The organism is Halomonas sp. DP5Y7-2 (genome assembly GCF_019802025.1).
Classification (GTDB): Bacteria; Pseudomonadota; Gammaproteobacteria; order Pseudomonadales; family Halomonadaceae; genus Halomonas; species Halomonas litopenaei_A.
On sequence record NZ_JAHVHY010000006.1, the window covers coordinates 57672 to 114813 of the forward strand.

Consider the following 57142-nt stretch of genomic DNA (forward strand, 5'->3'; position numbering starts at 1 on the left):
CCTCGGCCCAGTCCGGTGCCACCACAACGTAGCGGCGATCGAAGTTTTCGGCGGCTTCAATGGCATTCAAGCTCCAGCCGAGCAGGGCGATGTAGCCTTTATTAGGGTCCTTGTTCATGCAGCGCCTCCTGTAACAGGCATGTAGGTGCGTGAGGTCGGAATCGTCGGTCGTCGTTATCCTCAAATGACGGTGCCCGGAAAGGTGCGCTCCCAGGCAATAAGAGGCTTTCACCATACAGCTTTAGGGGGGAAGTCTCACATATCGGCCGTCTTTAGGCCGGAAAGGCAAAGTCTACTGGGTTTACCCTTGTGGCCAAGGCGCGACCTTGGTATAGTGCACGCGCTCTGAGGCAAGGGGCTGATTTCGAAGGTCTTGTCCTTGAGGTGTTCCCCAAAAGAGTACCTCTTGAAAGGCAAGACGAGAGAGTTCAGCATGCCAGCGCTTCAGACACAGGCAGTAGAATCGTTACTCTGCCTCGCTGCGGTGGCCCCGTCGGTCCTCCCGCAACGCTAGACCGCAAACCCCGCCAGGCCCGGAAGGGAGCAACGGTAGTGGTGGACGCGTGTGCCGGGATGTGGCTGTCGGGGCCGCCTCCATTTCAGGCCCCCTCCTTGATGATTCGCAGGTTTTCCCCTCTTTGACCCGCAGTGGTACAACGAGGTGGTACAACGATGCCCGAATCAGCGCCTTCCTCTGTTGAAATGCCAACAGACCAAAATGCTCTGAAGCCCTGTCCAACAAAGCCCGGCCATCAAAGTCTCGCCTATCTTATCGGCAGCGCAAGCGCCCCAGTATGCTCTACCTGTTTAGATCCCCGTCATGGGGGCTGGTACTGTCGCGTTGTTGTGCCTCTACGGGCAAGGGCGGTCATCGGCAAGACCGAGATTCGACGTTCGCTGAGGACTACTGGCCAATGCTCATGCTCAGCGGTATGCATGGGGGCAAAGGCACCCCTCCTGACGCTGGCGATAGCCGGCGAGGCTCAGAAGGGGGCATGTCAGGTATGGCCCTGGTGGGGCGGGAGAATCAGCGAATCTCGCGGTCGAGGGCGAAGTAGTCGTCTGACTTGAGCTTTTGAATTTCTGCCGAGAGGGTAGTGCCCTCGTTACGGGCCAGCAGCACACTCGCCACGGCACTCAGCGAGCACAGGACTTCCTTGCACTCGGTACGAGTCCGCTGGATCGACTGACGGGCCAACAGCAGGCACATGGCCTGTGGTCGGGCGGGGTGTTTCAGCAGGCTCCCGTAGAGGTTGCCGATGACCTGGCCGCTTAGCTCGCGATCCTGAATTTCCCGATTGTCGTACTCCCGGTAAAAGGCCTCTTCCTGACCATCGGGAATAAAGTAGTGGGTGAAGTCCTTGTAGTCTGGATCGTAGGCGATGCTACTGACGGCGTTGACCAGCTTTTTCTTGATCTCGGGGTGCTGAGCGTCGTCCTCATCGGTGGCCTGCAGCTCTGCCGCCAGGGCCACGGCGGTCTCGAGTTCACGCATCAGGTGAGCGTAGCCGGAGTTGATCTCGTCGTGGCAGCGGGCGATGTCATCAAAGTCCCGCTTGACGCTGGCTACCATCTCGTCTCCTTCGGGTAAGCTTCCGAGCACAGGAAACAGCAGATACTTGTGAACGTGGCAGCTCTCGTAGTAGCGAGACACCTCGCCCTTGAAGTCCTGGAGGTCGCTGCTGACATCCTGCAGGTAGCTGTCATTGTTCTCGATATGCCGTTGCACGGCATCGACGCCATCCTGCTTCCACAGCCGATTCAATCGACGCTCGATCTTGCCGGCGATGGTGATCATGCTGTTGAAGTCTTTTGACAGCTGAATGGTGGTTTCCTGAACCTTGGTGACCGCGATGGCGCGTGCCTGGTCATTGATGCCGACCTCTCTGGCCATACGACGTTGGCGATGGTTATCCAGGGTCCAGGAGACAAAGGCACCGAGAATCGCCAGGCTGGTGGCGATGTCCACGCCGATCGAGAAGTTTTCCACTGCGTTGCTATCCTTTGGTGGGGGTTCGTTTTTTTTCTGATGGAGGCGCGCTATCTTCGTCGGGCACAGGACGTTGCCGATGCTTCGCTGGTCCTGGGGGCCTTGGGACGAGTCTGTTGCGCGACAGCTATATGGTAGGGGCGAAATGATTCGCCTAGAAGGATTAATATCAGCATCGTACGATGAGTGTTCTGTTACCTTTTCATGACCAATCCATGGAGCCGACATGTCTTACGTGGTTCAGCGCCTTGCCCGCTTGAGTGCACCAGCGATCGGTCTGGGCTGTATGAACGTCTCCCATGCCTACGGCAGTCCCTTGCCGGAGGCCCGTGCGGTAGAGGTGATTCGTGAGGCATTCGACGCCGGATATCGGCACTTCGATACCGCCACGCTTTACGGCAAGACAAGCAATGAGCAGGTCGTGGGGCAGGCGCTGAAGGGACTGCGAGAGGAGGTCTTTCTTGCCAGCAAATGCGGCATGGCCTTCGATTTATCGATTGGCGCCAAGCGCATCGACGGACGCCCAGAGACTCTGCGACGCCAGTGCGAGGAGAGCCTCGCACGGCTCGGTACTGATCATCTGGATCTCTACTACCTCCATCGGCTGGATCGCCAGGTGCCGGTGGAGGAGAGTGTCGGGGAGCTGGGGCGGCTTGAGCAGGAAGGCAAGATTGGCGGGGTAGGCTTGTCCGAGGTATCCGCCACGACGCTTCGGCGTGCCCAGGCGGAGCACCCGGTGGCGGCGGTCCAGTCCGAGTATTCGCTGTGGACGCGAAACCCCGAAATTGCACTGCTCGACGCCTGTCGCGAGGCTGGCACGGTGCTGGTGGCCTTCAGTCCGCTGGGACGTGCCTTCCTCACCGGTCGCCTACGCCACCCTGAGGACCTGGAAGAGGGCGATATGCGGCGTGGCATGCCGCGCTTCTCCAGCGCCAACTATGCTCACAACCTGTCGCTGCTGGCGTCTTTTGAAGATATCGCCATGCAGCAGGGCTGCACCCCTGCGCAGCTTGCGCTGGCATGGCTGAGAGGCCAGGGGGCGGATGTCATCCCGATCCCGGGTTCCCGTGACCCGTCGCATCAGCGAGAAAATCTGGCCGCCGAGGCGCTGAGCCTGGATGCAGGCGTGCTCGCCTTGCTCAACGCCATGCTGACCCCCGACCAGGTAGCAGGGCGACGCTACAGTGACGTCCAGCAGGCCGATATCGATACTGAGGAATTCGATCCTGCCGGCTAACCCGAGCGTCGTGATGGTGAAGGTCGGTGCCAGGTTCACAAGGTCTATGCCAGGTTCAGAGGGTTTATACCAAGTTCAAGAGTATTGTCTGGCGGCGGCGTCGAACTCTGGTGGATTCGACCTGTCAACGCCATAAGGCCCCGGCTATGCTGTTGGGTCCTGATATCACCAGAGCGCTTTTGGTCTAGCGTCGGATAGCTCGGTTCACGGTTAACACAGATCTCTTTTACCCCAAGTCATTACAAACACTACGTTGAAAGGAGAAGCCTCAATGAGTCACTACAAGGTCACCAACCCCGCCACGGGAGAGGTAGAGGCGACCTATCCGGAGGCCAGCGACGCCCAGATTGCTGAGGCTGTCGAACTGGCCCAGCAAGCTTACCTGGCATGGCGTGGCGTCGCCCCGGCTGAGCGTGCAGCCCTGCTCCACCGTGTGGCTGACCTGCATGAGGAACGTCGTGATGCGCTGGCGGACATTATCGTGCGTGAGATGGGCAAGCCGAAGTCCCAGGCGTTGGGAGAGATGTCGGTCGTAGTCGATATCTACCGTTACTACGCCGACAACGGTCCAGCCTGGCTCGAGCCAGAGCCCATCGTGACGGCAGGCGCCAAGGCCGAAGTGCGCAAGCAGGGTCTGGGCGTGCTGTTGGGCATCATGCCCTGGAACTTCCCGTACTATCAGGTGGCGCGGTTTGCCGCTCCTAACGTGCTCAATGGCAATACCATCCTGCTGAAACATGCGCCCCAGTGCCCCGAGTCGGCCAAGGCCATCGAAGACATTTTCCACGAAGCCGGGGCGCCGAAAGGTCTCTACACCAATCTGTATGCCAGCAACGAGCAGGTTGGCGAGCTGATCGCGGACAGTCGCGTGCAGGGCGTGTCGCTGACCGGTTCGGAGCGAGCGGGTGCCGCGGTGGCCGAGCAAGCCGGTCGGCAGCTCAAGAAGGTCGTACTGGAGCTAGGTGGCTCCGATCCCTTCCTGGTACTGCCCGATGCAGACCTGGATCAGGCGGTCAAGCAGGCGGTGCAGGGACGTTTCGGTAACTGCGGCCAGGCCTGCAACGCGGCCAAGCGGATCATCGTCGATGCCTCGGTGCATGACGAGTTTCTGGCGGCCTTCCGTCAGGCGGTCGAGAACATCAAGGTCGGTGATCCGATGGCGGATGACACCGTGATGGGACCGATGTCCTCCCAGCAGGCGCTGGAGAACCTTGATGCCCAGGTGCAGGATGCCGTCAGCCAAGGCGCCACCTTGGTGACCGGTGGCAAGCGCCTGGACAAGGCGGGCGCCTGGTACGCGCCCACCCTGCTGACCGGGGTGACCCGGGACATGCGTATCTTCCAGGAAGAGCTGTTCGGACCGGTCGCCGTGGTCTATCGCGCTGCTGACCTGGAAGAGGCCATCGACCTGGCCAACGACACGCCCTACGGACTGGGCGCGGTGATCCAGACCACCAATCCCGAAGCGGCGCTGGACCTGGCCAACCGCCTGGAAGTGGGCATGGTGCACATCAACGAGCCGCCCGGCAGCGAGGCTGAGCTTCCGTTCGGTGGGGTCAAGCGCTCTGGCTTCGGGCGTGAGCTTGGCAAGGATGGCATGGACGAGTTCGTCAACCGCCAGATGGTGAAGATGGCGCGTTGAGCGTTGTGTCCTGAACCATCCTGCGCTGTCACGCGCGAAAGTGTGTGAGGCAGCGTGAGGCAGCCGCCTCTCAGGCCCCGTCGAGCTAACTGGCTCGACGGGGCCTGTTTACTAGGAGCCTGTTTATAAGAGCCTGTTGACAGGGGGCTGCTGACAGGGACTGTTGATACGGAGCGCATGTGCAGGATGTGTCGCTGGGGTGACGGGTGTAGGGTGCAAGGAAGGACCCGGGCTCCCCCTTGGCGTCAAGAGTGCGGCGCAGCGGTTGCCGGAGGCGGTTAGGGTGAACCTGGCAGCACCGGAGATTCAGGCTCCAGTGATGAGCCCGTTCACGCAGCTTGCGGGGAACCTCATCGCGCTGGAGTATTCCAACGAAGACACGGTTGTCTCACGACCAAGGAGAGCGTCATGAATGCCAAGTTCCTGCTGGACCAGCTGATGAAACAGGCGGGCGGAGGATCCTCATCGTCCGGGTCTTCGCGCGGTGGCTTCGATGTACAGGGGTTGATCAATAGCGTGTCGTCCCAGCTGTCGGGCGGATCGTCCTCCCGCGGGGGGATGGACATGAAAAGCCTGTTGGGAGGTGGTGCGCTGGGCATGCTGATGGGCTCCAAGCGGGGACGCAGCATGGGTGGCAAGGCGATCAAGTACGGTGCCATTGCAGGGGTCGGCATGCTGGCATGGAAGGCGTGGCAGGCATCCCGTTCCGGAAGTACCGATGCGACTCACGCAGCGTCGGCTCAGGAAGGCGCCCCACTGGAGGAGCTCAATGGGGCGGCTCAAGAACAGCGTAGTCTCGAGGTGTTGCAGGCCGTGATCATGGCGGCGCGTGCCGATGGCCATATTGACGCCCAGGAGCGTGCCCTGATCAGCGAACAGATGCAGCAGCTAGGGGCGGATGACGAGCTGCATGCCTGGGTCGAGCAGCAGCTCACGGCTCCGCTGGATGCCGAGGCACTGGCTCGCCAGGCAGATTCTCCGCAGGCTGCCAGAGAAATGTACCTGGCCAGCGCCGCCGTGATCGATGAGCAGAATGCCATGGAGCGGGCCTGGCTGGAGGAGTTGGGTACGGCTCTGGGGCTGGACGAGTCGATGCGGCGTGAGCTGGAGCGGCAGCTGGAAAGGCTGAACTGACGGCCTGACCTGCTTCTGCGATCAGCGATTTGCGTTTGCTATCAGCGCCCGACCGCTTGCCACTGCAACGGGTCGGGCGTTGCTTTACCCTCCGATGTCTTGCCTTCCACGGTGTGCACTGGGCCCACACCGCAGAACAGTGAGCTCACTCGATCATAAGGATAAGGTTTTCCATGCAGGTGTTTCACAGCGAAGCGACCAAATTGCGTCGCGCCAAGACCGAGCTTCACGACGGTCAATTGATGACGCCGTTCGAGTGCCCCGAGCGGGTAGACCTGGTGCTGGAGCAAATACGTCAGCACGAGGTAGGGCAGGTGAGTGAGCCGCAAGCCTTCGGTCGCGATCCCGTTGATGCCGTTCACGACGCCGCCTATGTGGACTTTGTGGCCAACTGCTGGGATGACTGGCAGGCAGCGGGCTATCAGGGCGAGGCGATACCGACCACCTGGCCTACGCGAACCATGCGCGATGACCGTATTCCTGGCCATATTGGTGGCAAGCTTGGCTACTATGCACTGGGTGGGGATACCTCGATTTCCCAGGGCAGCTTCGAGGCGGCGATGGCGAGCAAGGATGTGGCGCTTGCTGCCTACCGGCACACGGCTGCCAGCGGCGAGCCCAGCTTTGGCCTATGTCGGCCGCCTGGCCACCACGCCGCCACGGATCAGTTCGGCGGCTACTGCTTCTTCAACAATGCCGCGATCGTGGCACAGCATGCCTTGAGTGACGGCCATGGCCGTGTGGCGATCCTCGACGTGGACTTCCACCACGGTAACGGCACCCAGCAGATCTTCTACGCCCGTGACGACGTCCTGACCCAGTCGATCCACGGTGACCCGGACCAGTGCTTCCCCTACTTCCTTGGGCATGCCGACGAGCGAGGTGAGGGTCGGGGTCTCGGCTTCAACGTCAACTATCCCTTGCCGCCGGGCACCGACTACACCACCTGGTGTGAGCAGCTGGAGCTGGCGCTGGGCGAGATTCGCCGTCACCAGGCTTCACTGCTGGTGGTGTCCCTGGGGGTCGACACCTTCGAAGGCGACCCGATCTCCAGCTTCCGCCTGAAGAGTGACGATTTCCACGATATGGGGCGGCGTCTGGCCAGCCTGGAGCTGCCCACCGTCATCCTGTTGGAGGGCGGTTACGCGGTGAAGGAGATCGGTATCAACGTGGTCAAGGTGCTGAAGGGCTTCGAGCAGCGCTGATGCGACACAATGATGCCCGCCACACCGAGCAAGGGGGTGTGGCGGGCGTCGTTGTATCGGTAGAGGGCGATTTGAGACCGGCGCTTGAACTGCGTGCTTAAAAAACGCCCTAAATGGCGTGCGAAGTAGGGGGCGTGTTTTCCACGACCCCATGGCAGAGGTTCAGCGTCTGTCGTCTTGGTCGCGATCTGTCCCAGGGGCGGGCAGCATCGGCAAGGGTTGCGGTGGCCGAGCGTAAAGCGCGCGAAACAGCTTCATGCCGAGCCACAGGAACAGCAGGGGAATGACCAGGGTACGCAGTACGAACAGCGCCATCAGCTCTAGAATGGCATTGGTACCGGACTCCACGCGGCTTTGGATCGCCGCCAGACTGAGGCTGTCGGTCAAGGCGGAGAAACGCTGACTGAGGCTAGCCAGCAGGCCTTGGTCTTCCCCTGCCAAGCGACTGCTCAAGGCGTCTCGCCGGCGGTCCAGTTCGGCGAGTTGTTTAAGCTGATGCTCGCGCTGTTCCGTCAGCGCTGCGAGTGAGTCGCGGCGCTCTGCCAGCTGCTGCTGCAGGCGGTCGATCTCGGGGTTGTCATGGAAGGGATTAAGGCGTTCCTTCAGGCTGAGGCGAGCAGTCAGCAGCGACAGGCGTCCACGGCTCTGCTCGACGCCTTGTTCTGCCAGGGCGATCCGACGGTTGAGCGTGATCAGCCCGCCACGCAGCTGGTCGCGCTGGTCCTCGGCGGACGCCAATTCGCGTTCGATCCGTTCGCGTTGCTCCGCAGGCAGGCCATCATCGGTGTGGGCTTCGCTGGTGGCCTGCACGTCCTCGGACAGGCGTTGGACCTCCTCCATGCTGTTCGTGGTGCGCTCGTCGAGGAAGGCGTGATCGACCAGCGCGCTGGCGGCCAGGGTCAACAGCAGCAGGAAACGGCCCAGGCCGATAAGGGCGAAGGCGCGCCAGGCCAATGCTGTCGTCGGCCAGCCGCGCCAGAGACTGAGCAGCAGCCACAGGCCGGCGGCGGTGAAGGCCACCTTGAACGCCAGCGTGGCCGTGATCTCGAGCAGCAGGGTCTGGCCTATCAGCGAGCCGATGGCCAGCTTCATCACGCTGGCATAGTCCTCCACCAGGTCGTTGATCGGGTCCAGCACCTCGAAGGGATGGGTCGACGCTGCCACCACCCCCACTTCGGTGGACTGCAGGACGGATATCCCCGCGTTGAGGCCCCTCGCCGCAGCGAAGGCGAGCAAGGCTTGGGTGGTGGCGCCTTCTACCTGGCGCTGGGTGGCGCGGTCGAGTATCCCAAGCCATGACACGGCGATGATGGCAGCAATGGCGAGGGTCATGATCAGCTTCAAGCGTGAACCCGTCAGCAGGAGCATGGGGTGACCGGAGCGCGGGCCGGGAAGGTTGTCAGGCATAAGGTGTTCCGTCGGATGGCGAGGGCGGCAGTCGTGAATGGCGTGTCATGGCGTGTCGATGATAGCCGCCTTGGCCTGTCGACCGGCGCCGGTGACGGTGTCATGGGTCACGGCCTTTGCGGCGTGAGTCCCACCCGGTAGAATGCCACGACCATCGAGCGGGAAATACTGTTGCGTGCCCGTCACGCCTTGCCCCCGCCTTGTTGACATAGCGGGTCGTCAGGCCCGAAGCCCAGCCGCAGGAAATGACGTTCAATGAGCTATCAGGTTCTGGCCCGCAAGTGGCGGCCTCGCACCTTCCATGAACTGGTGGGGCAGGAGCATGTCCAGCGAGCCTTGGTCAATGCCCTCGACCAAGGGCGGCTGCACCATGCCTACCTGTTCACGGGCACCCGTGGCGTGGGCAAGACCACACTGGCCAGGATTCTGGCAAAGTGTCTGAACTGCACCGACAAGGGCGAGGGTGACGACGGCGTGACGTCGACCCCCTGTGGGCGCTGTGATAGCTGTCAGTCCATCGATCAGGGGCGTTTTGTCGACCTGATCGAGGTCGACGCCGCTTCACGAACCAAGGTGGAAGACACCCGTGAGCTGCTCGACAATGTGCAGTACGCGCCGACTCAGGGCCGCTACAAGGTGTACCTCATCGACGAGGTGCACATGCTGTCGACCAGCAGTTTCAACGCCCTGTTGAAGACCCTTGAGGAGCCGCCGCCCCACGTCAAGTTCCTGCTGGCCACCACCGATCCGCAGAAGCTTCCGCCGACAGTGCTGTCACGCTGTCTGCAATTTACCCTGAAGCATATGCCTCCGGAGCGCATCGTTGGCCATCTGTCGAAGGTGCTGGAGGCTGAGCAGGTACCTTACGAGGAATCCGCGCTGTGGCTGCTGGGCAAGGCTGCCGCGGGCTCCATGCGTGACGCCATGAGCCTGACGGATCAGTCGATCGCCTTTGGCCAGGGCGAAGTGCGTCACGCTGACGTGGCGGCCATGCTCGGAACGCTGGATCATCGTCATGTGCTGGCGCTGATCGAAGCGCTGGCCGAGGTCGATGCGGCAAGGGTGCTGCGCGAGGTGGCGAGCCTGGCTGAGCAGGGCCCTGATTTTGGTGCCGTGCTCGATGACTTGACCTCGGTGATGCATCGCCTGGCCATCGGTCAGATGGTGCCGTCGGCGCTGGATAATGGCCACGGTGATCGCGAAGCGTTGCTGGCACTTGCCGCGCAGTTTGCGGCTGAAGATATCCAGCTGTACTACCAGATCGGCGTGCAGGGGCGGGCTGACATGGCCCATGCACCGGATGCCCGCACCGCACTGGAAATGACGCTGCTGCGGATGCTGGCCTTTCGTCCGCAGGGCGTGCCGCGACCTGCCAAGACACCGTTGCCGATGCGCGGGGAACCCGAGCAGCCCCAGCCAGCAAAAGCCGAGCAGCCTCCACAGCCTGAACCCGAGCAGCCATCGTCGTACGAGGAGCCTTCGGCAGGCTCAGCGCAGGTCGCTGCTCCCATGGATGCTCCGCCCCCCGGTCCGAGTGAGCCGAGTGGGCCGAGCCAGCCGGTGGCCGATCATGAGCCGGCCACCGCTGCTGACAGCCTTCCGCCCTGGGAGGGCGGCGTTCCCGAGGACCCTACGTCGGGCGCTGAGGCGCCCGCAGAAAGCCGAGAGCCCGCTGATGCGCCCGCAGAAAGCCGAGAGCCCGCTGATGCGCCCGCAGACAGCCGAGAGCCCGCTGATGCGCCAGCAGATAGCGTAGGAATCGCAGAGGCGCTGCCCCAGGTGGGCATGGATGCCGAGGGTCCCCACGAGCCCCAGGCGCCGGTGCCAGACGCAAGCCCAGCCGCCTCCGCTGCCTCTGCCGAGGCGTTGGCAGTGTCCGAGGTCGATGCCGCGGCGGCGGAGGTCGTGGCAACGTCTGCTGGCGAGCTCGAGCAGGAAGGCGTGTCCGCCGCCGCCGCTGGCAGGCCGACGGACAGCAGTGGGGCCATCTCGGAGGTCGCTACAGAAGCCGCTAGCGAGGCGACGACAGAGGCCACTAATGAGGCCACGACAGAAGCCGAGGCTGAGGCGGTCACGACTGCGCCACTCGACGGGCAGCGACTGACCCACGCACTGTGGTTGGAGCACTTCGACGATCTGGCCATTTCCGGGCTTACCAGGAACTTGGCGGCGCACTGCATCGTGGCCGGAGATGATGGCGAACGGCTGCACCTTCAGCTGGACCCGTCGCAATCTGCGATGAATGCCGACGTCCACCAGAATCGCATTCGTGATGCGCTGGAGGCCCTTGGCTATGCCCGTCGGCTGGAGGTCGACGTTGTCGAGCTGGATGGTCGCGTCGAGACCCCGCGCCAGATGGCCGAGCGCTTGGCGGCGGAACGCCATGCACAAGCGGTTGAGGCATTGAAGCGTGATCCCCATATTCAGCAGTTGCAGCAGACTTTTGGCGCCAGGCTGGTAGAGTCCACCGTGACTCCCGCTGGCGAGACGCGCAAGGCCCGGCGCTGATGACAGACATCGCCGCCGCATTGATCAGAATGTGTTCTTTGCTGGGACCGGAATCTATTTCTGCCAGGTAACGTACCTGGCAAACGCTTTGCTAAACCGTGTCGTTTGAGAGGATCAGATCATGATGAAAGGTGGAATGGGCAACCTGATGAAGCAGGCCCAGGAAATGCAGGACAAGATGCAGCGCGTTCAGGAGGAGATCGCCAAGGCCGAGGTGCTGGGCGAAGCGGGTGCCGGCATGGTCAAGGTCACCATGAACGGCCGTCACGACGTCAGCAAGGTCGAGATTGACCCCTCCGTCATGGAAGAGGACAAGGAGCTGCTCGAGGACCTGCTGGCAGCGGCGGTCAATGACGCCGTTCGCAAGGTGGAAACCAGCTCCAAGGCCAAGATGGAAGAGGTGACATCTGGCCTCAACCTGCCGCCTGGTTTCAAGATGCCGTTCTGATTCGGCGTCCACCTGCGGCGTTCCGGGCCTTGGCGGGCCCGGACAATATCTGACTGGCGGGGGGCGCTTGCGGCCCCGCCCCGGACGAGACTGTCATGAGTTTTTCTCCCCTGGTCGAGCAACTGATGGACGCCCTGCGCGTGCTGCCCGGCGTCGGCCCCAAGACCGCCCAGCGCATGGCCATGCACCTGCTGGAACGCCAGCGTGAAGGCGGTAGACGCCTCGCTGAGGTGATGCTCGAGGCCGTGGAGCAGGTGGGCTACTGCCAGCGTTGTAGAACGCTGACGGAGGAGCCGCTCTGCGGTCTCTGCCAGAGCGCACGGCGTGACGACAGCGTGCTGTGCGTGGTCGAGTCTCCCGCGGATATGCTCGCCATTGAGGAAGCTGGTGGCTTCCAGGGACGCTATTTCGTGCTGCACGGGCATCTGTCGCCGCTGGACGGGATCGGCCCGGAAGACATCGGTCTCGACCAGCTTGAGGCGCGCATGGATGAGGGGCTGGTCAAGGAAGTGGTGCTGGCAACCAACCCCACCGTGGAAGGCGAAGCAACGGCGCACTACATCGCCACTCAAATCAAGCGCCACGGTGCGCGCTTGTCTCGCCTGGCCTATGGTGTGCCCATGGGCGGCGAACTCGAGTACGTCGACGGGGGAACCCTGAGCCGTGCCTTTTCTGGCCGCCTGCCTTTCGATAGCGAATGACCTAGGCCCGTGCCGTTGACTGAATTGGAAGCCTGAATGCCTGTTACCCCCGATATTCGATGGATCGATAACGACGCCGCACTTGATGAGGCCTGCAAGGCCCTGTCCCAGGCGCCTGTGCTGGCGCTGGACACAGAGTTCTTCAGGGAGAAGACCTTTCATCCTGTGCCAGCACTGATTCAGATCTATGGTGGCGAGACCACCTACCTGATCGACCCATTGGAAGTTGCCTGCAGCGATGCCTGTCGCGAGTTGTTGACCAATGACGCTCTGAAGCTGTTGCACGCCTGTAGCGAGGATCTTGAGGTGTTTGCCCATTGGGCGGGTGTGGCACCGACGCCACTGGTCGATACCCAAGTCGCCCAGGGCCTGCTGGGTGAAGACGCCGCCATGGGGTATCAACGTCTGGTGGAGTTCTGGGTGGGCGAGACCCTGCCCAAGGAAGAAACCCGTTCCAACTGGCTCGAACGCCCGCTGAGCGACGCACAGTTGAGCTATGCCGCCCTTGACGTGGTCTACCTGTTGATGGTGTGGCAACTGCAGCGAGAGTCTCTTGAACGGCATGGTCGCCTGGAGTGGGTGCTCGAAGACTGCGCCGATCTGGTAGCCCAGTCGGAGCGCTCCAGCGACAGCGATGGCCAGTGGTATCTGCGTCATCGCCAGCTGTGGCGCCTGGCGCCGCGCCAAGTGGAGGCGTATCGCCTGATGACCACCTGGCGCGAGGGGGAGGCGCGGGCGCGAAATCTGCCGCGCAACTGGATTGTGCAGGATCGCGTGCTCTACGCTATTGCAGAGAAACTGCCGGCCAACCGCCATGAGCTGTCCCGCGTCGAGGGCGTCAAGCCTCCACTGATCAAGCGCGAGGGCGATGTGTTGCTGGCGCTGGTCAAGCAAGCCGCCCACGCCGATGCGGCAGCGTTGGCGCCGGTGCCACTGGCGCCAACGCTGCCACCCTTCAAGGCACGCATGAAGGCGTTGAAGAAGGTGGTCAATGGCGAAGCGGAGTCCCTTGGGGTGGCCCCTGAGGTGCTGCTGCGGCGCCGAGAGCTTGAAGCGCTGGTGACGGCCAGCATGCGCAATGCGCCGTTACCGCTGGCTTCCGGCTGGCGCGGTGAGCGACTCAACCCAGGCCTGCAGGCCGCCCTGGGCGACCTGGCCCAGGCGGGGTGACATAAGCGGGCTGGCATACCCCGGCTGACGGGGGGCGCCGCCTGCTGCCCTCCTCTGACAGGGATGCCCCCAACCACACCCGTGACAGGGCCCATCAAGGCCCGATGAGACAGCCATGACGACAATGCAAGGCAAGCTGCTGTGCGAAGTGTTCAAGAGTTCGCGCAAGGAAGAGATGTATCTTTACGTGGACAAGCGCCAGGGGCTTGAGCGGATACCGGAACCTCTGCTGGAGCGCTTTGGTGCGCCGGTATCGGTGATGACGATGATCCTGACCCCTGAGAAGACGCTGGCACGTACCAGCGGCGCCGACGTAATGGCGGCGATCGAGGAGAAGGGGTTCTACCTGCAGATGCCGCCGGCCAAGGACGAGTATCTGCTGGACCTGTACCGCACGCCCACGGAAGCTCGCTATTAAACGATTACCTCCAGAGGGAGGAAGACAGAGGTCGGTTTGGAAACATCGCTGAGAGAGCGCTTCTGGGAGCGTTATTCATTGCATGAGCTCAATCCCCAGGAGTGGGAGGCGCTGTGCGATGGCTGTGGCCAATGCTGCCTGCGCAAGCTCGAGGATGAGGACACCGGCGACCTGGCGGTACTGGGGCTCGCCTGCCGTCTGCTCGATGTCCACAGCTGTCGCTGCAGCGACTATGAAAACCGCTTCGCCAAGGTGCCAGACTGTACTCAGCTCACCCCGGAGCTGGCCCACCAGTTCACATGGCTGCCGCACTCATGTGCCTACCGGAGGCTGGCCGAAGGGCGCAAGCTGGCAGGCTGGCACCACCTGATCTGTGGAGATCGCGAACGGGTGCATCGCAAGGGCATCAGCGTGCGCAGCTTCGCCATTTCCGAGACCGAGGTCGACGAAGCCGACTTCGAGGATCACATTATCGCGGTGATCCCCGTAGACGGTTGATCGCCAGCCTGACGGGGCTGAGGGCTATGTGTTGGTCTCTGTGCTCTCGGCCTGGGTCTCATCAGTCCCGTTTTCTTCCGCCGCTGACGTGTCATCTGGGTCCGTATCCTCGTCGTCAGAGGTCGTCATGGCCTCCATCTCGCCTTCCATGGACCCCGTGATTTCGGCGTCGCCATCGAACAGTGGACGCGCGTCCTCGAGGCTATCGAAGTCTGCGATGAGGGTCTCGCCGGCAGAGTCAGCGGTCGCTTGTTCGTCTTGGGTCTCGACGTAGCTGTTGCCGTCAAAGCGCAGGCGAACGGTCTGGGCAGGCTCATCGGCGGCGACGTGGCGCCGGACCAGCAGGTCCTGCCAGCCTTCGTGGGCGGCGTCGCCCAGTTGAATGGGAGGCTGGGTGGTGGGCTGGGCGCTGATGACGCGATAGGTATCTCCCTGGGGCTCAAGGATCAGCGTGTCACAGCCGCCGGTGCCACAGACCATGGGGCCCACGACGTGGACGATGGCTTCTTCCCGGCCATCATCGTTGAGGTCGCTCCAGCCAATCAGGTAGCGCACCTCGCCGAGCTGCGGGTCGAAGTTGGCCTTGAGCGAGTCCTCGAGGGCGGCGCGACGCGCATCCCCTGACAGCGCCGGTTCAGCATCGTCAGAGCCTTGTTCCGCGGTGTCGTTGTCGGCAGAACTGGCGGCAGCGCCTTCGGCCGCAGCACTGTCGCTGTGTGTCGCCGCACTGTCCTGGCCGTCCGTGTCACTGTCATCGGAGCAACCGGTCAGTGCAGTGCCGAGCCAAAGGGCGGCGGTGAGGGCGAGCATGGGTTTGGCGTTCATGAAAATCCTTGTCATTTCAGTGGCCGCACGCAGCGGCCAGTGGGTATTCCGTCCTACTACCATATCAGCGCGCAGGGGTGTCTGTTGTGGGCGCGGGTGCGTCGCCTTCGTCGGCCAGCCCCAACGCCCAGAGGATGAAGGCGTCCTGCTGCGCCCCATCGCGCCAAGCCTTGAAGCGGCCGGATGCGCCGCCATGTCCGGAGTCCATATCCGTCTTCAGTAGTGTCACCCGGTTCGACAGGGCGGGGCTGGCGATGTTCGCCAGGCTAAGCCGTGCGTACAGCTTGGCGGGCTCCCAGTAGGGCACCCGGCTATCGTGCCAGCTGCCTTGCAGGAACACCGGTGGCCAGGCGTCTTCCTGCAGGTTGTCGAGGGGTGAGTAACTGCCGATACGGCGGGCATCGGCGGCATGATTGGGGTTGCCCCACTCGGTATATTCGGCGGTGGTCAGCGGTAGGTCGGGGTTTTCCATGGTGCGTAGAACATCCACGAAAGGCACGTCGAGTACCGCTGCGCAGAAGGCCTGGGGCGATTGGTTGAGGCTGGCCCCGACCAGCAGGCCACCGGCGCTGGCGCCGTAGGCGACGATCCGGTCGGGGGCCGATTGGCCGGCGTCGACCAGGGCATCCCGAGCGGCCAGGAAATCCTCGAAGCTGTTGGGTTTGTGCTCCAGCTTTCCGGCCAGGTACCAGGGTTCCCCCCGCTCGCCGCCGCCACGTACATGGGCCACCGCAAAGGCGACACCGCGGGCCAGCAACTCAAGGCGAGCCACCGAGAACCAGGGATCCAGCGCTTCACCGTAGGCCCCATAGCCGTAAAGCAGAGTGGGTAGCGCCTGATCTGCCAGGTCCTTGCGACAGACCACGGATACCGGCACCTGCTCCCCATCATGGGAGACCGCCCACAGCCTTCGACAGCTCAGGTCTTCGGGCATCAGGTCACCGTGCAGCGGCTGACGCTTGAGCAGCTGTCGCTGGCCACTGTCCAGGTCCAGTGACCACCAGCTGGAAGGACTGCAAAAGGACTCTTCGCGCAGGCGCAGCACGCGGTCATCGAAATGCGGGCTATCCCCCAGGTTGAGGCTGAGGGGGCCTGGCGAGCAGGGCAGCGCTGCGTCCAGCGTCAACCGGTGGTCGCCATCGAACTCAAGGCGGCGCAGCCTGACTTGGGCCTCTCGGTGGTCACGTTCGGCTACGACCAGTCCCCAGGCGTAGGCGTCGATGCCTTCCAGCGTGCTGTTCTCGCGGTGACCGATCACCACCTGGCGCGACCCGGAGCGGTGCTCTTCTTCCACTTCCAGCTGAAAATGCTTGGCGCCTTGGTTATGCAGGATATAGAAGTAGCCGGGTCGATGATCGATGGCATATTCGACCCCGGTTTCCCGCACCTGGTAGCAGCGGGGCGCAACATGGGGCGTGTGAGCGGGGACCACATGGGTCTCGCTGGTGTCCTTGGAGGCCGCTTCTATGGTCAGCCAGGCGCGGGAACGCGTCTTGCCAAGTCCGATCCAGAACTCGGGGTCGTCCTCGCGAAGCACGAGCTGCTCCTGCTCCACCGACGCTGTCGCGTCAGCGGTATTCAGCGCAAGGCGCAGCCGCCAGGCACTGTCGGGTCGCTGGGTGGCATCGTAGCGAGTGAACAGCAGAGTGCAGTGGTCTTCTGCCCAGCACAGCTCCGGACCGATATCGTCCAGCAAGGGGATGGCCTGCCCGTTCGGCAGGCGCTTGATGAACAGGCGATACGTCTCGTCACCCTGGGTGTCTTCGGTCCAAGCCAGCCACTCTTCGTTCGGCGACAGAGCCATGTCACCCAGCTCCAGGAAGGACTGCTCCCGAGCGCGTGCTTCCAGATCAAAGAACGTCTCGCGCTGATCGGGCGCGTCGTTGGGGTGGCGCCACCACACCGGGTAGTCGGCATCAGCGGCGGTCTCGCTCCACAGCGTGTAGTGATCCAGGCGGCTGGGTAGCCCGGTCACGGCAAGTTCGCGCCGGGCCAGATGACCCGCATAGAGGCGCTCTACCAGCGGTTCCAGGGGCCTGAACCACTGGTCCGTCTGTGTATTGGCGGCATCCAGAAATCCGCGTACCGCGGGCTCGTCTCTCTCCTCAAGCCAATGCCAGGCCGCGTCATCTTGACGAAGATAGGTAGTGGCGGGAGCAGCCTGTGGGGCGGCTGTTGCATTTGGCGGCTGTGCTTTCATGGTGCGAGATGTACCATACTCGGAACGAGTGTCGTCATGTGCGTTGATGTCGGGAAAAACGGCAATGATGTGAACGGGTGATGGGGCAGGGAACCGACCCACCTGCGCGGCTGTCCCAGCGGTCTGGCGATTGGCCTCTGGTGCCAGGCTACCGGCCACGCTGGCATCGCGGTGTCATCTATGCAGTCTTTCCTTAACAGTTGATGGGAGCAAGTAATGTTGATTTCGGATTCCATGTCCACGCTGTGGTTGATCTACGCAGCATTGTCGCTGGTCGTACTGCTGACTGGCTACCTCGGACTGGCATTTTTACCGCGCATGCCAAGGCTGGTAGTGACCTGGGCCGTAGCGGGTGTGATGTGGATGCCGTCGGCATTTGACCTGCCCCTGGTGGAAGAAGGGCAGGTCTACAACGGTCAGGCTCCTGCCATCATGGTGGCCGCAGTTGCGTTCATGGATGGGCGTCAGGGCGTGATGCTGCCGGCGGCCACACGAGTGATCATCGGTGCTGCCATCGGTGCGGTGTTTGGCCTGGCGCTGTGGTGGGCCGGACGTCGTCGTCGCGTGCGCAAGGCAGCAGAGGCCGCCTCTCGCCAGCAGCAGCAAGAGGGCGGTCAAGAACAGCACGAACGTCAGGAGCCTGTATTGAGGTGAGCGGTCGGCGGCGATGGGCGCCATCGTCGTCGAGCGAGTCTCGTCTGTCATCGCAACACTCATTCCCGTCGGCTACCACGTCATGCTGCCGACTCCAGGAGCTGCCATGAAGAAGTCGAACCCCTCGATGTCCGTGCTGGTCGCCGGCTTGGTGGCCGGCGCCATGGCGTTCACGCTGGCGTCTTCGGTCATGGCGCAGGACGTGGGTGATGACGCCTGGGCGGAGCAGCCTCCCGATGTGCGCGTCGTCGTGGACGTCTCCGGCAGCATGAAGACCAATGATCCGAACAAACTCGCCGGCAGCGCGCTGGACATGTTGGTGGCCCTGCTGCCAGGGGGCGTCAATGCCGGGATCTGGACGTTCGGCCAGAGCGTCGATAATCCGTTGCCCCCGGCCCGCGTGGACGCCCAGTGGCGCGAGCGCGCGCTGGCCTTGCCGCCTGCGCTCGAGCAGTACCAGCAGTACACCGACATTGAAGCGGCGCTGAGCACCGCCGCGGCCGCCGAAGCAGAAGGCTGGCGTCATCTGGTGCTGCTGACGGATGGGGTGATTGATCTGGCGCCGGGCAATGGCAGCAAGCCAGAGATCGATCTTGCCTCGCGTGCCCGCCTTGTCGACAGCGTGGTGCCCGCGCTGGCGGATCAGGGAGTGGCGATCCACGCCATCGCCTTTTCCGACGGGGCGGATGTGGCATTGGTGGAACGGCTGGCGCAGCGAACCGGCGGCCTGGCAGCGGTGGCAGAGACGCCGAACGCGCTGCTGGGGGCCTTCCTCGACATCGTCGAGCGTATTTTCCCGGTGGACCAGGTACCGCTGCAGGATCAGCGCTTCACCGTGGATGCCAGCGTCGACGACTTCTCCGCCTTGGTGTTTCACGAGCCCGGACAGGGCGAGGTGACGCTGGTGGCGCCGGATGGACGTCGCTATACCCGCGATACTGCCCCAGCGGGGGTCCGCTGGCAGCGGGAGCCCCGTTTCGATCTGATTCAGGTGCCTCGGCCCGAGCAGGGGGAGTGGCGCATCGAGGGCCCTGTGGCGGACGATTCTCGGGTGACGGTGAACAGTGACCGGCAGCTGGTGACCGGGGCACTCCCCGCGACGCTGTATTCGGGCTTCTCGGTGCCGCTCAGCGTTAGGGTGGAGCAGGGCGATGACGTGATGGTGCCGGAGGGGCTGCAGGTCACGGCGGAACTGACCGGCGAGGCCGTGGAAGGCTCCCATGTCGTCTCCCTGGTCAATCAGCAAGGCGTATTTCGCGCAGACCTGGCCGCGCCGGCAGGTGTCGGAGCCGCCCGCTTGGTGATCACCGCCAAGGCAGATGACTTTCATCGCCAGCGGGTTCAGGCCGTCAACGTGCTGCCCGCCATCGGGGTCGCTCTGGATCGACAGCAGCGCAGCGTGTCGCTGGTCGCCGAGCATCCTCGCCTGGAGCATGGGAACACTCGGTTTGAGGCCGAGCTCACCGGGCAGCCGTTGCAGGTAAAGCCCGCCGGTGATCGTCGCTGGACGCTGCAGCTGCCCGAGCTTGAGGATGACGTGCGCCGGCCAATGCGTATCGTGGCAGTGGCAGAACTCGACGGTGATGAGACCCGTTGGGAGCTGCCGACGGTGTGGATCAATGCCGACGGTGAGGTCGGGATCGATCGTGCTCTGGCGGGACCCACCTTGAGCGGAGAGCGGTTCGCGTCGGCCAGTGAGGACACCGCTGCGCCTGCCCAGCAGGCCCCCCTGGCAGATCGCTTCGTGGCGTTGGTCAATGAAGGGCCGGAGCGGCTGGTGCAGTGGTGGCGCGATGGTCGTCCTGGACTGGCCCCGGCGATGGAACAGGCCCGCAGCGATCCGCGCGTGCTGGTGTCGTTGGTCGTGGTGTTGGTGGTCTGCGTTGTACTGTATCTATGGCGACGCCGCAGGCAGCGTCAGCCCGAACGTGAATCAACAAGAGAAGAGCCGCATGTGTGAGCTTCTGGGCATGAGCGCCAATGTGCCCACCGACATCTGTTTCAGCTTTACCGGGTTTCTCCATCGCGGCGGTGGTACCGGGCCACATCGTGATGGTTGGGGCATCGCATTCTATGAAGAAGGCGGTTATCGCGAATTTCGCGATCCCCACCCCTCCGTGCATTCACGTATTGCCCGATTGATCTGCGAATACCCGATCAAGTCGCATATCGTGATCAGCCATATTCGTCAGGCCAATGTGGGGCAGGTAAAGCTCGCCAATACCCATCCCTTTGTGCGCGAAATGTGGGGGCAGCCTTGGTGCTATGCCCATAACGGGCAGTTGACGGACTGGCAGCAACTGGAGCTCGCCAGCTATCGACCGGTGGGCTCCACCGACAGCGAACATGCCTTCTGTCATTTATTGGGTGAGCTGCGTCGACACTACCCGGACCCACCCGAGGATCGCCGTGGGCTGTGGCAGACGCTTCATCAGCTTTGCGAGAAGTTGCGTGGCCTTGGTGTGTTCAACCTGCTGCTGGCAGATGGGGAGTATCTGTATACCTTCTGCTCAACCAAGCTGGCGCACATTACCCGGCGCGCCCCGTTCGGCGAGGCGAATCTCTCCGATGCGGATATGGTGGTGAACTTCATCGAGCATACGACCCCTAATGACGTGGTGTCGGTGCTGGCCACCGAGCCGCTGACCGACAATGAAAAGTGGACACGCATGCTGCCGGGCGAGCTGCTGGTGTGGCGTGACGGCGAAATCGTGGCGCGCTTTCTCAGCGAGCAGGACTCCGCAGAGCAAGGATAAACGTCGTTAATCTGCCTGGTTTTAAACGAAAGTTTGAATCGGTTGTATTACAGTTTGTTGCGATCCTGGGCTATGGTAGCCATAGTCAAGCAAGCGCTGAATCAGGCGCTGAAGTTCGATAATAAGCAGGAGGCCATGTCCTCCAGTGGAGAACGCCCATGAGTGAGAACGCCGCTGCATCGATCGTCCGGGGGGAGGCTCTGGAAGGGCTTGATGATTACCACTCGGTGATGGACATCTTCCATCGCTCCGTCAAGCGGTATGCCGACAAGGTGGCATTCTCATGCATGGGCAAGTCATTGACCTATGCGGAGCTGGATCGATTGTCCGGTGACTTTGCCGCCTGGTTGCAGAACGAGACCCAGCTGCAGCCCGGTGATCGCGTCGCCATTCAGCTGCCCAACCTGCTGCAGTTTCCGGTTGCCGTATTTGGTGCCATTCGCGCTGGCATGGTGGTGGTCAATACCAACCCGCTCTACACCGAGCGGGAGATGGCGCACCAGTTCAAGGATTCCGGCGCCAAGGCCATCCTGATCCTGGCGAACATGGCCGACAAGCTGGAAAAGGTGCTCGACAAGACCGATATCGAGCATGTTGTGATCACCGAGATTGGTGATCTGCACGACTTTCCCAAGCGACCGCTGATCAATTTCGTGGTCAAGTACGTCAAGAAGATGGTGCCTCGTTATTCGTTGCCCAAGGCGATCGGCCTGCGGCAGGTGCTCAAGCGCGGCGCAGCGCTCGAGCACGCGGAGGCGGACGGCAAGCTCGATGATATTGCCGCCCTGCAATACACCGGCGGCACGACGGGACTGGCGAAGGGGACCATGCTCACCCATCGCAATCTTGTGGCCAATATGCTGCAGGCCAAGCAGATCATCGGGACAGGGCTTGGGGAAGGTTGTGAGGTGGTCGTGGCGCCGTTGCCCGTCTATCACATCTACACCTTCACGGTGAACTGCCTGTTCATGCTGGAAGGGGGGAACCATTCCCTGCTGATCACCAATCCGCGTGACCTGGATAACTTCGTCAAGGAGCTCAAGAACACCCGCTTCACCGGGTTCGTTGGGCTTAATACCTTGTTCAACGCGCTGTGCAACCGCGACGACTTCAAGGCGCTGGACTTTTCCGACCTGCGCCTCACCATTTCCGGTGGCATGGCGCTGACCAAGGCGGTGGCCAAGCGCTGGGAAGAGGTGACCGGCTGCCCGGTGGCCGAAGGCTACGGCTTGACCGAGACATCGCCGATTGTCAGCTTCAATCCGGTCGAGGCGATTCAGCTGGGGACGATTGGTCGTCCTGTCGCGGGTACCGAGCTCAAGCTGTGCAACCCAGATGGGGGTGAGCCACAGCCGGGTGAACCGGGAGAGCTGTGCGTGCGAGGGCCTCAGGTGATGAAGGGGTACTGGCAACGTGACGACGAGACCGCCAAGGTGATCGATGCCGACGGCTTCTTTCACACCGGCGATATCGCGGTGATTCAAGATGATGGCTATGTGCGTATCGTTGACCGCAAGAAAGACATGATCCTGGTGTCAGGCTTTAACGTGTACCCCAACGAGATCGAAGACGTGGTGGCGGCGCACCCCAAGGTGGTGGAGTCCTGCGCCGTCGGGGTGCCCGACGAGACCAACGGCGAGGTGATCAAGCTGTTCGTGGTGGCCAAGGACAGCTCGCTGACCACCGAGGAGCTGCGTAGCTGGTGCAAGAAGGAGCTGACCGCCTACAAGGTGCCCAAGCTGGTGGAGTTCCGTGATGAGCTGCCCAAGACCAACGTCGGCAAGGTGCTGAGGCGCCAGCTGCGCGATGAAGGAAGGGGGGGCGAAGCCGCGTGACCCTCGCTGCAGGGTTGGCAGCGGCCGCTTGAGCGTTACAATAGTGTGTTTTGCGCGCCCTTTGCGGCGACGCCTCCTCCAAGGGATGGCGTTGTCTCGCGAAGGGCGCCGTCGTCCTGACCGGAGCGACGCTCACGCCCACCTGGAGCCTGCGACCCTATCGTGTGTAGTTCGACGTCCACTTCCCCGCAAGATACCACTGCCGCCGCGCGACTCGAACGCCTGAGCTCAGGCCTCGATGAGGTGATGCTGCGCGACCGGCCCGTGTTGACCAAACGACTGTCTGGCCTGGCGCGTCGCTTGCGCGACGACAAACCCATTGACCGCGGCCTAGGGGAGCTGGAAGCCCAATGGCAGCGCTCCAACCGCACCCTGCAGCAGCGCCGCGAGCGTCCAGTGACGCTGGAGTATCCCGAAGCACTACCCGTCGCCGAGCGTCGGCAGGACATCCTGGAGGCGCTGGCCTCGCATCAGGTAGTGGTGGTGGCGGGCGAGACCGGCTCTGGCAAGACCACCCAGCTGCCCAAGCTGTGTCTTGAGCTGGGCCTCGGTCGTCGAGGTTTGATTGGACACACGCAGCCAAGGCGTCTGGCGGCGCGCTCCGTCGCCACGCGCCTGGCGGAAGAGCTCCAGGTGCCCGTCGGCGAGCAGGTAGGGTATCAGGTTCGCTTCACCGATCAGACCAACGATGACACCCTGGTCAAATTGATGACAGACGGGATTCTGCTGGCGGAAACCCGGCAGGACCCTGACCTTCTGCGCTACGACACGCTGATCATCGACGAGGCTCACGAACGTAGTCTCAACATCGACTTTCTGCTGGGGTATCTGAAGCGACTGCTGTCTCGCCGCAAGGATCTCAAGGTGATCATCACGTCGGCCACCATCGACGTGGAGCGTTTCAGCCAGCATTTTGCGACTCGTCACGCCGACGGCTCTGTCCAGCCTGCCCCGGTGGTGGAAGTGTCGGGGCGTACCTACCCGGTGGAAGTCCGCTATCGCCCCTTGATCAGGGACGCCGAGGACGAAGAAGACCGGTCTCTCAGCGAAGGCATACTCCACGCGGTGGAGGAGATTGAAGCCATCGAGCGGGAAAAGCGCTGGTTTCATGGGCCGCGAGACATTCTGGTGTTTCTGCCGGGAGAGCGTGAGATCCGCGAAACCGCCGATGTGCTCAGGCGTGCCGACCTCAAGAGCACCGAGGTCTTGCCGCTTTACGCCCGCCTTTCCAATGCTGAGCAGAATCGTGTGTTTGCGCCCCACGGTGGACGCCGCATCGTGCTGGCCACCAACGTGGCAGAAACGTCGCTGACGGTGCCGGGCATTCGCTACGTCGTTGATCCGGGCCTTGTGCGGATCAGCCGCTACAGCTACCGCGCCAAGATTCAGCGCCTGCCGGTAGAGGCCGTCAGCCAGGCCAGTGCCAATCAGCGAATGGGGCGTTGCGGGCGCGTCGCGGAAGGCGTCTGTATTCGGCTGTATGACGAAGAAGATTTTCTGGCGCGCCCGGAATTTACGGACCCTGAGATTCGCCGTACCAATCTGGCGTCGGTCATCCTGTCGATGCTGTCGCTCAAGCTGGGTGACATCCAGGCGTTTCCGTTCGTCGATCCGCCTGATTCACGTTTTGTCACCGATGGCTTCAAGTTGCTGTTCGAACTGGGCGCGGTCGATGACAAGGGGCGGCTGACGCCGATCGGTCGGCGCCTGGCGCGACTCCCCATCGACCCCCGTCTTGCACGGATGGTGCTGGCAGGCGACGAGCATGGCAGCCTGCGGGAGGTGTTGGTGGTGGTCTCCGCGCTGGCGGTGCAGGACCCGCGTGACCGGCCCGCGGACAAGCGTGAAGCGGCGGACCAGGCGCATCGGCGCTGGCAGGATCCGGAGTCGGACTTTGTGGCTCTGCTCAACCTCTGGCAAGGGTTCGAGGCCGCTCGGGACGAGCTGTCCGGGAATCGCCTGCGCCGGTGGTGTCGCGATCATTACTTGAATTACCTGCGCCTGCGGGAATGGCATGACACCTTCCGTCAGCTGCGCCAACTGCTGCGTGACATGGATATTCAGGTGCCACCGCCGCGACAGCAGCTACCGGTCGAGTCCGATGAGGCAGACCAGCGCGAGCATGAAGCTCAACGCGCGCAGACCGTTGCCATGCACAAGGCGCTGTTGACGGGACTGCTCAGTCACCTGGGGACGCTGAACGAAAACCGGGAATACCTGGGCGCGCGTAATCGCAAGTTCATGATCCATCCCGCATCGGGGCTTTCCAAGAAGACCCCGAAATGGGTCATGGCGGTGGAATTGGTGGAAACCTCCAGGCTGTTTGCCAGAACCGTGGCCAAGGTGGATCCCCAGTGGATAGAGCCGCTGGCAGGTCATCTGGTCAAGCGCAGCTACAGCGAGCCTCACTGGGAAATGAAACGTGCTCAGGTGGTCGCCTTTGAGCAGGTCACCCTGTTTGGCCTTCCCATCGTCAGTCGTCGCAAGGTGCACTACGGCCCCATCGCCCCGGCCGAGAGTCGCGAGCTGTTCATTCGCCGCGCGCTGGTCGAAGGTGAGTTTCGCACCAAGGGCAGTTTCTTTGCGCATAACCGTGCCTTGATCGACGAGGTCGAGGATCTGGAAGATCGCGCCCGGCGGCGAGACATTCTGGTCGACGAAGAGCAGCTGTTTGACTTCTACGACGCGCGTCTGCCCGAGGATATCGTCAACGGCAAGGGGTTCGAGGCCTGGCGACGCAAGGCGGAGCGTGATGACCCGCAGCTGTTGAAGTTCGACCGACAGGCGTTGCTGGCCAGGGACGCCTTGGATGTGACCGGCGAGGCCTATCCGGATGAGCTGGTCATCGAGGGCGTGCGCTATCCCTTGAGCTACCATTTTGCTCCTGGTGCCAAGGACGACGGCGTGACCATGACCGTGCCTGCGGCGATGCTGTCCCAACTGGATCCGGCGCGACTGGAATGGCTGGTGCCAGGCCTGTTGCGCGACAAGTGCATTGCGTTGCTGAAGTCGCTGCCCAAGTCGATTCGCCGTCAGGTCGTGCCGATTCCGGATTGGGTCGACGCTGCCCTGGAGGCGCTGGTACCCGGTCAGGGGAGTCTGACCGAGGCGCTTGCGGAGTTCTTGCGGGTCAAGACAGGGGTGCGCCTGACCCAGGATGATTGGCGCTGGGACCAGCTTGAGGATCATCTGGTCATGAATCTCAAGGTGGTGGACCACGCTGGCAAGGAGCTGGGGCAGAGCAGAGACCTGCGTGCGCTGGAGCGACGTTTTGAGCAAGCCGCCAGCGAGGGCGCCAGGGCATTGGCCAAGAGTGTGGAAGAACAGGTCGAACTCACGACCTTTCCCCGCGATGCACTCAGTGAGTCACGGGTGACCCAGCAGGCGGGTATTCGGGTCGAGGCCTTTCCGGCGCTGGTGCCTGGGGCAGAGGGCCTGAGGCTTGAGCTGTTCGACCATCCTGACAAGGCGCGAGAAGCCCACCGCCTCGGCGTGGTCAAGGCCGCCATGGACCTGTGCCCATCGCTGGTCAGGGCCATCGAGCGGACTCAAGGGCTTTCAACTTGTGCTCTACTGTTCGCCAAGGTAGGCAGCAAGCGCGCGCTGACGGAAGATGTGGTGACGGCGGTGTTTGCCCAGGTGGTGGCGGTAGATCCACTGCCTCGCAGTGCGGCCGCGCTGGAACAGCGCATCGCCGCTGTCGAGCAGGACATGCTACCCCGTGCCGAGAGCATGGTGGCGGTGCTGGAGCGAGCGCTCAAGGGCCATCTGGCAGTGACCAAGGCGTTGAAGGGCAATCTCAGTCTCTCGCTGGCACTGGTATACAGTGATCTCAAGGCACAGATGCAGCGCCTGGTGCATCCTGGGTTCGTCACGGCGGCAGGACCATGGCTGGAGGCGTATCCGCGCTATATGGAGGCGGCTCTGGTGCGTCTGGAGAAGGCCCCAAGGGAGCGTTCTCGGGATCAGATGCTGATGCAGGCGGTGCAGGACTTCGAAGCGAAACTGGACGCCAGGCGTCAGGCGGACAAGCGCGGCGATGTCGAAGATCCTGCGTTGGTGGAATTCCGCTGGTGGATCGAGGAACTGAGGGTGTCGCTGTTTGCCCAGCAACTCGGTACCGCCATGCCGGTCTCAGAGAAACGCCTGGCGAAACGCTGGGCAGAGCTGACAGGTCGGGCCTGATTCGGTCCGACATGAGCGCCAGCTCGAGTAGTGAGCCAATGACGTTGCTTCGTGCAGGCGTTGGCCGCAACGATGGAGCGTGACGTGAATCTAAGCGGTCGTTGATAGGCCGCGACAGCAAGGTGGCATGCAAGCTGCCCGATGAAGGAGAAAGGCATGACCCCAGCGAAGGTGCTGATTACCGGCAGCGGACTCTATACGCCGCCAAATGCCATCGATAACGATGCGCTGGTGGCGTCGTACAACGCCTGGGTGGATGCCGAGAACGCGCGCCAGCAAGCCGCTATCGACGCCGGAGAGCGGGAGCCGCTTGCCCATTCAAGCAGCGAGTTCATCGTCAAGGCGTCCGGTATCCAAAGCCGCTATGTGCTCGATGCCGAGGGCATCCTGAATCCCGAACGGATGCGTCCCCAGCTGGACGAGCGTGCCAATGACGCCCCGGGTATCCAGTGCGAGATGGCCCTTGCGGCGTCCCGTCAGGCGCTGGATAGCGCGGGTGTCGCAGCGGCGGATATCGATCTGGTGATTGTGGCCTGTTCGAACCTTGAGCGCGCATATCCCGCGGTGGCGGTGGAGCTGCAGCAGGCGCTAGGTGCAGGAGGGTACGCGTTCGACATGAACGTTGCCTGTTCGTCAGCGACCTTCGCCATCGACAACGCCGTCAATGCCATCCGCGGCGGGGGCGTGCGGCGCGCACTGGTCGTCAACCCCGAGGTGTGCTCCGCTCATCTCAACTTCCGCGATCGCGACAGCCACTTCATCTTTGGCGATGCCTGCACCGCGCTGGTCCTGGAGAGTGAGGAGGTGGCAACCGCTGCGTCCTCCTTCGAGGTGGTCGGTACCCGGCTGCTGACGCGGTTCTCCAATGCGATTCGCAACAATGCGGGTTTCCTCAATCGGGTGACCGACAGCGATCCGCTGGCGGTGGACAAGCTGTTCGTGCAGGAGGGACGTCGGGTGTTCAAGGACGTCTGCCCGATGGTCGCCGAACTGATTCGAGATCACCTGTCCAGTCTGCAGATCACGCCCTCGTCGGTGTCACGGCTATGGCTGCATCAGGCCAACCGCCATATGAATGATCTCATCGCACGTCGTGTCCTCGGCCACGAGCCTGAGTTGGATCAAGCGCCGATCATCCTTGATCGTTACGCTAATACAAGCTCTGCTGGTTCGGTCATCGCTTTCCATTTGCATCATCAGGATCTCGAACCGGGTGCCTTCGGGGTGGTGTGTTCCTTCGGCGCGGGCTACAGTGCGGGCTGCGTCGTGATTCGACGACGCTGAGACAAGCCCTTGCCAGGACGGCAAAGGTGGAGTGCCGCGGCGACCACCTATTCCCGATGGCGGTCGCCAACCCCTGGATCCAACGGCGGACGCCGGTTGCGGTCCAGGTGGCTGGTCACAGGGCCCATAGCGCGACAGTAGAAGACGCAGGGAAACAACAATCGGTAGTGTGCCTCGACGACACGGCATGCTACGGGTGAATGGCAAGCCTGTCTGGCGATGCCACATGCTGTAGGAGGGTTCGCCAGGTCAGGCGGTGATGTCGAGCGCTGGCGCCCTCAAAGTGATGATGGTGACATGGACAGGCAATGGAGGCAGTCGAAAATGAACGCTAATGAATGCGGTGTCCTGAGTAAAAGTGCGCCGAAGGGCGTTGTGGTACTGGCAGCCGCACTGGCGGTCAGTGGATGCGCCAGCAGCGGTGTGAATAGTGAGCCTAACCCGGCGGATCCCTGGGAAGGCTTCAACCGCCGCGTGTTTGCCTTCAATGATGTCCTGGATCGGTATGCGCTGAAGCCGGCTGCTCAGGGCTATCGCTATATCACCCCGGACCCGCTGGAGCGGGGGGTGAGCAACTTCTTCGACAACCTCGGTGAAGTGCGCACGGTGCTCAACAGCCTGCTGCAAGGCAAGCCCGCCAATGCCGGCAATTCCAGCATGCGGTTCTTGATGAACACCACCTTTGGCCTCGGGGGCCTGCTCGACCCCGCCAGCCATGCCGGCTTTACGGCCGATACCGAAGACTTCGGTCAGACCCTGGCGGCCTGGGGTGTCGGCGAGGGGCCTTACGTGGTGCTGCCGTTCCTCGGCCCGAGCACGGTGCGTGACACGGCAGCGCTGCCGGTGGACTGGTACTCGTATCCGCTGACCTATGTGGAAGACGACACCGTGCGCTATTCGCTGCGCGGGCTCGAGCTACTGGACGCCAGGGCGCAGCTGCTTGACCAGGAAGACCTGATTCGTGGCGACCGGTACAGCTTCATTCGAGATGCCTGGCTGCAGCGCCGCATGTTCGAGGTCAACGATGGCCAGCTGGGTGAGGACAACTTCATCAACGATGATTTTGACTACGACGAAGATGCGTTCGCCGAGTAAGGCCGCGTGACCATGCTAGCTGCCAAGCCACTGATCGGTGTCATCGACCATCCGGGCCGTCATCGCGACGCCCTGGTGGATGCCATTGCACGAGACGGCCTGGCGGTGTTCGCCGCGGCGAGTGCAGCAGAGCTGCCTGAGACGACGGCACTGGTGGTGGCCCATTCGCTGGCGGTGCCGAGTCGCGAGTGGATGACCCTGGCCGAGCGCTGGCCGACTCTGGTGGTGAGCGAAGATCGTCGCGACGACGACCTGCTGAAGGCGGTGGATGCCGGACTGATCGATTACGTGATCGAGCCCCTGCGTCACGCTCACTTGCTGCGGCGCATGATACGTCGGGTGGTCGATGTCAATCGCCTGGCCCGAGAGCGCGAGCAGGACCGGCTGCGTCTGGAAGAGCTCAATGAAAGCCTGGAGACGCACCTGGCCATGCTGCGGCTGGATCAGCAGGCGGGGGGGCAGATTCAGCGGCGAATGCTGCCCGTGCGTCCACAGCAGCTCGGCAGGGTGGGGTGTGACTACTGGTTGGCACCATCGCTTTATCTGTCCGGCGACTTTCTGGATATCCAGGCGTACAATGAGCGGTATACGTTATTCTACTTTGCCGACGTGTCGGGTCACGGTGCTTCTTCCGCCTTTGTCACGGTGTTGCTCAAGTACCTGTTCAACCGATGGCAAGGCGAGTGGAATGGAGAGGCCCCGGAAGCCTTGCCGCCGAGGTGGCTGGCGCAACTGAATCGGGAACTGCTGGATACCGGGATCGGCAAGCATGCCACCCTGTTTGTCGGCGTTATCGACCAGCAGAAGCGTTATCTACACTATTCATTGGGGGCCCAGCTGCCGATGCCATTGCTGAAAACGAGCGAAGGTGTGGTGACGCTGGAAGGAGAAGGCATGCCAGTCGGGCTGTTTCCTGACGTGTGCTACCCGACGCTTGGCTGTGACCTGCCGAGCGATTTTTCTCTATGGCTGTGTTCTGACGGCGTGCTGGAGTGTTTGCCGGGGGCTAGCCTGGAGGCGAGATTGGACGAATTGCAGCAGCGGGTCGCCGGCAGCGATTCATTGGATACGCTGCGACGAGGCTTGGCCTTGGGCACCTTGTCCAGTGATGAAGAAGCGCTCGCCGACCCCACCTCGGGTCGCGAAGAGCTGCCTGACGACTTGACGATCATGTTGGTGAGCGGGTTTGGCGATGAAAGTGCATGAAGGCCGCCTGAAGGCAGCATTTGATTCTGGTGTGTTCGTGCTCAAGCTGTGTGGCGATGTCCGCCTCACGCTGTGCGCAACACTGGACCATCAAGCCCAGCAACTGGCACAGACGCCGGGGCTGACGGCTGTCATGATTGACCTGCGGGATGCGAGCAATGTGGACTCCACGGCGCTGGGCTTTCTCGCCAAGGTCGCCATGGCCCTGCGGGGCAAGCTCGAACAGTCTCCGACCATCGTGGCCGACAACCCGGACGTCAAGCGCATGCTGGAGGTGATGGGCTTCGGCAGCTTCTTTACCCTGGTCGAACGGCCCATTGCCGAAGTCGACGAACTGCAGGAATTGCCCGAGGTAGCGGCTGATGAAGAAGGGTTACGTCAGCGCATTCTCGAGGCCCATCGTATTCTGATGCGCATGAACGAACACAATCAGGAGCAATTTCAGCCCCTGGTGGAAATGCTCGAAGCGCAGAGCGAGAGCGCGCACAAGGCCTGATGTCGGCGCGTCAACGGGTAGCCTGTTATTCGCAGGGCTGGTGTCGCAGCCCCAGTGTCTAAACGTGAGTCTGGGGCTGGTGTGTTGCCAATTGGCGTGCCCAGGGCGTCACGCAGCCCGGTTTGGTACCAGAACCAGAGCCAGAACCACAAGCGTTTCAGCGTTGACCTCGCGAGGGCGTAGCTCGACCTGCCGCGGGCCAGCGCCCCGGACTTTCGCTCATGTCCTTGAACGACTTCCGGAGCGTTGGCCACATACGGCCGGATCAGCTGCTGCGCAGGTCAGCGAGCAGGGTTTCCAGCTTGCGCTGATCGGCCATGAACTTGCGAATGCCCTCTGCCAGTTTTTCGGTTGCCATGGCGTCCTCGTTCATCGCCCAGCGGAAGTCGGCCTCGGACTGCGGTTCCGGCGGGCGGGTCTCGGCGTCACTGGCGGTCAGTCGACGAGGCAGGTCGCCTGATGCACTCTGCAGTTCTTCCAGCAGGTTGGGCGAGATCGTGAGGCGGTCACAGCCTGCCAGCGCCTTGACCTCATCGGTATTGCGGAAGCTGGCACCCATCACGATGGTGGAGTAGCCGTGCCCCTTGTAGTGGTCATAGATGCGCTTCACCGACTGAACGCCAGGATCGTTGTCGCCGGAGAAGTCGGCGTCGGGCTGCTGCGCCTTGTGCCAGTCCAGAATGCGGCCGACGAAGGGGGATATCAGGGTGACACCGGCGTCGGCGCAGGCTTGAGCCTGAGCGAAGCTGAACAGCAGGGTCAGGTTGGTTCGAATGCCTTCGCGCTCGAGTACCTTGGCGGCACGAATGCCTTCCCAGGTCGATGCTACCTTGATCAAGATGCGCTCGGCGCCGACACCGTGGCGGCCATAGCGTTCGATCAGTGAGTGAGCGCGCGCCAGGGTCGCATCGGTGTCGAACGACAGCCGTGCGCTGACCTCGGTAGACACATAACCGGGTACCAGCTCACTGATTTCACTGCCGATTTCGACCGCCACCGCATCCAGGGCGTCGTCAATGTCGTTGGCTTCCTTGGCAATCGCGGCCAGACGTGCGCGTCGGTCGTCGTGGCCGGCGGCCTGCAGGATGAGCGAAGGGTTGGTGGTGGCGTCGGTGGGCTGGAAGCGACGGATGGCGTCCAGGTCCCCGGTGTCAGCGACCACGGTGGTCATCGCTTTCAGTTGATCGAGCAGATTATCTGCCATGCAGCTCTTCTCCAATGTCAGAAGGTGTCGGTGGGCTGGTGTTACTGTATCAAGCGGATGAGATTGACAACAGCCGCGAGCGCTGCCGAGCGCGAGGGAGTGAGGCCGTCGGCACATGGCCTGGCCCTGGTGCGACCCACCGGTCGTCGCTGCGGCATATGGGTTGTCCTGTCATCTATCATCGTCTGGCGACGGCGAAACGCCTCGTCGTCTAGACGTCTTTCTATTGTCATGGAGTGTCCGTGTCTTTGAATGCTCGACGAGTGGCGCTGCTGGTCGCCGCCAATACTGCACTTGCCCCCTTTGCGATCGATGCGTATCTGCCCGCCATGCCGGCGCTTGCAGAGACGGTCGGGGCCAGTGTTCACCATACCGAGCTGTCACTCAGCGTTTTCATGGTGGGCTTTGCCGTAGGTCAGCTGACCTGTGGCCCTCTGTCGGATCGGATCGGGCGAAAGCCGGTATTGCTGGCAGGGCAGATCCTGTTTCTTATTGCCAGTCTGGTGATTGTCAGCGTCGATTCGCTGACCGAACTGCTGGTGTGGCGGTTCGTCCAGGCGCTGGGGGGAGGGGCGTGTGTGGTCAATTCCGCGGCGATCGTGCGGGATTGCTTCAGTGGCCGCGAAGCCGCCAAGGTGATGTCGACCATGGCCATGATTCTGATGCTGGCGCCACTGGTAGCGCCTATGGTCGGCAGTCTGCTGTTGTATGTGGCGGACTGGTGGCTGATCTTTGTCTTCCTGGCCGTCTATGCCGCCTTCCTGATGTGGCTGTTGGGTGCCTTTCTGCCAGAGACTCGCCCAGTGGACGCGCCGGTCGCATCGCCACGGCAGGTGCTGCGTAACTATCTCAGTGTGCTGATCGATCGTCGGGCCATGGGCTACATCCTTGCTGTCGCGGCATCCTTTGCGGGAATCTTCGCCTTTGTGACGTCGTCGCCCTTCCTGTACATGGAACACTATGGACTGTCGCCGGCAGCCTACCCCTTTGTGTTTGGAGCGAATGTCGTGATCATGGCGCTGTCGAATCGCGTCAATATCCGGCTGCTGCGCAGGCGCACCCCACAGCAGAATCTACGGCTGGGCCTGGCGATTCAGCTGGTCGCGGCCTGCGGCTTGATGGCCTTGGTCGCCACCGGACTGGACTCGATCTACACGGTCGTGCCGCTGGTGATGACCTTTCTTGGGGTGGTCGGCCTTATTTCCCCCAACGCCATCTCCTCGCTGCTGGAGCGTTTCAGTCATATGAGTGCCACGGCCACGGCGCTGCTGGGCAGCATCCAGTTCAGCAGCGCCGCACTGTCCGGTGCCTTGGTCACGGCCTTTGAAATCGACTCGGCCTGGCCGATGGTCATCGCCATGGTCACGGTCGCCTTGATCGGGAATGTGGGGCTGCGTGTGCTGGCGGGGCGCCCCCCTAAGCTCGATGAGGTGGTGTCGTGATCGATGCAGCATGGAGCTGCCTGCTGCAGTGGTGGGCGCTCAGTGAACTGACCTTTGGGACCTGGCTGTGGGTCGGTGGGGTGCTGGCACTCGGGTGCTTCGTACAGCGCACCACCGGGTTTGGCATGGCGGTGGTCGGGGCGCCACTGATACTGCTGAAGGCTCCCGCCATGGTGCCGGTGGTGCTGGTGGTCTACGGCTTTCTGGTGTCGTGCCTGGTGGTCAGGCGCTATCGTCGCGAAGTGGCGATGGGTGACATCTCCATGGCACTGGTCGGCAAGGTGCCGGGCACCTTGCTGGGGGTGTGGTTGCTGTTGATCGCCCCCATGGCAACCCTTGAAGTCATGATCGCCGCCATCGTGCTGTTCGCCGTGCTGGTCACCCTGTTCAAGCTCCGCCTGCCGGTCAATCGCAGCTCGCTGTTCGGTGCGGGATTTCTCTCGGGAATCTTTGGCGCCGTCGCGGCGATCGGAGGTCCTCCCATCGTCCTTTTGATGCATGGCATGCCGATGGATCGGTTGAGGGGCAACTTGGCGGCCTTCTTCCTGATATCGTCGCTGATGACGCTGGCAAGCCTTGCCGCCGTGGGCAAGGTGCCGCTGTGGTTGCTGGCGGTCAGCCTGAGCTTTCTGCCGATGGTGTTGGTGGGCCATGGGCTGGGGGCCGCGCTGGCGCCAAGACTGCCGAGACGGCTGTTGCAAGGGGCATCCTTGACCCTATGCGCTGCGGCGGCGATTGGACTGCTGTTGAGCTGATCCCCTCTGATCGCGCCGGCGACAACGCCGCCCGCTGCCGCAAGGCGACGGGCGGCGTTTTTTTAGGGGAGGGCGGAGGAAGTGTGGCGACCGGTGTCTCGGGAGCCGAGACGGAATGTCAGCCGTTGGGACACGCCTGTCAGGTATTGCGTGGTAGGGCATATTGCGTTTCGAGGTGGGCTGTCATGAAGCTGTCATTTTTCTGCGGCATTGTGTGCATCGCGAAGGTTGACCATCTCATCATCAGGAGACTTCTCCATGAATCGCATCCTCAAGACCACCGCTATCGCTGCTGCCGTCATGGGCGTGGTGGGTGTCGCTCAGGCACGTGACCAGGTCCGCATCGTGGGCTCCAGCACTGTCTACCCGTTCGCCAGCTACGTGGCAGAAGAGTTCGGCGCGACTACCGACTTCCCGACGCCGGTCATCGAATCCACCGGTTCCGGTGGTGGTCTGAAGCTGTTCTGCTCCGGCGTGGGTGACGATACCCCGGATATCACCAACGCCTCGCGTCGCATGAAGACCTCCGAGTTCGAGACCTGTGAAGCCAACGGTGTGACCGACATCACCGAAGCCTTCATCGGCTATGACGGCATCGCCTTCGCCCAGTCCGCCCAGAATGACGCCATGGACGTGACTCGTGAGCAGATGTTCATGGCCCTGGCCGCCAAGGTGCCGGTCGACGGTGAGCTGGTCGACAACCCCTATACCAAGTGGAGCGAGATCGACCCGTCCCTGCCGGATCGCGAGATCGCAGTCTACGGTCCGCCCACCACCTCCGGTACTCGCGATGCCTTCGCTGAGCTGGTAATGGAAGCGGTCTCCGAGGAAATGGACGCCTACGGTGGTGAGGGCTACACCGACATCCGTGCTGATGGCGCCTTCATCGACGCCGGCGAGAACGACAACCTGATCGTTCAGCGCCTGGCCGAGAACACAGCGGCCTTCGGCATCTTCGGCTACTCCTTCCTGGAAGAGAACGCCGACACCCTGATCGGCTCCAACATCGACGGTGTCGCACCGACCCCCGATGCCATCGGCAGCGGTGAGTACCCGGTGTCGCGCTCGCTGTTCTTCTACATCAAGAACCAGCACGCCGATGACGTGCCGGCGATGTACGAATACGCCAACACCTTCATGAGCGAGCAGATGGTCGGTGACATCGGCTACCTCAAGGGTATTGGCTTGATTCCGGCCCCTGAGGCGGATCGTGCAGAGGCTCGCAGCGCCGTCGAGAGCCAGACTAGCCTCGAGCTGGCCGACCTGAAGTAAGGGACCCGGGTCCCGATCACGCCGGCCGGCATCCTCGACAGGGTGTCGGCCGGTACACGTTCCAGCGAGTATGCGCTCGTTTTGGCACATAACTCCGAGAGACACCCATGCAGACCAATCAACTCCTGGCGATGTTCAGCGGCTCGCTGCTTCTGCTCGGTCTGATCGCCTACTTCCTGGCCCGCGGCAAGGCGGCCAGGGTCCGAGCTTCAGGCACCTCCATGTACGCCCAGCCCGATCAGTACGGCTGGTTCACCGTCATGTCCACGGCGGGTCCGGCTCTGGCGGTAGGCGCTGTCGGTAGCTTTGTCATGCTGCTCGTGGGCGCCGAGATTCCGCCGCTGCTGTTGCTGGCAGGTAGTCTGGTCGTTGCCTGCGCCGGTCTGGTGATCGGTGTCGCCATGGTGCGTCCCGACTTTCACGCGCGTCAGGCGATCGAGCGGGTGATCCGCTTCTTTCTGGCCGGCGCCGCGCTGATCTCCATTTTCACGACCCTGGGGATCCTCTTGTCGATCGTCTTCGAGGCGATCCGTTTCTTCCAGATGCAGAGCTTCTGGGACTTCATTACCGGTACGACCTGGAATCCGGGCGCCAGCTTCCTGGCGGCGGCAGGTCGTGCAGAAGAAGGCGCCAGCGCCGCGCAGTTTGGTTCCGTGCCGCTGTTTGCCGGCACCTTCATGATTACCTTCATCGCCATGCTGGTGGCGATTCCCATCGGCCTGCTGGCTGCCATCTACATGGCTGAATATGCGCCGCCCAAGGTGCGTACCTTTGCCAAGCCGGTGCTGGAAGTCCTGGCCGGTATCCCCACGGTGGTGTACGGCTTCTTCGCTGCCATTACGGTGGCGCCGATCATCGTCGGGATTGCTGGCTTCTTCGGTGTAGAGGCGTCGTTCAACAACGCCCTGGCCCCGGGGATCGTCATGGGCATCATGATCATTCCGTTCATTTCCTCGCTGTCGGATGACGTCATCAACTCGGTCCCCAACAGCATGCGCGAAGGGTCGCTGGCACTTGGCCTGACCAAGGGCGAAATGATCCGCGATATCGTCGTCCCGGCAGCACTCCCCGGGATCATCTCGGCGTCGTTGCTGGCGGTGTCCCGCGCCCTGGGCGAAACCATGATCGTGGTCATGGCCGCCGGCATGCGCCCGAACCTGACGGCCAACCCCCTCGAGGACATGACGACCGTGACCGTGCGCATCGTGGCCGCGCTGACCGGTGACCAGGAATTCGCCAGTGCCGAGACGCTGTCTGCCTTTGCCCTTGGCCTGGTGCTGTTCGTCGTGACGCTGAGCCTTAACCTGGTGTCGGTGATCATGATTCGTCGCTTCCGCGAAAAGTATCGCGTCAACAACCTGTAAGCCGTGGAGCCCAAGCAATGAGACAATCCTTCGACGACATCAGCGCCCAGCTCCGCGCACGCCACCGCAAGTCGGCTCGGCTGAAGTGGATTTCCATGGGGGCACTTGGCCTGGCGGCACTGTTCCTGGTGCTGTTCTTCGCCGACATGCTGGTCAAGGGGCTGCCCGCCTTCCAGCAGGCCAAGATCCAGGTGGAAGTGGACTATTCCGAGCAGGCGAGCCAGCTACCTCTGGCCGCGGTCAATGAGGACGTTCGACCGCTGGTCAGCCGTGGATACCTGCGCCTGATCCCCGGGCGCATGCGTGACAATCCGGACCTGCTGGGAACGACCCGCATGGAGTGGGTGCTGGCAGATGGCCAGGTGGACCAGTATCTCAAGGGACACCACGCCAGGCTCAGCGACAAGGAGAAGGCGGTGGTCGATCGCTTGAAGGAAGAGGGCCGAGCGGAGCTTCCGTTCAACACGACCTTCTTCACCAGCGGTGACTCCAAGATGCCTGAACTGGCGGGTATCGCCTCGGCGGCCATGGGCACGGTGTTGACCTTGCTGGTCACCCTGGCGGTGGCATTCCCCATCGGCGTCATGACCGCGGTGTACTTAGAAGAGTTCGCCCCGGACAACCGCTTTACCCAGTTGATCGAGATCAACATCAACAACCTGGCGGCGATCCCGTCCATCCTGTTTGGCCTGCTGGGCCTGGCCATCTTCATCAACTTCTTTGGCGTGCCACGCTCGTCTCCGGTGATTGGTGGCCTGACCCTGGCATTGATGACGCTGCCGGTGATCATCATCGCTACCCGTACCGCCCTGCGCAGCGTGCCAGACTCGATCCGCCACGCCGCCTTTGGCGTGGGATGCTCTCGCTGGCAGATGGTGCGTGACCATGTGCTGCCGCTGGCACTGCCCGGCATCATGACCGGTTCGATCATCGGCCTGGCCCAGGCCATGGGGGAGACGGCGCCGCTGATCATTGTCGGCATGGTGGCGTTCATTCCAGATGTGACCACTTCGTTTACCGACGCAGCGACCGTGCTGCCGGCGCAGATCTTCACCTGGGCGGGTGAGCCGGATCGTGCCTTTATCGAGAAGACCTCGGGCGGCATTCTGGTGCTGCTGGCGGTTCTCATCACGCTCAACGCCACCGCTGTGGTGCTGCGCAAGAAATTCGAGCGGCGCTGGTAAAGCGGCCCCCAAACAGGATACGTTGCCATGAACATGAAAGTTGCCCAGCGCGGAGAGAACGTGATGAAGCAGGATCAGCCCGGCCAGCCGGTCACTCGCAACGACGACGCCAATCATGAGTTGAGCGTTCGGGTGAGAGACCTGGACCTGTGGTACGGCGACTTCCACGCGCTGAAGTCGATCAACATGGATCTCTACCAGAAGAACGTGACGGCGCTGATCGGGCCGTCGGGTTGTGGCAAGTCGACTTTTCTGCGCTGCTTGAACCGCATGAACGATCTGATCCCCAGTGTAAGCATCAAGGGGCTGATCGAAATGGACGGTCGCGACGTGAACGAGTCGAAGATGGATGAAGTCGCCTTGCGTCGCAGGGTCGGCATGGTCTTTCAGAAGCCCAACCCGTTCCCCAAGTCGATCTACGAAAATATTGTCTACGCCCCCAAGATGCATGACCTGGTAAGCCGCAAGGCAGATCAGGATGAGCTTGTCGAGCGTGCGCTGCGTGACGCCGGCCTGTGGGAAGAGGTCAAGGACAAGCTGCATCAGCCGGGGACATCGCTGTCCGGTGGACAGCAGCAGCGTCTGTGTATTGCACGGGCGATTGCCGTGCAGCCTGACGTGATCCTCATGGATGAGCCGACGTCAGCACTGGATCCGATCTCTACTGCCACCATCGAAGACTTAATGGACAAGCTGAAGCAGCAGTTCACTATCATCACCGTGACCCACAACATGCAGCAGGCGGCACGCGTGGCGGACTACACCGCGTTCTTCCATCTGGGTGAAGTGGTTGAGTACAACGACACCAAGACCATGTTCTCGACGCCGCATACCAAGAAGGCCGAGGACTACATCACCGGCCGCTACGGCTAGACCAGTGATGATGGTAGCTCTGGCGCACTGACCGACCCCGCGTGAACCCGGGAAGACGTCATCAAGCACAGACAAGCGTCAGCAGACCATGACATCCATGAGGGAGGCCCAGGGGCCTCCCTCATTGTTTCAGGCGATCATGACGCAGTGACGCTCTACGCTATCGTTGTGCGCGGTGATGTCGGTCGGAAGGCATGCACGGTGATGCTCAAGCCATGCGCCACGAGTGAGGCGAGACAGCCACGCCGGTAGAGAAGAGCCACGCCAGTAGACAGCCATTCCTGTAACCAGCCATGCCCGTCAGGCACCGTCAGTCAGGCACCGTCAGTCAGGCAGGTCTGGCGACCCCTCGCATGCACAGCAGACCCAGTAGCGGGCCAGGCAGCAACAGCCACAGCACGGCCACATCCAGGGTCTGCCACAGGCTGGCGCCAAGCCAGATGCCTGGCAGTGTCAAACTGAAGCCGATGGCATTCATCACAGACAGGGTGGCACCAATACGTTCTTTGGGGGCGGCACTCGAGGCCAGTGAAGAAAATTGCGCCGAGTCCGCAATGACGCTGAACCCCCACAGCATCAGCAACAGCATGAGCAGGGCCGGGTTGACGTTGGCCAGCAGGGGGTAGAGCAGGCACAGGCTGCCAGAGGTGGCCAAGGCGAGATTGGCCGCCCTGGCACTGCCGTACTGCCGGCTGTAGGCACCGGCGGCAATACAGCCCAGGGCACCCACCGCGATCACCGCAAAGCTGAGCCAGGGGGTCCAGTGGCTGGCCACCGCAAGTCGCGTTACCTCGCGGCTCACCAGCAGTGGCACCAGCATCCAGAAGGCGTAGAGCTCCCAGCAATGACCAAAGTAGCCCCCGGCCACACGCAGGAACTGGCGGTCACGAAAGGCCGCCAGCCCGTCGCGCAGCGACGCCCGTCCAGAGGTGTGCGGTAGGTGGGAGCCATCCCCCAGCAGGCCGACAGCAAGCCCGCCAAGGACCGCCAGCAGAGACGCCAGCGCCAGGGTCCAGGCCCAGGGAAGGTCAAGGGTCGCACCTCGCAGTAGATGCGGCATGGCCGTGCCCAGGGTCAACATGCCGACCAGCCAGGCCAGCGCTGCGCCGGTGTGCTTTGGGGTCCAGCCGATGACCAGCTTCATGCCCAGCGGGTAGATGCCGGCGAGGCAAAGTCCGGTGGCAAAGCGCAAGGCGACGGCGAGGGCAGGGCTCGAGGCCGCGAGGACGAACGCCAGGTTGATGGCGGCCCCCGCCAGGCTCGAACAGAGAAAGATACGGCTGGCTCGATGGCGGTCCGCTAGACCGGAGCCAGCGATGACCAAGGTGCCCACGATGAAGCCGAGTTGGACGGCGAGAGTGAGCAGACCGATGTCGGCTTCCTGCAAGCCCAGGTCATCGCGAAGGGATGCGGCAACGCCGTTGACGCTGAACCAGAGCGAGGTGCCACACCACTGGGCCAGTACGATCAGTGGCAGGGCGAGTCGAGAGCGGTCCATCCATGGTTCCTGTGAGGGGAGGCATAGGCCGAAAGCACCAGCGGCGCCTCGGGCCTATGTCGATGAATGACGGGCCACACACATGGGCACGCATGACCGCCTCGTTTCAGTGGGTGAGGCGGTATCAGTCGATCAGCTCTACCGCGACGGCCGTCGCTTCGCCGCCGCCGATGCACAGGCTGGCGATACCGCGTTTGCCGCCCTTGGTGCGCAGGGCATGGATCAGGGTAGCAATAATCCGGGAGCCGGTAGAGCCCACCGGGTGGCCCTGGGCGCAGGCGCCACCGAAGACGTTGACCTTGTCGTGGGGGAGCCCGAGGTCATCCATGGCCATCAGCGTGACCACCGCAAAGGCTTCGTTGATCTCGAACAGGTCAACATCGTCGACCTTCCAGTCAAGCTTCTTCATCAGGCTGTCGATGGCCCCGACCGGGGCGATGGTGAACTCGCTCGGATGACGTGAGTGGGTGCTGTGTCCCACCATGCGAGCCAACGGCACAGCGCCGAGTCGATCGGCCGCCGCCCGAGTCGACAGGATCAGCGCAGAGGCGCCATCGGAGATGGAGCTGGCATTGGCGGCGGTAATGGTGCCGTCCTTGGCAAAGGCCGGTCGCAGGGAGCGGATCTTGTCGAGGCGAGCCTGGAAGGGTTGTTCGTCCTGCTCGACCAGACTATCGCCCTGGCGGCTGGTGATGGTCACCGGGGCCATCTCGGCGATCAGGTGTCCAGCCTTGGTGGCCTGCATGGCGCGCTCAAGAGAGGCGATCGCGAAATCGTCCATGCGTTCCCGGTCATAGCCGCGCTCATTGGCCACGTCCTGGGCAAACCCGCCCATCAGGCGACCGGTCTCGGCGTCCTCGAGCCCATCCAGGAACATGTGATCCTTGAGTTCGCCATGGCCAAGGCGATAGCCGCTGCGCGCCTTCGTCAAGACATGAGGTGCGTTGGACATGGACTCCATGCCTCCGGCCAGCATCACCTCGGCCGTGCCGGCCTTGATCAGGTCGTGGGCCAGCATGGTGGCCTTCATGCCGGAACCACATAGCTTGTTGATCGTGGTGGCGCCGCGCTGGTCGGGAATGCCTGCCTGACGCATGGCCTGACGCGCTGGCCCTTGCTTGACGCCCGCCGGCAGAACGCAGCCAAAGATGCCTTCTTCAATGGCGTCGGGGGGGATGGCGGCTCGTTCGATAGCCGCGGCGATCGCGCAGGCGGCCAGTTCTGGAGCAGTCTTGCTGGAAAGAGAACCGAGCATGCCGCCCATGGGCGTGCGGGCGGCGGCAAGAAAGACGATGTCGGTCGGGTGCATGGCGTGCCTCCTGTGACCTTGATGGCCTGGCCCGTTAAGGACCGGCCATGGCGGTATTGTGGTTGTTGGCTATCGCGAGCTGGCGCCTGCGGAAGACCTTCAGTGTGGCCCAGCCCGGCGAGATGCGCTTGCGGGTCCCTGGCGTTGACAGGATCAGTCGGCGTTGACCCTGAGGGTGCGCTATGCTTCCCTCATCAAAACCAAGCAAGCGCTAGTGTAACTGTCGATGAATGTAATGAATGACTCGCCTCGCCGCAAGGAGCTGATCCGCCTCGCTGCCCAGCTGTTTGTCCAGGAAGGCTTCGATCGCACGACCGTGCGCATGCTGGCTCAGGAAATGGGTATCAAGTCGGGTAGCCTGTTCCATCACTTCAGGGACAAGCAGGAAATTCTGGCCGCTGTCATCGAAGAGGGGACGCAGAATGCCTTGACGCTGGCTCGCGCGGCCCTCGACGACGCAGGCTCAGACCCCTTGTCCCGGCTGCATGTCATGGCGCGTGCCCATCTGGATACGCTGTTGACCGATCGCAACGCCCACGTCGTCGCGCTCTACGAATGGCGACGCCTGGACGACGCTGCGCGGGATCATCTGACCCACCTGAGGGACGCCTACGAGGGGCTGTGGAACGACGTCATCGACGAGGCCATCGAAGCCGGTCTGGTGGCCGGTGATCGAGCGCTGGTCGCGCGTTTTGTGCTGGGGGCGCTGAACTGGACCGTGCGCTGGTACGATCCGGACGGTCCGCGCAGCCCAGAGCAACTGGCCGATGAATTGGTCAATATGCTGACCCGCCGGACCTGAGCGCCACCTTTACCGCGTCCTGGCGGCGCTATCCCGGGGCAGGGGGCTCAGGCGATAGGCTCCCTCTCCAGTGATCCCCACCCAATGAGTTCATCTCATTGGTCCGCACTCCGTGAGCTCCTCTCAATGAGCGCCTCTGGGTGACTCCCTTCTGTTCACTCGCATTGCCTTTGTTCATCTCCCTTCTTGCGTTGGCATGAGTTTCCCCCTGAATCCTGTCTGCAGCGGCGCTGATGACCTGGCGGCGGTGTCAGGCTAGACGATGGTCTATTCCGGTTGTGCTTGTCACTCCTGTACGAAGGATCTAGTTTTCACCCTAGCGCTTGCTAGGTTTACGCTTACGTCAACGGAATGCTTGGGCCGGGGCAGCGCTCTCCAACAAACACAACGTAAGAGGCACGTCATGAGCCATGCCACACTCCCATCGGCCGAGTCCTATCGCGAGACGTTTGATATACAGCAGGTGATTGACCGCTTGGACGATCATGGTGACGGCTGCCTCAACGCTTACTATGCCTGCTGTGGGCGTCATGTAGCGCAGGGCCGTGGCGAGGTGCTGGCGTTGGTGCACGAAGCACCGGATGGGGCCGTTACACGCCTGAGCTATCGCGAACTGGATAGCCTGAGCGCACGTCTCGCCGCGTGGATGTCGGCCCAGGGGCTGGCAGCAGGGGACCGTATCGCCTGCATGCTGCCGCGCTCGCCCCAGCTGTTGATCGCAGTATTGGCGAGTTGGCGGCTGGGGGCCGTGTATCAGCCATTGTTTACGGCATTTGGCCCGGATGCCGTCGACTACCGTCTTGGGCGAGCCGATACCAAGCTGGTCATCACCGATGGCGCCAATCGTCACAAGTTTGACGGTCTGGCGTCCTGTCCCTCGGTGCTGGCGCTGGGTGGCGCCAGCGAGGCACATCCGCAGGATCTCGACTGGGATCACGCCCTGTCCAGTGAGCCATCGTCGGCTACGCCACCGCGCCTTGGCCCTGAGCAGCCGTTTCTGCAGATGTTTACGTCAGGCACGGTCGGCAAGCCCAAGGGGGTTGCCGTGCCGCTCTCCGCAATGCCCGCCTTTGCGCTGTATATGGAGCTGGCCGTCGACCTGCGTGGGGAGGATCGCTTCTGGAACATGGCAGATCCCGGCTGGGCCTATGGCCTCTATTACGCGATCACCGGACCCTTGCTGTTGGGCGTGACCACGCATTTTTGCGAGGCCGGCTTCAGTGCCGAAGGCGCACTGGCCTTCATGCAGCGCCATGACATCACCAACTTTGCCGCCGCTCCTACCGCCTATCGTTTGATGAAGGCGTCCGGGCTCTTTGATCAGGCACACGAGACACTGTCGTTGCGGGCGGCGAGTTCCGCCGGGGAGCCGCTGAATACCGAAGTGGTCAACTGGGTCGAAAGGGCGCTGGGCTGCGCGGTGATGGATCACTATGGCCAGACCGAAACGGGCATGACCTGCAACAACCATCATTGTCTCGACCATCCCAAGCATGTCGGCGGCATGGGCGTGCCAATGCCGGGCTATCGCCTGGTGATTCTTGATGCGGAATATAACGAGCTGCCGCCGGGCGAGCCCGGTGTGCTTGCCGTCGACGTGGCGAGGTCGCCGGCGCATTTCTTTCCCGGCTATACCTGGCAGGAAAAGCATCCGTTTGCCGAGGGCTACTACTTGACGGGAGATGTGGTCATCCGCAACGACGACGGCAGTTTTCAGTTTGCCGGAAGAGATGACGACATCATCACTACCGCAGGTTATCGGGTAGGCCCGACCGATGTGGAAAACTCGGTATTGACCCATCCTGCCGTGGCGGAGTCGGCTGCGGTGGGGCAACCCGATGATATTCGTGGGGAAATCATCAAGTCCTACGTGGTGCTCCGGGAGGGCTTCGAGGCCAGTGATGAGCTTGCCGAGGATATCCGCCAGCAGGTCAGAGAGCGCCTGTCGACCCACGCCTTTCCAAGGGTGATCGAGTTCGTCGATGAACTACCCAAGACCCCCAGTGGCAAGATTCAGCGTTTCAAGTTGAGGGCCGATGCTGCCGCCAAGGCGTGACGCCTGGCGCCATCTTCTGACGCCCCGAGGGAGCCCTCGTGGCGTGTGTTGTCAAGCACGTCTGGTAAAGAGAGAGAACACTTCATGGATATCAACGATGCCACCTTTGTGATCACCGGCGCTGGCTCCGGGCTTGGTGCCGCCTGTGCCAAGAGACTGGTGGCAGCCGGAGCCCAGGTGGTGCTGTGCGACCTCAGCGACAAGATCGACCAGCAGGCCAAGGACCTGGGTAAGGGCGCTATCGCCATGCACGCCGACGTCACCTCAGCAGACGACATGCAGGCGGTGTTCGATGCGGCACGTCAGCATGGCGAGCGCGAGGGGGTCGACGGCGTCATCCACTGCGCCGGCGTGGTCAGCGTGGCCAAGCTGGTGGATCGCCATGGCCATCCTGCCGACCTGGAGGCCTATGCCCGGACCATCCAGATCAATCTTGTGGGGACCTTCAACGTGATGCGCCTGGCCGCGGCGACGATGGTACACAACAGCCCGGGTCAGGACGGTGAGCGGGGTGTCATTATCAATACCGCGTCCGTGGCCGCTTTTGACGGCCAGGTAGGGCAGTGTGCCTACAGTGCGTCCAAGGCAGGGGTGGTCGGCATGAGTCTGCCCGCCGCCAGGGAATTGTCACGCCATGGGGTGCGGGTAATGGCGATTGCCCCAGGGGTATTCGAGACGCCGATGATGGCCGATATCCCTGAGGACGCCGTCGCAGCGCTGTCGCAAGCCGTGCCGTTTCCCAAGCGGCTGGGCAAGCCGGATGAGTTCGCCCGGCTGGCCGAGCAGATCATCACCAACAGCATGCTCAATGGCGAGGTCATTCGCCTGGATGGCGGTATTCGCATGCAGTAATGCGCAGTGTGCCGGCGAGGCGCGGGCGACGGCCGTCTCGTCGGCTGTCACCCACAGGGTGATGGCGTAGCGTCAGTGACCAAGATGCCTGTGGTGGCATTACGACCGACGACAGGACGGGTGATCAAGGCATGGCTGACCATGGTGCCAGGGACGATCGTGCCATCGACACTCAGTGTCTCTGGGATGCCAAGGGTTCAAACGAACGCTTGACTTGTGGTCGGTTGCGCCGCTATTTTCAAACACATGTTTGAAAGCCCGATGAGCCATGGTGGCACGGGCATCGCCTCGGATCGACAGGAGTGACCCATGCCAGATTATCAGGCACCGCTGCGCGACATGCGCTTCGTGATGGATGAGCTGTTCGACTATCCGGCTCATTACGCCCGCTTGCCCGCTGGCGACGACGTTTCGCCAGACGTGGTGTCTGCCATTCTGGACGAGGGAGCGCGCTTTGCGCGTGAAGTGTTGCTGCCGTTGAATCAGAGCGGAGACAAGCAAGGCTGCCGTCTGCAAGACGGCGATGTAAAGGCCCCCGACGGCTTTCGTGACGCCTATCGTCAGTACGTCGATGGCGGCTGGCCCGGGTTGGCCGCAGAGCCCGAGCATGGTGGCCAGGGCTTGCCGCCGTCTCTGTCGATGCTGTTGTCGGAAATGATCTGTGCAGCCAACCTCTCCTGGGGCATGTATCCCGGCTTGTCTCACGGTGCAGCAGATGCGCTGCGCCATCACGGCACGCCGGAGCAACAGCGGGTCTATCTGACCAAACTGGTGGAGGGCAGCTGGACGGGCACCATGTGCCTGACAGAGCCCCATTGCGGCACAGACCTTGGCCTGATCAAGACCAAGGCTACGCCGGACGAGCAGGGCGGCTACCGCATCAGTGGCACCAAGATCTTCATTTCTGCGGGCGACCACGATCTTTCCGACAACATCGTGCACCTGGTGCTGGCTAAGTTGCCGGATGCGCCGGAGGGTTCCAAAGGCATCTCGCTGTTCCTCGTCCCCAAGTTTCTGCCCGATGCCGAGGGTGAGCCCGGTCAGCGCAATGGCGTGACCTGCGGTTCGTTGGAACACAAGATGGGGATTCACGGCAATGCCACCTGCGTCATGAATTTCGATGGCGCCACGGGTTACCTGATCGGAGCTCCCAACAAGGGACTCGCCTGCATGTTCACGATGATGAATGCGGCTCGGATCGGGGTGGGCATTCAGGGGCTGGGCCTGGCCGAGGCCAGCTTCCAGAACGCGCTGAGCTATGCCCGTGACCGGCTGCAGATGCGCGCGCTATCGGGGCCCAAGGCGCCGGAGAAGGCCGCGGATCCGATCATTGTGCATCCCGACGTGCGGCGCATGCTGTTGACCCAGAAAGCCATCGCAGAAGGCGGTCGGATGCTGGTGCTGTATACCGCTCAGCTGATCGATGTGGTCGAACAGACGCCGGCTGGGGAAGAACGGGAGCGCGCCGAAACGCTGTTGGGGTTACTGACGCCCATCGTCAAGGCATTTCTGACCGAGCTAGGCTTCGAGGCAACCAATGAAGGCGTACAGGTCTTCGGTGGACACGGTTTCATTCACGAGTGGGGGATGGAGCAACTGGTGCGTGACGCCAGGATTACCCGTCTCTACGAGGGCACCACTGGCATCCAGGCCCTCGATCTGCTTGGACGCAAGGTGCTGATGAACCAGGGCGAAAGCCTGAAGGTGTTCACCAAGGAGATCCATCTGTTCTGCAAGGCGGAAGCAGACAACGAGGACATGGCCGCCTTTGTTGCTCCTCTGGCTAAGTTGAACAGTCAGTGGGGCGAACTGACCATGGCGATCGGGATGAAGGCGATCAATGATCGGGAGGAAGTCGGCGCGGCGTCGGTGGACTACCTGATGTATTCCGGCTACGTCACCCTGGCCTATCTGTTCGCCAAAGCGGTGAAGGCATCCCGCCAGGCGCTGGCACAGTCGCCAACCGATGCGGCCTTCTACGAGGCCAAGATCCATACCGCCCGTTTCTACTTCGAGCGCCTGTTGCCGCGCACCAGAGCCCACGCCGCGCAGATGCAGTCAGGTGCAGAGAGCCTGATGGGATTGGATGAAGGGGCCTTTGGTCTGGGCTTCGAGCGGTAGTCGTGAACCGTACCGGCCTCTGCGTGTCGTCGCTGAGGTCGGTCAATCGAGCTCTCTCGGTCAGGTGACTGATCGTTGGCGGCGAGCCTGGCTCGCCGCTTTTTTTATATGTTGTCGATCGGCTGGCCAGCGCCTGCATCGGTATGTGAGTTATTTGATATCAGTAAATTCATAAATATCAGACTACACTGATGAGCGCGTTCATTAGCGGACATAGGGGTTTCATGGCATGATGCGCAGCAAGTGAATGTTACCTCCAGTGAAGCCCAGGGCTCACGCTGTTGTCTTCTTTGCCCCTCCAAGGAGTTCTGATGAGTCGTCATCTGGGCTTGCGCGTCAAGTCTCTGCTGGTGCCGCTGTTGTCGTTTCTCATGGCGTTGGTGCCCATGGTCTGGATAGGCATGCACGCGCTGCAGGATCTGGAACGTCACTTCGTTCAGCGTTATGCCGAACAGTACAGCCGCTTGCACCTGCAGCGCATGCTCACGCCGCTGTCCCGCGAGCTGGCGTTGGCCAAGCGCTTTGGCGACATGGCGGTCACCCGCGAGTGGCTGGCAGATATCGATAACCAGGAACTGAAGGCTCGCTTTTTCCGTGAGGCCGAGGGGTTTCGCCAGCAGTTTGATGGGGATGACTACTACGTCGTGCACCATCAGACAGGGCAGCTCTACTACAACGACGGCAGGCTCGAGGAGAGTCGCGACCCGCGCTATAGCCTCGACGCCGACAGCGACGAAGATGCCTGGTACTTCCGTGCCATGGACAGCGGCGCGCCATTTGGTGTCCAGGTGGCTTACAGTCGAGCGCTGAATACCACCCGGGTGTGGGTCAACGTCCGCGTGGATGGTGTTGACCAGCCGCTCGGTATGGTGGGTGGAGGTCTGAATTTCCAGCACCTGCTGGCCAGCAGCTTCGACGACCAGTCACAGGGTGTGTCTTCCTACGTGCTTGACCAGCAGGGGCAGGTGATGGCGACCGCCGAGGGAGGCGACTTCCAGGCCACGGACCTTAGCCGTGATGCGGGTGAAATGAAGACGTTGTCACCCTTGGTAGAAGACGCCGATGCGTTGCAGCAGATGCTTACCCAAGCTCGAGACGGTGATGAGGATGTCATCAACAGCACCCTGGTCTGGGGCGGTGATGAAAGGGAAGTGGCGGTCAGCTACCTGCCGGAACTGGACTGGTGGCTGGTCTCGGCGATAGACCCCTACGCTATGCAACTGCTGGAAAAGCGTTGGCTGATGCCGTTGCTGGTGGCGCTGCTGTCGGGTCTTGCCATCATGCTGGTGGCGGTCGTGTTCACCCTGCAGCGTCTGATCGTGGGTCCGGTGCAGCGCCTCAGCCGCTCTGCTCAGGCGCTGGCAAGAGGCCAGTACGATGTCGAGCTGGACAGCGACAGGGGCGACGAGATCGGCGATCTGTCCCGGGACTTCCAGCGCATGGCGGATCAGGTCATGGCGCATACCGATGAGCTTGAGGAGCGAATCCGACACCGCACGGCGGCATTGGAGAGCGCCAATCATCAGATGAGCGAGGCCAAGCGCCAGATCGATGATTCGCTGGAGTGCGCCAGAGCCCTGCAGCAAGCGATACTTCCCCGCCGTGACCTGACCCAGTGCGCCGGACTCCATCATGGCGTGCTGTGGAATCCACGGGATGCCGTGGGCGGCGATATCTTCGTCTTCCGCAATGCGGGCCACGGCTACCTGCTGGGCGTCATCGACTGCGCGGGTCACGGGGTTCCTGGGGCGTTGATGACCATGCTGGCACGTGCGGCCTTCGACAACTCCGTGAATCAGGTCGGGCCAGAGGACCCGGCGGCGATCCTGACAGAGATGGACCGTCGTATACGGCGTACCTTGCTTGGCGAGACCGAGTCCGAGGCCGTTACCCCCCATATGGATGTGGGTCTGGTATGGGTAGAGGCCGATGAGCGACGGTTGACCTATGCCGGTGCCAAGTTGGATCTCTATGTGACCGACGGCAGCCAGCTTCAGGTATTGGCGGGAGGGCGCCGCGCACTGGCTTACAAGCGTCCAGGTGAATATCGTAATCAAACGTTGGAAGTTGCCCCTGGCTGGTCCTGTACCCTGTGCAGTGACGGTTTTCTGGATCAGGCGGGGGGCAAGGACGGCTTCGGCTTTGGCAAGCGTCGCTTCGAGGCCATGCTGATGACTCACGCTGCGCTGACGCCAAGCGCTCAGGTGGCGGCATTCCTGCAAGAGCTCGAGCACTTCCAGGGCGACCAGCGCCAGCGTGACGACATCACATTGCTGTGCTTCCAGCCTGTTGCCACCACATCAGAGCCGTCAGCTGAGGCGACCACCCACATCTCCCATGGTCTTGATGAGGACACCCCATGGACCTCTTGACGCTACGTGAGCAGTTCGACCAGCAGCGCGTCCTGCTTAGCTTCAATGGCCCGATTTCTCATAGCCTGATCGAAGAAATCGGCAAGGCCATTCGCAATTATCTGAACAGTGAGTCGGCAGAGCCGTCGGCGGCGATGGACGTCTTCTCGACCTACATCGAGATGACGCAGAATATCAGCCACTACGCTACCGCCATGGGCTACGACGACCATCGGGCGACGGCCACGGTGGCCGTTGCGCGCAGTCCAGAAGGGCACTATCAGGTGTCCGCGGGCAACGTGGTCGAGCATGCCGATGGTGAGCGCTTGATGGCTACCGTCGGCGAGCTGAGCGGCCTGGACGCGAGTGAGTTGAAGCGGGTCTACAAGCAGCAGCTGAGGAAGCCTCGGGAAGAGGGCTCCCGGGGTGCAGGCCTGGGGCTGATCGACATGGCGCGCAAGTCCTGTCAGCCGCTCAAGTCCACGCTCAAGCCGATGTCGGACCAGCAAAGTTTCTTCTGCATTACCGCTACCATTTGACGGAAAGTCATCACCATGATTAACGACCTCGCGATTGACGGAACCCAGTCGACACCAGACATCCGCTCTGACTGGGAAGCCGGGCGCCTGACGATGCGCGGCGATTCGTATCCGGAAAACACCTTCGAGCTCTACAGCAGCGTCTTGAGCTGGGTGGATGCCTATCTGCGTTCCGGCGATAAACCGCTGTGCGTACAGCTCGACCTGGTGTATCTCAACACCAGTTCGGTCAAGGCCATGATGGATATCTTTGACCTGATGGAAGAAGCGCATCAGGAAGGCACCGCGTGCAGCGTCGACTGGCGCTACGATATGCGAAATGAACGCATCGCCGAGCTTGCCGAAGAGTTCAAGGAAGATTGCAGTTTTCCGTTCGCGATCACCCCGATCGAGGAAGTGACTCCATGACGGAAAGGGATCGTCAGCTGCTTCGCGACATCGAGGAAATGCTGGCGTCACCGGAGTACGCAGAAAACCCTCTGCGCGCGCCGCTTGAGGCGCTGTACCTGCGGCACACCGATCAGCTCGAGCGGCTGGAGCGCATGGCCGCCATCTCAGATGGCTTTCAGCGGGGTGTGAAGTCGGATCTTACCACCGCCGAGCGGCGGCTCGAGCGCCAGCAGCGGCGCCAGCGCAAGCTGTCGCGCATCGCTGATGGCTATCAGGAGCTGCTGTTCGAGCGTAACCAGACCCTGGAAAGTGAGGTGATGCTGGACCCACTGACCAAGATTCCCAATCGTCGTGGTCTGCATACTGAGCTGCGACGGTTGATGGCGGCCAATCGGCGTCAGCAGAGGCCGTTCACCTTGGCCATGGTCGATATCGATCATTTCAAACGTTTCAATGATGACCACGGCCACGATGTGGGGGACCAGGCCCTGCTGACGGTGGCGCGGGTGCTGAGCGACACCCTGCGCGGCGGCGACATTGTCGGTCGCTGGGGCGGGGAGGAGTTTCTGCTGGCCCTGCCTGGTGCTTCCTTGTGGGCGGCAGAACCTCTGTTTGAGCGGCTGCGCGGCAACCTCAAGGAAACCCGCCTGATCGAGGGCAGCGATCTGACCGTGACGGTGAGTATCGGTGCCGCCGAGCACCGGGGTGACGAAACCTACGAGCAGACCATGAACCGCGCGGATCAGGCGCTGCTGGAGGCAAAGCGCAGCGGTCGCGACCGCTGGCAGGCGGCACCATGAGCCGTCCGTCGCTGGCATCTCTGCCCGTCTCCAGCCAGCTGTGGCTAGAGCCGCTGGCGGCGGTCCACGGTGACGGTATCTGGCAGGCGGTGGAAGCCAGCCGTGACTCACTTGGCCCATGGCTGCCCTGGGTGGATACGACCGTATCCCCCACGGATTGTGAGGTCTTTGTCACTGCAGCCATGGCCGAGCGACGACTGGGCATCGCCCGTCATTTCGCCCTGATGGAAGGCACTGAAGGTGGCGGCAGCGAACTGATCGGGGTGGTCGGCTTCAATCGGATTGTCGAGGGTCACCGCTGGGCGACGATGGGTTACTGGCTGCGGCACGACAGGCAAGGCGCCGGGCGCATGGCAGCGAGTGTGTCTGCGTTGGTGGCCTACGGCTTCAATGAACTGGCGCTGCATCGCCTCGAAATACGCTGTGCCGAATATAACACTCGCAGCCGTGCCATCCCCGAGCGACTCGGGTTCAGGCAAGAAGGTGTCTTGCATGACTGCGAATGGGTTCGAGGCCGCCCCCTTTCCCACGTGGTCTACGCCATGCTGGCCGTCGATAGGATCCCAGAGGGTCCTACCCTGGCGAGGTAGGAGGGTGGCATGGGCATGCCACCCAGCTTTCACGCTGGCTCAGAGCATGATGAAGCGCTATGCCCAGCGCTCCTCAGCGGTAAAGGCCACGATAAACCAGCGTCGCTCCGGCGGAATGCTGAGTCGGCGCGAGATATCCTCGCGAATCTCGTCCATCTCGACCATACCGCGCCCGCTGGCAAAGTGGGGCGCGGTGACAATATGGATTTCAATGCGGTGGCCTCGGCCACTCTTCGCCACATGGCTGTAGTAGTGGCTAAGCCCTTCTCGCTGCATGACCTCGGCCATGGCGGCGTGGACTTCACGATCGATCGCGCTGGGAGCCATCAGGAAAATGTCCTTGGCGGCACGACGGATGATACCGATCGGTACCGGGATGAAGACCAGGGTCAGCACCACCAGTAAGGCGGAGTCGACGTAGGGCGTCCAGTGGTCCAGCGTGGTGCCCTCCAGCAACAACGCGATCACGAAGGCGACCAGCAGCGCCCCGGTGATCAGTGCCGCCATCAGCCAGTTCTTTTGATCAATACGCAGAAATTCCGATTTCGCCCGGCGATTGATCCTCTTCAGGTAGATGGCCATGGTGCTGCAGATGACCAGTACCGCCACGGCGTAAAGCGTCGCCGCCCCGAAGGCCAGGGCGTGTCCCCCGCTGAGCAGCTCGCGTAGGGCGTTGAGAAACGCATAAAAACAAAGTAGCAGCAGAATCGCGCCATTCAGCGCAGCGACCATGGGCTCAAAGTGCCAGAAGCCATGCTGGAAGCGCTGTGTCGCTTCACGCATGACCAGCCGTGACACCGCCAGGGCCAAGGTCGACATGGCGGCGTCGATGGTCGAGAAGACCCCGTCGAACAAGATCGCTTGTGAGCCGGCCAGGAGGCCAAAGATGACCCCAAGCAGGGCCACACCGAGGGTCGTGATGATCGAGAGGGTCAGCGCCCGCTGCTCAAGTCTGGCATCCATGATGTGAAGTACCGTCAAGTAAGACTGGGTCAAGAACGTAAGAGGAGTGCCAGGATGACGCCGGCTACAAAGGGGGGTGGGTCAGCTCATTGCAGGGTAGCCGAGCGTCTGGCGCAGCCGCTCGGCGTGTGAGGCCAGCCAGGTCGCGTCGATGGGGCCCCAGTCGACGATGCGGTAATGGCCGATATTGTGGGGTTTGCCTTGTTCATGCTCGAAGTGGCATTCGATGTCCAGCTCTTCCAGTGCGGACAGGGTGTCCTGAGCGGTGCGACGTGGCATGCCGGTCGCTGTCGTGATGGCGGGAACCGTATCGACGCCGCTGGCGATGAGGTGGGCGACATATAGCCGACGATAGAAGCTGGTGCGGGTCTTGCTCAGAGTCGCCATGGAGTGTCTGCCTGATATCACTTAAAGGTGAGTAAGCGTTACCCAATCGTAGGTGTGGTGCAAGTCGTCACGTCTAGTTTGACGCACGTCAGTAGTTGACGACAGGGCCCGACGTACAGTGGCACGGCGCCAAGGGATAATCATTCGTAAATGAAGGTCCCGAGGCGAGCCATCCCTGTCATCTACGCCTTGAGGTTCGTCATGTCCCCACTTGCTCTCCCTGCCCGAGCCTGTTCCCTCGTCGCGGCTGTCGCTTTCGCTGCCGTCTGTTCGTCCGCCTCAGCGCTCGAGTATCCCATCGGAGAGCCAGCCCTGATCAACGGCATGGAGGTGGCGGCGGTGTATCTGCAGCCAGTCGTCATGGAGCCGGCCGGTGCGCTGGTTGCCGGGGATGCCGATATTCACCTCGAAGCGGATATTCACGCCCTGGAAGATAACGCCAATGGCTTTGCTCCCGGGGCATGGATCCCTTTTCTGCATATCGACTATCGCCTGCAGAAGGAAGGTAGCGACAGCGTGATGGAGGGATCACTGATGCCGATGATTGCCAGTGACGGCACTCATTATGGCAGCAATGTGGCACTGGATGGCGCGGGAGCCTATCACCTGACCTTTCACGTGGAAGCCCCGGAGTTGATGCGCCACGTGGACAAGGAGACCGGGGTCGCGCCCTGGTATGCGCCCTTCGACGTCGAGTATGACTTCGTCTATGCCGGCGTCGGCAAGAAGGGCGGATACTGAGAAGGGAACTCACATTATGCTGTTGTTACGTCGTTCACCGTTGGGGGAAGCCCTCGTCAGAGGGCCGTTGGTGGCCCTGTCGCTGATGTCGCTGTGGGCCGTTGCGGGAGAGGGCCTTGCCGAGGGCCTGCCCAGCTATCGATTGACGCTTGATGACGGGCGTCTCGAGCCTACCCCGTTGCTGGTCAGGGCAGGGGAGCGGTTCAAACTGGAGTTGCACAACAGCGGGGCCACCCCGGTCGAGTTCGAAAGTCGTCGCTTGCGCCAGGAAAAGGTGATGGGCCCTGGCGTCCACTCCTTTGTGGTCATTCATCCGCTCAAGCCTGGTCGCTATGAGTATTTCGATGAATTCCACCTGCCTGAGGCGCAGGGTGAAATCATCGCGGTTGCCCCAGATGAGCAGGCTGCACCATGAATGGAGCGGCCTTCGTGGTGGTGTTTCGTGAAAGCATGGAAGCCATTCTGGTGCTGGGTGTCCTCTACACCTGGCTGGTTCGCGCCGAGCGCCGTGATGCCCTGAGGTGGCTGTGGGCGGGAGCCATGCTGGGCATCGCGCTGGCCATCTCGTTAGGCGCGGCCTTGATGGGCGTCGGCGACGTGCTGAGCGGAGACGCCCAAACGCTGTTTCAGGTGATCATGTCGGCCGTGGCGGCGCTTCTGATCGTGCATATGGCGGCGTGGATGCGGCGCCATGGCGCGACGCTCAAGGGGGTACTTGAGCGCGACGCCCAGCGCTGCCTGGCACCGGTCCGTCAGTGGGGTATCGCCAGCCTGGCGGCGCTGGCGGTTGCCCGGGAAGGCGCCGAGACACTGGTATTTCTCTATGGCATCGGTGTCGCGCAATGGCATCAGGGCACGCGCTGGGACTTTGTCCTGTCCGCCGGCCTGGGGCTGGTGATGGCAGCGCTATGTTTCTGGGCATTGCAATGGACGTCGCGGCGCTTTGCCTGGCGCCTCTATTTTGTGATCAGCGAAGCATTGTTGCTGCTGGTGGCGGCCGGTCTTTGGGTGTCGGCGCTGGAAGGGTTGATCAATCTGGGCTGGTTGCCCGCTGGCATGGATCCGCTCTGGGATACCAGTCAGTGGCTGGACGACGGTCAGGGAGTAGGGGGGATGTTAGCCTCCATCGCTGGCTATCGGGCCTGGCCGCCCTCCACCCTGGTGTTGGGCTACATCGCATATTGGTGGCTGGTCATCATGTACCTGCATGTTCCCCTGCGTAGGCAGAGCAGAGATCGGGTGGCATCGTGAGCATGCGTCGCTGTCTGTCCGCATCAGTCAAGCGCGGCGACGATGAGCGCTCGCGCCTGGATCAGCTAGGACATTGGCTCGCCGATCATCGTCGAGCGGTGCTGGGGCTGCAATGGAGCGTCGTGCTGTTCTACGCAGTGTTGCTGCTGATACCCCCCCTGTTGCCGCTGCCCGACTACCAGTCCCGCATCCTGGGACACCTTACCGTGTTCGCCGAATTCGTGTTCTGGGGTATCTGGTGGCCCTTCGTGATGGTCAGCATGGTCGTTGCGGGGCGGCTGTGGTGTGGCCTGCTGTGCCCTGAAGGGGCGATATCGGAGGCGGCCAGTCGCGTGGGTCTGGGGCGTGCGATACCGCGCTGGATGCGCTGGGGAGGCTGGCCCTTGGTGGGTTTTGTCATGACCACCGTGTATGGCCAATTGATCAGTGTCTATCAGTACCCGAAGGCGGCACTGCTGGTGCTGGGAGGCTCAACCGTAGCCGCCGCCCTGGTGGGGGTGGTCTACGGCAAGGGCAAGCGTGTCTGGTGTCGTCATCTGTGTCCCGTCAGTGGCGTCTTCGCACTGCTTGCCAAACTCTCGCCACTGCACGTTCGCACCGAGCCAGCCAGCTGGCACCGCTATGGCCAAAGACGGCGCAGGGGCGAGGTCGCTCGCCAACCGGCTCCAGACTGTCCCGTGCTGCTTCCACTCAAGCAGCTGGACAGCGCCAGTGATTGCCATCTGTGCTCACGCTGCACCGGCTACAAGGGCGCGATTCATCTAAAGCTGCGTGCCCCTGGGGCTGAGGTGATTGCTCCCCCTCCCCAGCGGCCGGCCACCGTGTGGGAGTACCTGCTGGTGGTGTTTGGACTGCTGGGTGTGGCGGTGGGTGCCTTCCACTGGTCTGCGAGTCCCTGGTTCGTGGCGGCCAAGCAATCGAGCGCGGTGTGGCTCTACGGTCATGGTGCGGGCTGGCTGCTGGATGCCACGGCACCCTGGTGGCTGCTGACCCACTACCCTGAGCAACACGATGTGTTCAGCCTGCTCGATGGCGCTCTGCTGTTGGGCTATATCGGCGTGACGGCGCTGACCCTGGGAGGCTGGACAAGCGCGCTGCTGGGGTTGGCCAATCTGCTGCTGGGCAGGTGGTCCTGGCGGCGCCTGTGGCACCTGTCCTATGGGCTGATTCCTCTGGCCGGCGGAGGTGTGTTTCTGGGGCTGTCGATGACCACCCTGACGCTGCTGCGTGGGGAAGGCTGGCAGCTGCTGTGGGCCGATGATGTGAGAGCGCTGCTGTTGATGCTTGTGGTGGTGGTCAGCGCTTGCTTGAGCTGGGGCCTGCTCGGGCGTTACGTATCAGGCATGCGGCGTGGCCTGGCCATGGGGCTGATGGTGCTGGCCCAGGCGCCCGCGGTGGGCGCCTGGTGGTTGCTGTTCTGGGGCTGGTGATGCCGTTATCGCTGGGGTGCGACAGGGCTAGGCGGCATCCAGGAAGGGCGCCTTCATGGCGTCGATGATCTGGC

The 57142-nt window shown here is 62.3% G+C and carries 50 protein-coding genes and 1 other RNA gene (2 of these 51 only partly in view); 40 read left to right on the forward strand and 11 right to left on the reverse strand.

Annotation, left to right across the window (positions count from 1 at the left end; translation table 11 throughout):
- Positions 1–118: the start of an acetyl-CoA carboxylase biotin carboxylase subunit family protein gene (locus KUW18_RS12430; protein ID WP_206936942.1), read on the reverse strand. It extends 1106 nt beyond the left edge of the window; 118 of the gene's 1224 nt are visible here — the first part of the coding sequence; it begins with the start codon at positions 116–118; the stop codon falls past the left edge of the window.
- A gap of 373 nt (positions 119–491) precedes the next feature.
- Here KUW18_RS12430 and ffs point away from each other — a divergent pair.
- Positions 492–588: signal recognition particle sRNA small type (gene ffs, locus KUW18_RS12435), an RNA gene on the forward strand.
- 114 nt (positions 589–702) lie between these two features.
- Complete coding sequence (locus KUW18_RS19970; RefSeq protein ID WP_409995833.1) at positions 703–1071, forward strand: DUF6538 domain-containing protein; 369 nt, start codon at positions 703–705, stop codon at positions 1069–1071.
- On the opposite strand, the gene KUW18_RS12440 is transcribed toward KUW18_RS19970, so the two are convergent.
- Positions 1028–1990, reverse strand: coding sequence for a hypothetical protein (locus KUW18_RS12440; RefSeq protein ID WP_206936943.1), 963 nt, complete (start codon positions 1988–1990; stop codon positions 1028–1030). The genes KUW18_RS19970 and KUW18_RS12440 overlap by 44 nt on opposite strands.
- A 226-nt stretch (positions 1991–2216) precedes the next feature.
- Here KUW18_RS12440 and KUW18_RS12445 point away from each other — a divergent pair, with 226 nt between their 5' ends.
- From KUW18_RS12445 to KUW18_RS12460, 4 genes are all read left to right on the forward strand, one after another.
- Positions 2217–3227, forward strand: coding sequence for an aldo/keto reductase (locus KUW18_RS12445; protein ID WP_222561554.1), 1011 nt, complete (start codon positions 2217–2219; stop codon positions 3225–3227).
- 271 nt (positions 3228–3498) lie between these two features.
- A complete protein-coding gene (locus KUW18_RS12450; protein ID WP_222561555.1) occupies positions 3499–4869 on the forward strand; it encodes an NAD-dependent succinate-semialdehyde dehydrogenase in 1371 nt (456 codons plus the stop codon).
- A 408-nt stretch (positions 4870–5277) separates the two neighbouring features.
- Positions 5278–6003 (forward strand): tellurite resistance TerB family protein, encoded by a 726-nt coding sequence (locus tag KUW18_RS12455; RefSeq protein ID WP_222561556.1) that lies wholly within the window; start codon positions 5278–5280, stop codon positions 6001–6003.
- A gap of 173 nt (positions 6004–6176) precedes the next feature.
- Positions 6177–7208 (forward strand): histone deacetylase family protein, encoded by a 1032-nt coding sequence (locus KUW18_RS12460; protein ID WP_222486622.1) that lies wholly within the window; start codon positions 6177–6179, stop codon positions 7206–7208.
- Between the two features lie 162 nt (positions 7209–7370).
- On the opposite strand, the gene KUW18_RS12465 is transcribed toward KUW18_RS12460, so the two are convergent.
- Positions 7371–8615: a hypothetical protein gene (locus KUW18_RS12465; protein WP_222561557.1), complete on the reverse strand. Its 1245-nt coding sequence runs from the start codon at positions 8613–8615 to the stop codon at positions 7371–7373.
- A 255-nt stretch (positions 8616–8870) separates the two neighbouring features.
- Between KUW18_RS12465 and dnaX the strand changes: the two genes are divergently transcribed.
- From dnaX to KUW18_RS12495, 6 genes are all read left to right on the forward strand, one after another.
- Positions 8871–11123: a DNA polymerase III subunit gamma/tau gene (gene dnaX, locus KUW18_RS12470; RefSeq protein WP_222561558.1), complete on the forward strand. Its 2253-nt coding sequence runs from the start codon at positions 8871–8873 to the stop codon at positions 11121–11123.
- 121 nt (positions 11124–11244) lie between these two features.
- On the forward strand, positions 11245–11571 hold the full coding sequence (locus KUW18_RS12475; RefSeq protein WP_045993209.1) for a YbaB/EbfC family nucleoid-associated protein: 327 nt from the start codon (positions 11245–11247) through the stop codon (positions 11569–11571).
- A 95-nt stretch (positions 11572–11666) separates the two neighbouring features.
- Positions 11667–12272 (forward strand): recombination mediator RecR, encoded by a 606-nt coding sequence (recR, locus tag KUW18_RS12480; protein WP_222162961.1) that lies wholly within the window; start codon positions 11667–11669, stop codon positions 12270–12272.
- A 36-nt stretch (positions 12273–12308) separates the two neighbouring features.
- Positions 12309–13442: a ribonuclease D gene (rnd, locus tag KUW18_RS12485; RefSeq protein ID WP_222561559.1), complete on the forward strand. Its 1134-nt coding sequence runs from the start codon at positions 12309–12311 to the stop codon at positions 13440–13442.
- Positions 13443–13557: 115 nt separating this feature from the next.
- Positions 13558–13860 carry a YcgL domain-containing protein gene (locus KUW18_RS12490; RefSeq protein WP_224908739.1) on the forward strand — a complete coding sequence of 101 codons (303 nt, stop codon included), beginning with the start codon at positions 13558–13560 and terminating at the stop codon, positions 13858–13860.
- 36 nt (positions 13861–13896) lie between these two features.
- A complete protein-coding gene (locus KUW18_RS12495; RefSeq protein ID WP_206936959.1) occupies positions 13897–14358 on the forward strand; it encodes a YcgN family cysteine cluster protein in 462 nt (153 codons plus the stop codon).
- Between the two features lie 24 nt (positions 14359–14382).
- Here KUW18_RS12495 and KUW18_RS12500 read toward each other — a convergent pair whose 3' ends face one another.
- Together KUW18_RS12500 and KUW18_RS12505 are read right to left on the reverse strand one after the other, a co-directional pair.
- A complete protein-coding gene (locus tag KUW18_RS12500) occupies positions 14383–15183 on the reverse strand; it encodes a hypothetical protein (protein ID WP_222561560.1) in 801 nt (266 codons plus the stop codon).
- A 64-nt stretch (positions 15184–15247) separates the two neighbouring features.
- Complete coding sequence (locus KUW18_RS12505) at positions 15248–17383, reverse strand: S9 family peptidase (RefSeq protein ID WP_222561561.1); 2136 nt, start codon at positions 17381–17383, stop codon at positions 15248–15250.
- Positions 17384–17599: 216 nt separating this feature from the next.
- Between KUW18_RS12505 and KUW18_RS12510 the strand changes: the two genes are divergently transcribed.
- The 9 genes from KUW18_RS12510 to KUW18_RS12550 all read left to right on the forward strand — a co-directional run bounded on the left by KUW18_RS12510 (position 17600) and on the right by KUW18_RS12550 (position 30894).
- The gene (locus tag KUW18_RS12510; RefSeq protein ID WP_206936964.1) at positions 17600–18037 is read left to right on the forward strand and encodes a hypothetical protein; all 438 of its coding nucleotides are present in this window, start codon (positions 17600–17602) and stop codon (positions 18035–18037) included.
- A gap of 106 nt (positions 18038–18143) precedes the next feature.
- Positions 18144–19997 carry a VWA domain-containing protein gene (locus KUW18_RS12515; protein WP_222561562.1) on the forward strand — a complete coding sequence of 618 codons (1854 nt, stop codon included), beginning with the start codon at positions 18144–18146 and terminating at the stop codon, positions 19995–19997.
- Positions 19990–20793 carry a class II glutamine amidotransferase gene (locus KUW18_RS12520; RefSeq protein WP_222162973.1) on the forward strand — a complete coding sequence of 268 codons (804 nt, stop codon included), beginning with the start codon at positions 19990–19992 and terminating at the stop codon, positions 20791–20793. The genes KUW18_RS12515 and KUW18_RS12520 overlap by 8 nt, the downstream gene beginning before the upstream one ends.
- Before the next feature lie 158 nt (positions 20794–20951).
- The gene (locus KUW18_RS12525) at positions 20952–22628 is read left to right on the forward strand and encodes an AMP-binding protein (protein ID WP_222238110.1); all 1677 of its coding nucleotides are present in this window, start codon (positions 20952–20954) and stop codon (positions 22626–22628) included.
- A gap of 162 nt (positions 22629–22790) precedes the next feature.
- Positions 22791–26813 (forward strand): ATP-dependent RNA helicase HrpA, encoded by a 4023-nt coding sequence (gene hrpA / locus KUW18_RS12530; protein WP_315900665.1) that lies wholly within the window; start codon positions 22791–22793, stop codon positions 26811–26813.
- Positions 26814–26969: 156 nt separating this feature from the next.
- Positions 26970–28097: a beta-ketoacyl-ACP synthase III gene (locus KUW18_RS12535; RefSeq protein WP_222162975.1), complete on the forward strand. Its 1128-nt coding sequence runs from the start codon at positions 26970–26972 to the stop codon at positions 28095–28097.
- A gap of 324 nt (positions 28098–28421) precedes the next feature.
- Complete coding sequence (locus KUW18_RS12540; protein WP_206937108.1) at positions 28422–29192, forward strand: VacJ family lipoprotein; 771 nt, start codon at positions 28422–28424, stop codon at positions 29190–29192.
- A gap of 12 nt (positions 29193–29204) precedes the next feature.
- On the forward strand, positions 29205–30398 hold the full coding sequence (locus KUW18_RS12545) for a PP2C family protein-serine/threonine phosphatase (protein WP_222561563.1): 1194 nt from the start codon (positions 29205–29207) through the stop codon (positions 30396–30398).
- Positions 30385–30894: an STAS domain-containing protein gene (locus KUW18_RS12550; protein WP_206937113.1), complete on the forward strand. Its 510-nt coding sequence runs from the start codon at positions 30385–30387 to the stop codon at positions 30892–30894. The genes KUW18_RS12545 and KUW18_RS12550 overlap by 14 nt, the downstream gene beginning before the upstream one ends.
- Before the next feature lie 265 nt (positions 30895–31159).
- Here the strand turns inward: KUW18_RS12550 and tal are convergent, their stop codons facing one another.
- Positions 31160–32098, reverse strand: a complete 939-nt coding sequence (gene tal / locus KUW18_RS12555; RefSeq protein WP_206937116.1) for a transaldolase — start codon at positions 32096–32098, stop codon at positions 31160–31162.
- Between the two features lie 242 nt (positions 32099–32340).
- Between tal and KUW18_RS12560 the strand changes: the two genes are divergently transcribed.
- The 6 genes from KUW18_RS12560 (at position 32341) to pstB (ending at position 38988) form a co-directional block, all read left to right on the forward strand.
- Positions 32341–33540 (forward strand): Bcr/CflA family multidrug efflux MFS transporter, encoded by a 1200-nt coding sequence (locus KUW18_RS12560; protein ID WP_206937119.1) that lies wholly within the window; start codon positions 32341–32343, stop codon positions 33538–33540.
- Entirely contained in the window at positions 33537–34295 is a 759-nt protein-coding gene (locus KUW18_RS12565; protein WP_315899959.1) for a sulfite exporter TauE/SafE family protein, read from the forward strand. The genes KUW18_RS12560 and KUW18_RS12565 overlap by 4 nt, the downstream gene beginning before the upstream one ends.
- A 258-nt stretch (positions 34296–34553) precedes the next feature.
- A complete protein-coding gene (locus tag KUW18_RS12570; RefSeq protein ID WP_222162978.1) occupies positions 34554–35567 on the forward strand; it encodes a PstS family phosphate ABC transporter substrate-binding protein in 1014 nt (337 codons plus the stop codon).
- 107 nt (positions 35568–35674) lie between these two features.
- Positions 35675–36931, forward strand: coding sequence for a phosphate ABC transporter permease subunit PstC (gene pstC, locus KUW18_RS12575; RefSeq protein WP_206937123.1), 1257 nt, complete (start codon positions 35675–35677; stop codon positions 36929–36931).
- Positions 36932–36948: 17 nt separating this feature from the next.
- The gene (gene pstA / locus KUW18_RS12580) at positions 36949–38115 is read left to right on the forward strand and encodes a phosphate ABC transporter permease PstA (RefSeq protein ID WP_222162979.1); all 1167 of its coding nucleotides are present in this window, start codon (positions 36949–36951) and stop codon (positions 38113–38115) included.
- Between the two features lie 63 nt (positions 38116–38178).
- Positions 38179–38988: a phosphate ABC transporter ATP-binding protein PstB gene (gene pstB, locus KUW18_RS12585; protein WP_222561687.1), complete on the forward strand. Its 810-nt coding sequence runs from the start codon at positions 38179–38181 to the stop codon at positions 38986–38988.
- 328 nt (positions 38989–39316) lie between these two features.
- On the opposite strand, the gene KUW18_RS12590 is transcribed toward pstB, so the two are convergent.
- Both KUW18_RS12590 and KUW18_RS12595 read right to left on the reverse strand, forming a co-directional pair.
- Entirely contained in the window at positions 39317–40486 is a 1170-nt protein-coding gene (locus KUW18_RS12590; RefSeq protein ID WP_222561564.1) for an MFS transporter, read from the reverse strand.
- 124 nt (positions 40487–40610) lie between these two features.
- Positions 40611–41795: an acetyl-CoA C-acyltransferase gene (locus KUW18_RS12595; protein WP_222238116.1), complete on the reverse strand. Its 1185-nt coding sequence runs from the start codon at positions 41793–41795 to the stop codon at positions 40611–40613.
- A 235-nt stretch (positions 41796–42030) separates the two neighbouring features.
- On the opposite strand from KUW18_RS12595, the gene KUW18_RS12600 reads away from it, so the two are divergent.
- The 9 genes from KUW18_RS12600 to KUW18_RS12640 all read left to right on the forward strand — a co-directional run bounded on the left by KUW18_RS12600 (position 42031) and on the right by KUW18_RS12640 (position 52296).
- Positions 42031–42597 carry a TetR/AcrR family transcriptional regulator gene (locus KUW18_RS12600; protein WP_222485577.1) on the forward strand — a complete coding sequence of 189 codons (567 nt, stop codon included), beginning with the start codon at positions 42031–42033 and terminating at the stop codon, positions 42595–42597.
- Positions 42598–43000: 403 nt separating this feature from the next.
- On the forward strand, positions 43001–44653 hold the full coding sequence (locus KUW18_RS12605; protein ID WP_222238118.1) for an AMP-binding protein: 1653 nt from the start codon (positions 43001–43003) through the stop codon (positions 44651–44653).
- Between the two features lie 84 nt (positions 44654–44737).
- On the forward strand, positions 44738–45505 hold the full coding sequence (locus KUW18_RS12610) for an SDR family NAD(P)-dependent oxidoreductase (RefSeq protein WP_222162984.1): 768 nt from the start codon (positions 44738–44740) through the stop codon (positions 45503–45505).
- 309 nt (positions 45506–45814) lie between these two features.
- Positions 45815–47626 (forward strand): acyl-CoA dehydrogenase C-terminal domain-containing protein, encoded by a 1812-nt coding sequence (locus tag KUW18_RS12615; RefSeq protein WP_222486633.1) that lies wholly within the window; start codon positions 45815–45817, stop codon positions 47624–47626.
- A 311-nt stretch (positions 47627–47937) separates the two neighbouring features.
- Positions 47938–49998, forward strand: a complete 2061-nt coding sequence (gene siaA / locus KUW18_RS12620) for a biofilm regulation protein phosphatase SiaA (protein WP_222561565.1) — start codon at positions 47938–47940, stop codon at positions 49996–49998.
- Positions 49986–50516: a biofilm regulation protein kinase SiaB gene (gene siaB / locus KUW18_RS12625; protein ID WP_222561566.1), complete on the forward strand. Its 531-nt coding sequence runs from the start codon at positions 49986–49988 to the stop codon at positions 50514–50516. Before siaA ends, siaB begins: the two co-directional genes overlap by 13 nt.
- A 15-nt stretch (positions 50517–50531) precedes the next feature.
- Complete coding sequence (gene siaC / locus KUW18_RS12630; protein WP_261315926.1) at positions 50532–50924, forward strand: biofilm regulation phosphoprotein SiaC; 393 nt, start codon at positions 50532–50534, stop codon at positions 50922–50924.
- Positions 50921–51706 carry a diguanylate cyclase gene (locus tag KUW18_RS12635; RefSeq protein ID WP_222238121.1) on the forward strand — a complete coding sequence of 262 codons (786 nt, stop codon included), beginning with the start codon at positions 50921–50923 and terminating at the stop codon, positions 51704–51706. The genes siaC and KUW18_RS12635 overlap by 4 nt, the downstream gene beginning before the upstream one ends.
- Positions 51703–52296 carry a GNAT family N-acetyltransferase gene (locus KUW18_RS12640; RefSeq protein WP_222561567.1) on the forward strand — a complete coding sequence of 198 codons (594 nt, stop codon included), beginning with the start codon at positions 51703–51705 and terminating at the stop codon, positions 52294–52296. The genes KUW18_RS12635 and KUW18_RS12640 overlap by 4 nt, the downstream gene beginning before the upstream one ends.
- A 57-nt stretch (positions 52297–52353) precedes the next feature.
- On the opposite strand, the gene KUW18_RS12645 is transcribed toward KUW18_RS12640, so the two are convergent.
- Both KUW18_RS12645 and KUW18_RS12650 read right to left on the reverse strand, forming a co-directional pair.
- Positions 52354–53259 (reverse strand): cation diffusion facilitator family transporter, encoded by a 906-nt coding sequence (locus KUW18_RS12645; RefSeq protein WP_222561568.1) that lies wholly within the window; start codon positions 53257–53259, stop codon positions 52354–52356.
- Between the two features lie 81 nt (positions 53260–53340).
- Complete coding sequence (locus KUW18_RS12650; RefSeq protein WP_206937177.1) at positions 53341–53646, reverse strand: helix-turn-helix domain-containing protein; 306 nt, start codon at positions 53644–53646, stop codon at positions 53341–53343.
- Positions 53647–53847: 201 nt separating this feature from the next.
- Here KUW18_RS12650 and KUW18_RS12655 point away from each other — a divergent pair, with 201 nt between their 5' ends.
- From KUW18_RS12655 to KUW18_RS12670, 4 genes are read left to right on the forward strand one after another with little or no spacing between them, the layout of a single operon-like run.
- Positions 53848–54387, forward strand: a complete 540-nt coding sequence (locus KUW18_RS12655; protein ID WP_222238123.1) for an iron transporter — start codon at positions 53848–53850, stop codon at positions 54385–54387.
- A 16-nt stretch (positions 54388–54403) separates the two neighbouring features.
- Positions 54404–54802 carry a cupredoxin domain-containing protein gene (locus KUW18_RS12660; RefSeq protein WP_224852041.1) on the forward strand — a complete coding sequence of 133 codons (399 nt, stop codon included), beginning with the start codon at positions 54404–54406 and terminating at the stop codon, positions 54800–54802.
- Positions 54799–55638, forward strand: a complete 840-nt coding sequence (locus tag KUW18_RS12665; RefSeq protein WP_222561569.1) for an FTR1 family protein — start codon at positions 54799–54801, stop codon at positions 55636–55638. The genes KUW18_RS12660 and KUW18_RS12665 overlap by 4 nt, the downstream gene beginning before the upstream one ends.
- A gap of 2 nt (positions 55639–55640) precedes the next feature.
- Positions 55641–57068, forward strand: coding sequence for a 4Fe-4S binding protein (locus KUW18_RS12670; RefSeq protein ID WP_222561688.1), 1428 nt, complete (start codon positions 55641–55643; stop codon positions 57066–57068).
- 27 nt (positions 57069–57095) lie between these two features.
- Here KUW18_RS12670 and bioA read toward each other — a convergent pair whose 3' ends face one another.
- A protein-coding gene (bioA, locus tag KUW18_RS12675; RefSeq protein ID WP_222486640.1) for an adenosylmethionine--8-amino-7-oxononanoate transaminase crosses the window boundary here: on the reverse strand, positions 57096–57142 show its final stretch. Its footprint extends 1228 nt past the window's final position; the window shows 47 of its 1275 coding nt (coding positions 1229–1275); the start codon falls outside the window, past its right edge — the gene reads right to left on this strand; the stop codon is at positions 57096–57098.

What these genes read in the sequence shown, in the direction of transcription:
- KUW18_RS12635 (WP_222238121.1), top strand. Translation starts at nt 50,921, where the DNA reads ATGACGGAAAGGGATCGTCAGCTGCTTCGCGACATCGAGGAAATGCTG.
- KUW18_RS12535 (WP_222162975.1), top strand. Translation starts at nt 26,970, where the DNA reads ATGACCCCAGCGAAGGTGCTGATTACCGGCAGCGGACTCTATACGCCG.
- KUW18_RS12600 (WP_222485577.1), top strand. Translation starts at nt 42,031, where the DNA reads ATGAATGACTCGCCTCGCCGCAAGGAGCTGATCCGCCTCGCTGCCCAG.
- KUW18_RS12450 (WP_222561555.1), top strand. Translation starts at nt 3,499, where the DNA reads ATGAGTCACTACAAGGTCACCAACCCCGCCACGGGAGAGGTAGAGGCG.
- tal (WP_206937116.1), bottom strand. Translation starts at nt 32,098, where the DNA reads ATGGCAGATAATCTGCTCGATCAACTGAAAGCGATGACCACCGTGGTC.
- KUW18_RS12445 (WP_222561554.1), top strand. Translation starts at nt 2,217, where the DNA reads ATGTCTTACGTGGTTCAGCGCCTTGCCCGCTTGAGTGCACCAGCGATC.
- siaC (WP_261315926.1), top strand. Translation starts at nt 50,532, where the DNA reads ATGATTAACGACCTCGCGATTGACGGAACCCAGTCGACACCAGACATC.
- KUW18_RS12550 (WP_206937113.1), top strand. Translation starts at nt 30,385, where the DNA reads ATGAAAGTGCATGAAGGCCGCCTGAAGGCAGCATTTGATTCTGGTGTG.
- KUW18_RS12455 (WP_222561556.1), top strand. Translation starts at nt 5,278, where the DNA reads ATGAATGCCAAGTTCCTGCTGGACCAGCTGATGAAACAGGCGGGCGGA.
- KUW18_RS12590 (WP_222561564.1), bottom strand. Translation starts at nt 40,486, where the DNA reads ATGGACCGCTCTCGACTCGCCCTGCCACTGATCGTACTGGCCCAGTGG.
- KUW18_RS12460 (WP_222486622.1), top strand. Translation starts at nt 6,177, where the DNA reads ATGCAGGTGTTTCACAGCGAAGCGACCAAATTGCGTCGCGCCAAGACC.
- KUW18_RS12510 (WP_206936964.1), top strand. Translation starts at nt 17,600, where the DNA reads ATGTTGATTTCGGATTCCATGTCCACGCTGTGGTTGATCTACGCAGCA.
- siaB (WP_222561566.1), top strand. Translation starts at nt 49,986, where the DNA reads ATGGACCTCTTGACGCTACGTGAGCAGTTCGACCAGCAGCGCGTCCTG.
- KUW18_RS12670 (WP_222561688.1), top strand. Translation starts at nt 55,641, where the DNA reads ATGCGTCGCTGTCTGTCCGCATCAGTCAAGCGCGGCGACGATGAGCGC.
- KUW18_RS12615 (WP_222486633.1), top strand. Translation starts at nt 45,815, where the DNA reads ATGCCAGATTATCAGGCACCGCTGCGCGACATGCGCTTCGTGATGGAT.
- KUW18_RS12645 (WP_222561568.1), bottom strand. Translation starts at nt 53,259, where the DNA reads ATGGATGCCAGACTTGAGCAGCGGGCGCTGACCCTCTCGATCATCACG.
- KUW18_RS12660 (WP_224852041.1), top strand. Translation starts at nt 54,404, where the DNA reads ATGCTGTTGTTACGTCGTTCACCGTTGGGGGAAGCCCTCGTCAGAGGG.
- KUW18_RS12655 (WP_222238123.1), top strand. Translation starts at nt 53,848, where the DNA reads ATGTCCCCACTTGCTCTCCCTGCCCGAGCCTGTTCCCTCGTCGCGGCT.
- KUW18_RS12475 (WP_045993209.1), top strand. Translation starts at nt 11,245, where the DNA reads ATGATGAAAGGTGGAATGGGCAACCTGATGAAGCAGGCCCAGGAAATG.
- KUW18_RS12505 (WP_222561561.1), bottom strand. Translation starts at nt 17,383, where the DNA reads ATGAAAGCACAGCCGCCAAATGCAACAGCCGCCCCACAGGCTGCTCCC.
- KUW18_RS12465 (WP_222561557.1), bottom strand. Translation starts at nt 8,615, where the DNA reads ATGCCTGACAACCTTCCCGGCCCGCGCTCCGGTCACCCCATGCTCCTG.
- KUW18_RS12520 (WP_222162973.1), top strand. Translation starts at nt 19,990, where the DNA reads ATGTGTGAGCTTCTGGGCATGAGCGCCAATGTGCCCACCGACATCTGT.
- KUW18_RS12490 (WP_224908739.1), top strand. Translation starts at nt 13,558, where the DNA reads ATGACGACAATGCAAGGCAAGCTGCTGTGCGAAGTGTTCAAGAGTTCG.
- KUW18_RS12605 (WP_222238118.1), top strand. Translation starts at nt 43,001, where the DNA reads ATGAGCCATGCCACACTCCCATCGGCCGAGTCCTATCGCGAGACGTTT.
- pstC (WP_206937123.1), top strand. Translation starts at nt 35,675, where the DNA reads ATGCAGACCAATCAACTCCTGGCGATGTTCAGCGGCTCGCTGCTTCTG.
- pstB (WP_222561687.1), top strand. Translation starts at nt 38,179, where the DNA reads ATGAAGCAGGATCAGCCCGGCCAGCCGGTCACTCGCAACGACGACGCC.
- pstA (WP_222162979.1), top strand. Translation starts at nt 36,949, where the DNA reads ATGAGACAATCCTTCGACGACATCAGCGCCCAGCTCCGCGCACGCCAC.
- KUW18_RS12500 (WP_222561560.1), bottom strand. Translation starts at nt 15,183, where the DNA reads ATGAACGCCAAACCCATGCTCGCCCTCACCGCCGCCCTTTGGCTCGGC.
- KUW18_RS19970 (WP_409995833.1), top strand. Translation starts at nt 703, where the DNA reads ATGCCAACAGACCAAAATGCTCTGAAGCCCTGTCCAACAAAGCCCGGC.
- siaA (WP_222561565.1), top strand. Translation starts at nt 47,938, where the DNA reads ATGAGTCGTCATCTGGGCTTGCGCGTCAAGTCTCTGCTGGTGCCGCTG.
- KUW18_RS12610 (WP_222162984.1), top strand. Translation starts at nt 44,738, where the DNA reads ATGGATATCAACGATGCCACCTTTGTGATCACCGGCGCTGGCTCCGGG.
- KUW18_RS12525 (WP_222238110.1), top strand. Translation starts at nt 20,952, where the DNA reads ATGAGTGAGAACGCCGCTGCATCGATCGTCCGGGGGGAGGCTCTGGAA.
- KUW18_RS12665 (WP_222561569.1), top strand. Translation starts at nt 54,799, where the DNA reads ATGAATGGAGCGGCCTTCGTGGTGGTGTTTCGTGAAAGCATGGAAGCC.
- KUW18_RS12650 (WP_206937177.1), bottom strand. Translation starts at nt 53,646, where the DNA reads ATGGCGACTCTGAGCAAGACCCGCACCAGCTTCTATCGTCGGCTATAT.
- KUW18_RS12515 (WP_222561562.1), top strand. Translation starts at nt 18,144, where the DNA reads ATGAAGAAGTCGAACCCCTCGATGTCCGTGCTGGTCGCCGGCTTGGTG.
- dnaX (WP_222561558.1), top strand. Translation starts at nt 8,871, where the DNA reads ATGAGCTATCAGGTTCTGGCCCGCAAGTGGCGGCCTCGCACCTTCCAT.
- KUW18_RS12640 (WP_222561567.1), top strand. Translation starts at nt 51,703, where the DNA reads ATGAGCCGTCCGTCGCTGGCATCTCTGCCCGTCTCCAGCCAGCTGTGG.
- KUW18_RS12540 (WP_206937108.1), top strand. Translation starts at nt 28,422, where the DNA reads ATGAACGCTAATGAATGCGGTGTCCTGAGTAAAAGTGCGCCGAAGGGC.
- KUW18_RS12595 (WP_222238116.1), bottom strand. Translation starts at nt 41,795, where the DNA reads ATGCACCCGACCGACATCGTCTTTCTTGCCGCCGCCCGCACGCCCATG.
- KUW18_RS12570 (WP_222162978.1), top strand. Translation starts at nt 34,554, where the DNA reads ATGAATCGCATCCTCAAGACCACCGCTATCGCTGCTGCCGTCATGGGC.
- KUW18_RS12545 (WP_222561563.1), top strand. Translation starts at nt 29,205, where the DNA reads ATGCTAGCTGCCAAGCCACTGATCGGTGTCATCGACCATCCGGGCCGT.
- rnd (WP_222561559.1), top strand. Translation starts at nt 12,309, where the DNA reads ATGCCTGTTACCCCCGATATTCGATGGATCGATAACGACGCCGCACTT.
- recR (WP_222162961.1), top strand. Translation starts at nt 11,667, where the DNA reads ATGAGTTTTTCTCCCCTGGTCGAGCAACTGATGGACGCCCTGCGCGTG.